The following is a 55864-nucleotide window of genomic DNA, read 5'->3' on the forward strand; positions in this document are numbered from 1 at the left end:
CCGTGGCCACCTGCGCGGTCCACGGCGTGGTGCTACGGTGCCGTCCGAGCCGGCGGGCAGGGGGAGTGCGCATGGAGTGGGGGACGTTGGTTGCGACGCTGGGCGGCGCCGTGATCGCGATATCGGGAACCGTTCTGGCCGACCGTCTGCGCACGCGACAGGAGGTCGACCGCGGCCTCGGCGCGCGGCGCCGCGAGGCGTACATCGATTTCATCGCTGCCGCGGGCGCCGCGCATACGCAGCTGCGCCGGCTCGCGCAGGCCCCTGATGCCGCCACTGACCTGGAGTCGGCCAGCCGCGCGGCCTTGACCGACGCCAGGCTCTACGAGGTACGGGAGAGGCTGTTCATCGACGCCAGCGCGACGGTTGCCGGCGCGGGCCAGGCGATGTTCGAGCAGCTTCGTGCATTGCGCAGCGCCGTCGCCGCGGGGGCGCCTGTCTCCTCGCCCACCTTCCACGACGCCTACCACCCGTACATCGCGAGCGTGTGGGCGTACCGAGTCGCGGTCCGCGACGAACTGGAGGGGCAGTCCCTGGTACCTGCCGTCTTCGGCTGGCACGCCTGGGACGGCAAGGAGCGATGCCCCTTGTGCAACAGAGACCTGGCGGGCACGGGCTGACCCGTGTTTCCTCCGGGGTGACGCACGGCGGTCAGCTTCTACTAGCCGACCGGTCTAGTAAGTGATGGTCGACCGGTCGTACACTCGCGACATGGGACGGACAAGTGACGCCAAAGAGAAGATCCTCAGTGCCGCGCAGTCGCTGATCGAGTTGCGCGGGTACTCGGCGCTGGGCGTGGCCGAGATCTGCAAGGCGGCCGATGTCCCCAAGGGCAGCTTCTACTATTTCTTCGAGTCCAAGGAGGCCCTTGCCCTGGCCGTCATCGACGAGCACTGGGCCGGCCAGAAGCAGGACTGGACGGGCATCCTGACCAGCGACGCAGAACCACTGGACCGGCTGCGGAAGCTGTTCGAGGTGACGGAGGAGGGCCAGCGCGCCGGCCAGCAGAGCTGCGGCACCGTCTCGGGCTGCCTGTTCGGGAATCTCACCCTGGAGATGAGCAACCAGACCGAGGCCATCCGCACCCGACTGCAGGAGATCTTCGACGCACAGGTCGAGATGGTCGACTCGGTCATCACCGAGGCTCTTGAACGCGACGAGGTCACCGTGACCGACACCCGGGAAGCCGCACGGTCCGTCGTCGCCCAGCTCGAGGGCCAGGTGCTGTTCGCCAAGCTCTACAACAACACCCACCGGCTCAGCCCCCTGTGGGCGAACTGCCTGGCCCTGCTCGGTGCTCGCGCACCGCAGGGGGCACTGGCGGGCAGCTGACACTCCCGCCCGGCGCGGCGGGCGGCACCGGGGGCTGAACGGCGGGCGGCAAGGGGCGTCAAGGGCGATCGGTCCGAGCCGACGTGGTTTCCGCCGGTGCGGACCGCCATCAGGGGACCGTGCTCCGCGCAACGGCCAGGTGGTGCGGGAAGCCGATCCGCAGGACGGCGGCGGCACCGGCGGCGGCGAGGACCACCAGGGCGGCCAGGACCAGGGCTTGGTGGTAGCCGTGGTGAAGCAGTGGGGTGACGACCAGCGGGCCGAGTATCTGGCCCACCGAGTAGCCGGCGGTCAGCAGGGCGACCGACCGGGGGAACTGCAGGTGGGTTCCCGCAGCCAGGGCGATGGTGCTGACGCCGAGGAACGTCGCGCCGAACAGCAGCGAGGAGACCAAGGCGGCCGTCACGCCGCCGATCAGCGCGGGGAGGGCGATGCCGACCGCCTGGATGACGAGGGCGGCGCACAACAGGTCGGGGCGGGACCAGCGCCGGCCCAGCCAGGCCCACAGCGCCGAGGACGGTACGGCAGCCAGACCGACGAGCACCCAGGCGCCGCTGCCTGCCCAGCCCGGGGAGCTCTGCTCGATCGCGGCGACCAGGAACGTGCCGGCGACGATGTAGCCGATGCCCTCCAGGGTGTAGGCGGCGAACAGGGCGGTGAACCAGCGGTGCGTGCGTGGACCCGGTCGATGGGCGGGCCCCGTCGTGGAGCTGACGCCGGACGCGGGCGTGCCCTCGGGACGCAGATTCCACGAAACAGCGGCGAAGACGGCGGCGAGTCCGGCCGACGCCCACCAGGCGGCCCGCCAGTCGGCCACGGAGCGCAGGACGAGAACGAGCAGACCGGACAGAGCGATCCCTGCGCCGACTCCACCGAATGCCCAGCCGGGCAGGTGAGCGGGGTGATCTCGCAGGTGGCTGAGGACTGAGCTGACGGCGACGACGAAGATCAGGGCGCTGCTCAGGCCGGCCAGCAGTCGCAACACGATCCACACGGTGGTTCTGTGGGTGGCGGGCATTCCGACGAGGCTGCCGGTCAGGACGATCAGGGAACCGCGCAGCACTGCGGGTGAGCGGACGAGCGCGGGCAACGCGATGCCCAGCAGCGCTCCGACGAGGTAGCCGACGTAGTTGGCGGTGGCCAGGTTCGCGCCCGCGGCGGAGGACAGCCCTGCCTGGGTGTGCATCAGAGGAAGGATCGGGGTGTAGACGAAGCGGCCGACCCCCATGCCCGCGGCGAGCGCTGCGGCGGCCTGCGCGACGTGGGTCCAAGGCGAGCGGAACGGGCCGCTGGATCGGGCGGAGAAGCGGCGCTGGGTTCGCGAGCTCATGACGAAGTCCTCGTGGGGCCGTGCGCGTATGCGGGCCAGGGCGCGGCTCATCGCTGCGGCCGCGTGACGGCGGCGGTGAATGTCGGAAGGGGGCCCGTGGGTCAGGACGTGGTGTCGGTCCGGCCCGGGTCGTTGGGGTGGGACTCGAGAGGGGTGACGTCGAGCGACATCCACGAGCGCAGTGGCAGCGTGCCGAGCACCTTCGCGTGGAGCTCTTCCTCGTCGGCGGCACGCCAAATGCCGATGCTGCGCAGTTCGCCGACCGGGCGCCACAGCCGGGCCAGGTGGCCGGTGGCGGCCAGTTCCTTGGCGCGGACGGCTTCGGCGGCGCGACGCCGGTCGACCTCTTCCTGGGTGGTGCCCTCGGGGATGGTGGTGGTGATCTCGACCAGGAACTCGCGCATGGTTCTGCTCCGTTCGGTTCGGCGCCCGGTTCGCGCCGGTACGCCACTGGTGTGGACGGTTTCCCTGCGGCCATCGTGTACCTGCCACGAGGGCCGACGCCACGACCGGCATCCTCGGTGCTTGTAGGCGCAGCCTCCCACCGGACGTAGCATGGCGGGCGTGGAGTTGCGTCAACTGCGGTACTTCGTCGCGGTCGCCGAGGAACTGAACTTCGGTCGGGCCGCCGAGCGGCTCCTGATCGCCGGGCCTTCGCTGTCCCAGCAGATCAAAGTGCTCGAACGCGACCTCGGTGTGAGCCTGTTCGACCGTGACCGCCGCTCGGTGACCCTCACTCCGGCCGGGGCGGCCCTGCTCCCGCACACCCGCGCCCTGCTGGAACGTGCTGACGACCTCCAGCGCCGAGCCGGCCGGCTTTCCGGAGCGGAGCGGGTCCGGCTCGGTTACGTCAACTGGCTCCCGGCAGACATCGTCGCCCGCACCCCCGCGGTGGCCCAACTCCACATCGATGCGTGGATCGCGCCCTCCCACACGCAGGCCGCCCGAGTCGCCGACGGCAGCCTGGACCTCGCGGTGTGCTGGGTGCGGACCGAGGACCTGGAACAGCACGGCCTCCAAGCGCGGCTCATCGGCGCCGACCGGCTCTACGCCGTCGCCACCGGCGATGACGCCAGTGACGTACTCGCCCGGGACACCGACGTCCTCCTCGACGACGACACCACCTCCTGGTCGTCCTGGAACCTCTACGCCGAACAATTGGCCCGCGAGACCGGGGCGCGCGCCGTACACATCTCCGACGGCGGCATCACCGGCTCCGCCTTCTTCGATCACGTCCGCCGCAGTGGCCGCCCGGTCATCAACTCGCCCAAGGGTCAGTCCGCCCAGCTGCCGCCCGACCTGGTTCAACGCCCGGTCCGCGGACCAGAGGTGTACTGGCCCTGGTTCCTGGTCTGGCGCGGCAGCGAGGCCCGCCCAGCGGTACGTGCCGTCGTCGACGCGCTCTGCGACGGCGTCGGGGGCCTGGGAATCGACGCCCCGGGCGCCTGGCGGCCCGACAGCCGCGCACACTGGCAGTAGGCAGTTTCGCTCCTCCGGAGAAACGGCGGCAGCTCCATCCCGACGCCAGTCCGCCCGGGCTGGGAGGCTGCGCCTACCAGTAATGAGGAAGCCGGTCCTTGGACTGACGCCGGCGCTCGTTGACTCTTTCTCGACCGGTCGTCTACCTTCTCAATAGGCGACCGGTCGGCTAGTAATCGGTCGGAACACATCCCGTTTCGGAGAAGATCAGCATGAGTACTCAGAGCCAGAAGGTCGCAGTCATCACCGGCGCGTCGCAGGGCATCGGGGCCGGCCTCGTCGAGGCCTACCGCAAGCTCGGCTACGGCGTCGTCGCCACCTCGCGGACTGTCGCCGAGTCGCAGGACGCGGACGTCGTCACCATCCAGGGCGACATCGCCGACCCCGCCACCGCCGAACGCGTCATCGCCGCCGCCGTCGAGCGGTTCGGCCGTGTCGACACCCTGGTCAACAACGCGGGCATCTTCCTCGCCAAGCCTTTCCACGAGTACACCCAGGACGACTACGCCACGGCGACCGGCGTGAACCTGCTCGGGTTCTTCCGCATCACCCAGCTGGCCATCGAGCACATGCTCGCCCAGGGCGGCGGACACATCGTCAACATCACCACCAGCCTGGTCGACCACGCCGACTCCAACGTCCCCTCGGTACTCGCCTCGCTGACCAAGGGCGGCCTGCAGTCCGCCACCAAGTCCCTCGCCATCGAGTACGCCAAGCGTGGCATCCGCACCAACGCCGTCTCCCCGGGCATCATCAAGACCCCCATGCACGCCGAGGAGACCCACGAGATGCTCGCCGCACTGCAGCCGGTCGGCCGGATGGGCGAGATGAGCGACATCGTCGACGCGGTGATCTACCTGGAGAACGCACCGTTCGTCACTGGCGAGATCCTCCACGTCGACGGCGGCCAGAGCGCCGGCCGCTGACCCGAAGGCACGACTGCAGCCTCCCTGGTGTCCCGCTGGGGAGGGCCCGTCGTGCGGTGGTTGCAGTCGGGCGGGGCGCGTCGAGGCCGAGTTCGGACAGCCCATGCCAGGGTCGAAGCCGGCGCCCTCTTGGTGCGGGCCACGAGGGGGACGGCCGTTCGGGCCCCCCGCCCCGCGCCTTCATCGGCCTGGCCATGCACGCGGCGTCGTTGCGGGCAGTCCCATCATGGCTGTTCCCGAGCCCGGCGCCGACATGGAAACCGGCATCGTGACCCGCCCGGACAGGAAGCAGTGTGTCTCCATTCCACCTGACAGGAGAACGTTGATGAACAGCACGACAGACAGCGAAACGATCCTGCGCGGTGTCCTCGACCAGTGGAAAGCCGCCGTCGACGGGCACGAACCGCAGCGGGTCGCCTCCCACTTCACCGAGGACGCGATCTTCCAGGGCCTGCGCCCCTACAGCATCGGACGGCAGGGCGTCGCCGACTACTACGACTCCCAACCCCTCGGGATGACGGCTGCGTATCGGGTTCTCGAAACCAGGCAGCTCGCCGACGGCCTCGTGCTCGGCTACCTGAGCGTCGACTTCTCGTTCACCGACCGGCCCACAGTGGGCGTCCATCTCGGCGTACTGGTGAAGCGCGTTGAGGACCGCTGGTACATCAGTCACTACCAGGTATCCCGCCTCGATTAGTCGCGGCCGGTCAGCGTGTGCGCGTCGCGTCGGTGAAGGCCGCGGAATGGCTCCGTACGAAGTCGCGGAAGCTCAGCGGGGGATGACCGGTGATCAGCGCTACATCGTCGGTGGCTCGGTCGTACCTGTTCGCGGCGTGGAGGCGAGCCATCGTGGAGAGGTGCTCGCGAATGTGCTCGGGCAGGCCCAGAGGGGTGAGCCTGGTGCGCACCCATTCGTCGTGGGGGATGTCGACGTACGTGATGTCTCTGCCCAATGCGTCGGTGAGTTCTTCCGCGATGGCTGTCATGTCGCGGGAGCCCTCTCCGGTCAGGCCGTAGGTTCGGCCCACGTGGGCGTCCGGCGAGGCAAGGACGGTGGCCGCCACCTCGGCCACGTCCTGGATGGCGACCGGGGAGGTACGGCCCGATCCGAAGGGAAGCCGGATGGTGTCGTCCTGCGCGACGTCGGTGGCCATGGCCATCAGGAAGATCGGGTTCTCCATGAACACCGTGGGCCTGATGTGGGTCACCGGGAGGCCGGACCAGTTGAGGGTCTGTTCGGCGAGCCAGTGCTGACGCTGTTGCCTGGATTCGCTGGTGCTGGCCAGCGTCATCTGGGAGACCGTCAGCTGGGACATGTTGACGAAGACCTCGAGATGCCCGTGGTCCAGGGCGGCCGCTGCCGCGGTCACAGTCGCCTCCAGATAGTAGGAGGAGACGCTCAGTCCGAAGTACACCCGGCGACAGCCGTCGAGCGCCCGGACGACGTCGGCCGCGCGCGTCAGATCGCCCACGGCGACGTCCGCCCCCAGGCCGCGGAGCTCGGCGGCGCGCTCGTCGTCCCGGTGCACGAATGCACGAACCGGGAGACCGTCGCCGCGTAGGCGTTCCACCACCCGCCGGCCGACGTCGCCGGCAGCGCCTGTCACGAGGGTCATGGCGGTTTCGGGTGAGGGGATCGAGGGTCGGTGCACCATGGGCGTGATCCTGCCGGTTCGCAGCGCCCGGCTGTGGGAAGCCCTGCCGGTCGAACCGGGATGGAGCAGCGGTGAAACGAGTCACGGCGGATCCTGCGCCGACGGGGGAGACGACATGAGAACCCCGCGCTCACGTTCCTGCGGAGCGGCGCGCCACCTCGTGCCGGTCGCCGCTGCAGTGCGGGGCCGCTCGTAGGGTGACGTGCGTGATCGTTCGTGGCGGTGCAGGGAATGCAGGTGGCCGTCGGCGGCCGGGCTATCCGGCTGCGGCAGTGGTGTTCGCCATCGGGATGGCCGGGACCACGCTGCCCACTCCGCTGTACGGGCTCTACCAGGAACAGATCGGGTTCTCCGAGCTGTTGGTGACCGTGATCTTCGCCGTGTACGCCGTCGCGGTCATCACCGTGCTCCTGGTGGCGGGAAACTACTCGGACGAGGTGGGCCGCCGACCTGTGCTGCTGTGCGCCATGGGTCTGTCGGCCGCGAGCGCGGGATGCTTCCTCCTGCAGAGCGGCCTGCCTCTGCTCTTCGCGGGGCGACTGCTGTCCGGATGTGCGGCCGGCCTGCTGAGCGGCGCGGCAACAGCGGCCGTCATCGAGTTGGCGGGTCCTGGACAGAAGGCGCGTGCCGGTTTCGCCGCCACTGCGGCGAACATGGGTGGTCTGGGCTGCGGGCCACTGCTCTCCGGCCTCCTCGCGCAGTACACGCCCTGGCCGCTGATGCTGCCGTTCTGGGTCCACCTGGGGCTGGTGGCCGTGGCCGCGGTGATCACCTGGTTCTTGCCGGAGACCGTGACGGAGCCGAAGAGATGGCCACCTCTGACGCCACAGGGAGTCACGGTGCCTCCCGAAGTGAAGGGTGTGTTCCCGCCCGCCTCGCTGGCGGCGTTCGCCGGCTTCGCGCTTCTCGGGCTGTTCACGGCGGTCGCGCCGAGCTTTGACGCGCGGACGCTGGGTGTGCGCAACCTGGCTGTCTCCGGCGCCGTGGTTTTCTCCGTGTTTCTCGCTTCGACCGTCGGACAGTCCTTGACCCAACGGATCGGCGCGCGCCTCGCGCTCCCGGTGGGGTGCGGCATTCTCGTCGTGGGCCTGCTGCTGGTGGCGTCGTCACTGATCGCCGAATCCCTGCTCCTGCTCGTCCTGGGTGCTCTGTGCGGCGGCGCCGGCCAGGGACTGGCCTTTCGCGCGGCGCTCACCCTGGTCAGCAGTGCCGCCCCGGCACAGCATCGTGGCGGCACCATTTCGGCGTTCTTCGTCGTCGCCTACACCGGGATCTCGGTGCCGGTGGTCGGGGTCGGTGCCCTGGCCACATGGCTCGGGCTGCGCCAAGCCGGACTGATCTTCACGGGCTGCGTGATGCTGTTGGCGGCAGCCGCGGGAGCGTACGCCGCACGCAGGCCGCCGGAGGGGCGCGCTGTCGGTGGCCGGTGAAGGCCGCGAGTCCTGCCGTCGAGGAGAGGCCGGCATACGTCGCGACATCCGGTGGCGTCCGCTTCCGTCACCCGTGATGCCCCGAGGACGTCACCGGTGACGGAAGAGGCCCTGGACGCCGTACAGGGCACGGCGCGAAGGTGGAGGTGGCGGCGTATCTCCCGCCGCCCTCCGAAAGGACAGTGAGGGCTATGCAGGTCTTCATCACAGGCGGCTCCGGCTACATCGGCCGCTCCACCGTTCAGGCGCTGATCCGCCATGGCATCGAGGTAATGGCGCTGACGCGCAGCGAGCACTCCGCGCGCACAGTCTCGGACCTGGGCGCCACTCCTGTCGCGGGGGCGCTCACCGACACCGATGTCCTTCGGGAGGCGGCACGCCGGGCCGACGGCGTCATCCATCTCGGGGTGGACTACGCCGAGGGCACGGCGGACGTCGACCGCGGAGCGGCGGAGGCATTGCAGGACGGCGCGGGAAGCCGCCCCTATGTGCACACCGGTGGGGTGTGGGTGTACGGAGACACTGACGGTGTCGTCGACGAGGACGCCCCACTGAGGCCGCCGCGCATCACCGCCTGGCGGCTGGAGAACGAGAAGCGCGTGCTCGCACGGGCCGCGACCGGAGGGCGCCCGGTGGTGGTGATGCCAGGACTGGTCTACGGCCGCTCCGGCGGGCTGGTGCAGTCGTTCTTCGTCGAGCCGGGGCGCGCCGCCGGTGCTGTGCCCTGTATCGGGGACGGCTCGAACCATTGGGCACTGGTCCACGTCGACGACATCGCCGCGCTGTTCGTCCTGGCCCTGAATGCCCCGGCCGGGTCCGTCTACGCCGGGGTCAGTGGACAGAACATCCCGCTGGCGGTCGTCACCCGAGCCCTCAGCCACGCCGCGGGATGCCCGGGCAGCCTCGACTCGCTGACCCTCGATGAGGCCGTGCAGCGGATGGGCCCGATCGCCGAGGCGTTCGCCCTCGACCAGCAGTTCACCGGCGCCCGGGCCCGCCGGGAGCTCGGCTGGACACCCACCCGTCTCGATGCCCTGGCAGAACTGGCCCAGGACTGAACCCTCCGACCTGGCTGCGCAGTTCGATTCCGGCGCCGTTCAGTGGGGGTCTTCGAGCGTCGTCCGTGGCCTCACGACAGCAGTGCTGGGCGTCGGCTGGTGGGTGTGCGTCGACACTTCGATGGTGAGTGGACGCTACTTCCCTCAGCAGGGCGCGGTGCGGGGGCGTGACCCCGGCTGCGCTGGGCCTGTGCGTCTGTGCGCGCCTGGGGTGGGGCGTGCCGTCGGTGGCTGCGGGAACGGCTGTCGTCGGCAGGCCGGTCGCGGGGACGCGGCCTGTGGTTCTGCGCCCGGTGGGTCTCGTTGGGGCGCTGGTCGCCCGGGACTTGCTGGGCGACCGGGGTGCTTCGTCGGGCCGGATCAGTAGGCCGAGTTGACGTTGTCGATCGAGCCGTAGCGGTGCGCGGCGTAGTTGGCGGAGGCCGTGATGTTGGCGACCGGGTCGTAGATGTTCGTCGAGGTGCCGGCGACGTGGTACGTCTTGAAGGTGGGGTCGATGACCTGCATCAGGCCCTTGGACGGGATGCCCTTCATGGCGTTGGAGTCCCAGTTGTTGATGGCGTTGGGGTTGCCGGAGGACTCGCGCATCAGGTTCTTGTGGATGCCCTCGTAGGTGGCCGGGATGCCCTGCTTGTGCAGGATCTCCAGCGACTGCTTGATCCAGGTGTCGACGTTGCCGCCGGACTGGGCGGGGGTGGCGGCCGAGGCGGCCGGGGCGCTGACGACGGTGCCGGCCATGACGGCGGCGCCGGCTGCGAACATGCCCAGCGAGATCTTCTTGGTCTTGGTCATGCGGGCGAACTTCTTGGGCATCGCGGTGATCTGCACGTGGTAATTCCTGTTCTGTCGGGGGGTGATGCCAAGAATTGTTAATCGGGAGGGAATCCCGGGTCAATGCCCACCTCTTACTACTGCGATTAGTATCGGGTGCAGAAAATTATGGCAGAAGTGGTCGCGCGCGACCGGGGAGCGGGCCTCGGTGCTCTACTATTCAGCTTCAGAGTGACGCCCGTCATATGGCTCACCCCACACGGCAAATGCCTCAAATCGGCACAAGAGTGACCCAGGTCATGTGGCCTGCGTCATATCGAAGGCGCCCAATTCGCTCACCGTAATGCTGGATAAGCATTCCGTATTGGCGGTGGGCAGGGTTGGGTCATTCGCGCGAAGCGGCGGGGAATCCCGGTCTTTGGCCGTGCGTATGCGCGGGCCGGAGGTGGCTACAGGCGAGGGGCTACATGACCGTCCATGCAGAGGCGGCCGAATTTTACGAGTTGCGCCACGGCGAGTTCAGGCCCCGCGCCCCTGCCCCGCTGTTTTTCAGTGGTTCCCGTCGGCGTAGGGGGAGCGAGGGCGGGCCTCGGTTGCGATGACAGCCGCCTGGATGCGGCGTTCTACACCCAGCTTGGCAAGTAGCCGTGAAATGTGGTTCTTCACGGTCTTTTCCGAGAGGAAGAGCTGCTTGCCGATTTGGCGGTTCGTCATCCCCTCGCCGATCAGGTCCAGGATCTCGCGCTCGCGGGGGGACAGCCCCGAAAGGGCGTCGTCCGCAGCGCAGGCAGGGGTGTCGTCGTGCCGGAGCGTCCTCATCAAACGGGTGGTGGTGGCGGGATCGAGCATGGACTGGCCCGATGCGACGGCCCGGACCGCGGAGACAAGGTCCGATCCCTTGATCTGCTTCAGCACGTATCCGGCGGCACCGGCCATGATCGCGTCCAGCAGCGCGTCGTCGTCGTCGAACGAGGTGAGCATCAGACAGGCCAGGCCGGGCATGCGGGATCGCAGTTCTCGGCAGACGGTGATGCCGTCGCCGTCCGGCAGACGTACATCCAGGACTGCTACGTCCGGTCGTAGCGCGGGCCCGCGGGCGAGCGCATGGTCGGCGGTGCCGGCTTCACCGACGACCACGATGTCCGGCTCGGTGTCGAGCAGATCACGCAGGCCCCGGCGTACGACTTCGTGATCGTCGAGCAGGAACACCTTGATGGGTGCTGATTCCGAGAACTGGGGTGCGTCATCCATGGTTGCCCCTTGCCCGCTCGTGCGTTCCGGCCCCTGCCTTGCCCACATCTTCCTGCTGCGCCAGGGCCGGACGGCTCATGGCCGTGTTCCGTGGAGCCTGCGATCTCCCCGGCGGGACGGCTGGGTTCCCATTCAACATCGACCGTGCCCGGTACCGCGTGCGCCGGCCCGGAGCCCTCGTCCTGCGGGCGCAGTTCCACTCTCGCTCTCCGGCAGGCTTCTCCGATTGAGCCGGTGCACCCGTTCTGGGTACCGACCGGCCCATGCACGTCGGCGGCACTCCGGCACAGGATGGCAGTGGAAGGGCGCTACGGAGCAACGCGCACCAGGGAGCGATCGCGATGAAGGCATTCGTTTTCCACGGGCCGGGCAAGAGTTCCTGGGACGAGGTACCGGACCCGGACATCGAGGACGCGTCGGACGCCATTGTCCGAATCGGCACGACAACGATCTGCGGCACCGATCTGCACATCCTCAAAGGTGACCTGCCCGAGGTGACAGCGGGCCGGGTGCTCGGCCACGAGGCCGTGGGGGAAGTCGTAGAGGTGGGCGACGACGTGCGGACGGTCCGTCCCGGGGACCGGGTGCTGGTGTCCTGCATCTCCTCGTGCGGCCGTTGCAGCTTCTGCCGCGAGCGGCGCTACGGGCAGTGCCGGGGCGGTGGCGGATGGGCACTGGGACACCTGATCGACGGCACGCAGGCCGAGTACGTGCGCGTCCCGTACACCGACCTGTCGGTGTACCCGCTCCCGGCCGCGGTGGACGATAAGGATGGCGTGCTGCTCTCCGACATCCTGCCCACCGCCTATGAGGTGGGGGTGCTCAACGGCGGCGTCCGCCCGGGCGACACCGTGGTCATCGTCGGCGCCGGTCCGATCGGGCTGGCCGCCATCGCCACCGCCCGGCTGTTCTCCCCGGGGCGGATCATCGTCGTGGACATCGCGCAGTCCCGGCTGGAGGCGGCACGTGCACTCGGGGCGGACGCCGTGGTGAACGCGGGAGAAGATCCTCAGCAACTCGTCGAAGACCTCACCGAAGGCCTCGGGGCCGATGTGGCCATCGAAGCGGTCGGTGTACCGGACAGTTTCGAACTGTGCACGAGGGTGGTCCGCCCGGGTGGTCGGGTGGCAAACGTCGGGGTGCATGGCAAGCCCGCAGACCTCCACCTGGAGGATCTGTGGATCAAGGATGTGACGATCACGACGGGGCTCGTGGACACATACTCCACGCCCGTCCTGCTGCGCATGCTGACCGCCGGTCGTCTGTCCACGGGCTCACTGGTGACGCACCACTTCGACCTCGCCCAGATGGAGGAGGCGTACGAAGTGTTCGCTGCCGCAGCCGAGACCGGCGCACTCAAGGTGGTGCTCGGCGGCGTGCAGCACGACGTCGTCGATGTGCCCGCATGACGGCGCGGAGGGCGTCCTCGGTCGCGATCGAGGACGCCCTCCTCTCGCTTCGTCACTGGGGCTGCGGCACCACTGCGACCGGACAGTGCGCATGGTGGAGTGCCGCGTGGGCCGTACGGCCGATCTGCAGGCCGACGCGCCCGTGCCGGCGCGGTGCTCCCACGACGAGGAGGTCGGCGGCGGCGGAGCGGTGTACGAGCACCTGATGGGCCGGCCCTTCGACCGTGGAGCGGCGTACGGCGACATCGGGATGTCTGCCGAGGAACGGTCCGAGGGCTTGATCGAGCTCCGTTTCCGCGCGCATCTCGCGGGAGATGCCAGGGGCGCTCGTGTCGCGCAGGAGGCCGGCTCCCTCGTACCCCGGGCGACGCCAGGAGCGCACGGCGTCGATCTCACATTTCCGGACGGCGGCCTCCCGGAACGCGAACGCGACGGCAGCCCTTCCCCGTGCCGGTTCGGCCACACCGAGAAGGATGCGGCCGTGCGCGCCGACTGTTCCTGCGGCGTCGCCGCGCACCACGACGACGGGGCAGTGGGCGCGGGCCGCCACGGCCAGACTGACCGAACCCAGCAGGAGCTCCTTGAGCTGGCCGCGGCCCCTCGAACCCGTGACCAGCATGGTGGCCCTGTGCCCCTCGTCCAGCAGTGCGGTGACCGTGTCCTGCGCCAGTACCTCGGCCGTGACCGGCACCTCGGGGTTGCGGACTGCGGCACGTGCGGCTGCGTCGGTCACAACGCTGTCCGCCAGCACTTGCTCGGAGGGGCGTTCCAGGCTCTGCTGCAGGCTTGCCGCCTCGTAACGTTCCCACCGGGAGACGTACACGAGTCGCAGCGGGAGCCCGTGACGGGCCGCCTCGTCCGCGGCCCAGTCGACTGCCCGGAGACTGGAATCCGATCCGTCCACGCCCACGACCACGGGCAGCTCCATCGTCCCCACCGCCTTTCTTCCCGCGGCTGGAAGAACCCCGTGTCGCCACCGTGACACCCGCACCGGATCGGCGGGAGGGACGATCGGTCCCAAATGGGGGACGTTCGGCCCAAGGCGAGCGGCAGTTGGCCGGAGCGGTGGACGAGCGCCGACGGGTACGGCCGACCCGCTCGGCGGCAAGCCGGGCCGACCACGGTCCCGCCAAGGACCACGGGACAGCCCTTGGGGCCGGTCGGCCCCCCGGTCACCCCCGGACAGCCCCTGCGGACCACCGGAAATCCGGTGGAAACTGGTAGCAGGTCCGTCGGAGGTGGCGTCGAGACGGCACGGGACCGCAGAGAGATCCATCCGCCTCTCGCCACCTCACCGACGAAGAATGCCGCCCCTGCGGAGGAGACCCGATCATGACCTCTCCGACCATTCGGTCGCTCGGCACCGAGCACCGCGACCGGCTCATGCACTTCGCCACGGAAGTGTCGTTCCCCGAAGGGACACGCATCTTTGAGGAAGGACAGAGCGCGGACCACTTCTGGATCGTCCGGACCGGCACGGTCACTCTCGACTTCTGTGTGCCGGGACGCCCCCCGGCGGTCATCGAGTCCCTCGGCCATGGTGAACTCATCGGTTGGTCCTGGCTGTTCAGCCCCTATGTGTGGCAGCTGGGAGCAGAGGCGATGACACTGGTGCGTGCATACGAGCTGGACGCGGCTCAGGTACGCCAGGCGTGCCAGGCGGATCCCGAACTGGCCACTGCCGTGGCTCTGTGGGTCGCCCGGGTGGTGGCCCACCGGTTGCAGTCCACCCGGGCCCGGCTGCTCGACCTGTACGCCCCCCACGGAAGCGGGCTGACCGACGGCACCTGAGCCGTCGCCCCGGCTGAGCGGACCGCCCACCCGGGGCTGAAGCACGCTGAAAATGGCGCACCACAGCCGATGGCCTCACCGGCGCGGACGGGGCGCCATCGCGGCCGGATCGCGGCGCCGGAACGATCGCGGCCGATCACGGTGCGGGAACGGCAGACGGTGCGGGCACGGTGATGACGGGGCAGTGCGCCCGGTGCAGCAGACCATGAACCACCGAGCCGAGCCGCATGCCCGTGTATCCACCCCGACCTCGTCGGCCGACCACGACAGCCAGGGCGCCCTCGGAGGCCCGGGCAAGCTCTTCCACGGGGTGCCCCCGTGCCACCTCGTGCGTGACGTGCACGTCCGGATACTCGGCGGACGGCCCGGCGACCGCTTCGGACAGCAACTTGAGCCGCTCCGGCTCCGCCGAAGCCGACTCCCTGAACGAGACCATGGACGGCTGCCGGACCAGCAGGGCGCGGAGCTCGGCGCCACGCAGGGCTGCCTCTTCGAAGGCGAAAGCCACAGCCGCGTCCGAGGCCGGGCTGCCGTCGACTCCGACGACCACGTGGGGCGGCTGCTGGGTGACGTGCTCGGGCTCTCGCACCACGACGACCGGACAGGGGGCCTGCGCGCTGACCGGCACGGTCACCGAACCCGCGCTCAGGAATTCCGCGAGGCGGCCCAGCCCGCGCGTTCCCAGCACGATCATGCCCGCCTGCAGGCTGTGTCGGCAGAGCAAAGGGGCAGGCATTCCGTCCAGCAGCTCGGTGACCACCTCGAGGTCCCCGTGCCGTTCGTGGATACGGGCTGCCGCCTGCGCGAGCGCGTCGCTTCCGTGGGCGCGCAGGGCCAGATGCTGTGCGGTGCTGTCCACGTGGTGGCCGTGGTGCGTCGGAGGGACGGCCAGCAGGAGCCGCACGGTCAGCCCTCTGCGGTGGGCCTCGTCGGCCGCCCAGACGAGCGGCAAGTCGAACGGTCTGTTCAGGTCGACACCGACGAGCACTTCGGAGGGGTCCACGTTGCTGGTCATGACTTCTCCTGTTCCGGTTCTGCGGCCACCCCGGCACGCGGCACGAGCAGGACCGGGCAGTGGGCATGGTGGAGCACGGCATGGGTGACCCGAGCGAGCGACGGCCCGATGAGGCGATGACCCCGCCCGCCCGCCATGACCAGCAGGTCGGCGTCGCGTGATGCCTCGACCAGCACACCGGCCGTCGAGTTGCCCTTCTCCACGTCCGTCGACACGGTCAGGCCGGGGAACTCCTCACGGATCCGGTCCGTGACCGTCAAGATCTCGTTGGAGCGCCGGTGGGCGATCTCGTCGACGTCATCCATCAGAGGAGCGACGAGGCCCACGTACTGGAATACGTTCCAGACGCTCAACATGCGCAGTGAGGCTTTTCGCAGTTCGGCGGCCCGTGCCGCATGGCGGACACAGTCCAGGTCTGCTGCCCCGCGCAGGGCAGCCAGTACGACACCCGCCCGCTCGCGTTGCCCGTCGTCGCGGACCACGACGACGGGCACCTCGCCGTCCGCTGCCACCTGCAGCCCGACCGAGCCGAGCAGCAATGCTGAGAACCCGCCCAGTCCGCGGCTGCCGACAACGATCGTGCCGTCCGTTCCGGCCGCCGCGCGCAGGCCGACCGCCGGCTTGCTCCGGCTGAGTTCGGTCGTGACCTCGACGCCGGGATAGTGCCGGGCGACTTCGGCTGCCGCACTCTCCAGCAGCTCCCGTCCGGCCTTCCCGATCCGGTCCAGCGTCTCCACGGATATGTGCGCGGCCCGGTTCTCGGTGTCTGTGCCATGGACGATACGCAGCGGGCTGTCTCTCCGTGCCGCTTCAGCGGCCGCCCACAGGAGTGCGGAACCGGCAGCGGCCGAACCATCGGTGCCGACCACGACCACCCCGTATTGCGGAGGGCCGGAAGCGTTACTCGTCATCATTCCTCCTTGCCACGTCGGGGCATCCTTCACGTTGCCACCACGGCATTGCGCCGGACGAGGGCCGGAGGGGCCCGGGCGAGGGCCGAAGGTCCCCTGACCGCTGTGCGACGCGCAGGCCGTACCGGGCGCGCTGCTCAGCCGTCCGTTTCCGTGCCGGGCAGAGGCACCCGCCACACGATCCTGGTTCCTCCCCCGGGCGGGGCGTCCTGACGGAACACGCCTCCCAGTGCGACGGCTCGCTCTTGCATGTTGTGCAGTCCACTTCGCGCAGCTCCTGGCGGGACCCCCACGCCGTCGTCGGTGACGGTCAGTGTCACCTTGCCTGCGGCCGCCTCGACGTGCACGTCGACGTTGCGAGCGGCGGCATGACGGGCTGTGTTGCTCAGTGCCTCCCCCAGGACCGCGATGAGGGGACCGCACACCGCCGGCGGCACCTCGGCGTCGATGGAACCGTCGACCCGCAGTGTGGGTCTGAAACCCAGCGAGGGCGCCGCAGCCTCGATGGCCGCGGTCACCTGCCGCGTCACCGCGTGGGCCCGCCAGCCGTCTTCGTGGGTCCGCAGACCGAAGATGGTCGACCTGATGACCTTGATGGTGTCGTCGAGATCGTTCACGGCCCGTTCCAGGCGCTCGGCGGACTCCGGGTGCTGCACGAATTTGAGTGCACTCTGCAACGTCATACCGGTCGCGAACAGCCGCTGGATGGCGAGGTCGTGCAGATCCCGGGCGATCCGGTCCCGGTCTTCGAGCAGGGCGATCTGCTCGGCGTCACTGCGTCGATCGGCGACTTCCATGGCCAGGCCAGCCTGCACGGCGTAGCCCGCCAGTGGCGAGATCTCAGGGGGACGGAACTCCGGTCGGCCGGAGCTGCGGGCGAGCAGCAGGACTCCGCGCACGCTCCCGCGCTGGCCGATGGGCACCGCCACCGCCGACCCCAGCCCCCTGTACCGTGACACGTCCTGCCCCAGCCGCGGATCATGCTCCAGATCACTGCTGACCACCGGCTCCGCCGATTCGAACGCCGCTCCCACGAAGCTCTCCCCGGGCCCCGGAATTTCGCACCGCAGCGGGTTGTCGGCGTCGACGGTGAGAGCATTGCGGAGTTGTCCTCCGTCACCCGAGGGCACGGCTATCACCCCGAACTCCGCCGAGACGATCTTTCTGGCGCTTTCGATGATCACTTTCATGACCTCGGCGCCGGACGCTCCTGACAGCAGGATGCTGGTCACCTCGGCGCTCGCAGCGTTCCACTGCTCACGTCGCCGGGCCTCCTCGTACAGCCGCGCATTCTCGATCGCCACTCCCGCTGCGACCGCGAGGGTGGACAGCACCGCCTCGTCCTCGGCGTCGAACTCCCTCGCACTGCGCTTCTCGGTGAGGTAGAGGTTGCCGAAGACCTCTTCGCGGACGCGGATCGGCACCCCCAGGAACGAGTGCATCGGTGGGTGATGGGCCGGGAAGCCGTAGGAGGACGGATGATCGGAGAGCTCAGCCAGCCGGAGAGGCGCCGGATGCCGGATCAGCTCTCCGAGAATGCCGTGCCCACTGGGCAGGGATCCGATCCGCTCCCGCTGCTCGGCGTCGACACCGACCGTGAGGAACTCCGAGAGCCGGTCCTCTCTGCTGATCACGCCCAGCGCGCCGTACCTGGCGTCCACCAGCTCGACGGCAGCCTCCACGATTCCGCGCAGTACCTGGGCGAGGTCCAGTTCCCTCCCGACCGAGAGAACTGCCTCGAGCAGACTGTGCAGGCTGTCCCGCGTCCCCCGTACGGCGCTGATACGGACCTCCAGCTCGCGGAGAAGCTCGTCCAGAGGGAACAGCGCGAGGCCCTCGGCACCCGCCGCATGCTCTTCGCTCACCGCGACACCATCCCCTCCGGTCCGGTTGGCGCCCACTTCTCACGATAGGGCTCCGGAGGAGATCGGGCCCGCGCCGCCGCGGCCGGCCGCGGGGCCCGCAGATCACCGTGGCCGGACCCGGGGATGGGCTGAGCGGGGCGTGGACCGGGCCGGTCGGCCCATGCGGTCTGCGTCGTTCCGGCACAGGATTGATGCTGAGGCCGAACGGCGCGAATGCGCAGACAGTGATTGCACCGACCAGCAGAGGGATGTGCGCAGCATGTCGGAGTATGAACCCCGGGACCCCTCGCCCGAGGAACGCGCGACGGCGCCGGGTGACGTGGGCAGGCGCATTGCTGCCCGTCGCAAAGAGCTGGGACTCAGCAGGCAGGAGGTGGCCGAGCGGTCCGGTTCGGCCACCACCTACATCCAGTACCTCGAGGAACAGCAGGCAATGCCCAGCATGAGCTTCATGCTGCGGCTGGCCAATGCTCTGGATACGACCGTCTCCGAGCTCACCGGCAGCACCATGGATCTTCCGCCCGGTACCGGCCATGCGGGTTATCACTCGCAACTGACAGAGCTGAGCGCTGATGAGTGCCGCAAACTGCTGTCCACGCACGGGGTGGGGCGGATCTCGGTCTCCACGACGGAGGGGCCGGCAGTTGTCCCGGTCAACTACGTGGTCGTCGGCAGCTTCCTGGCTTTCCGGACGGCAGCCGGTGCCACGCCCGCCGCCGCGGCGGGCCACGTGGTCGCCTTCGAGGTCGACCACATCGACGACGCGCTGAGCCAGGGGTGGAGTGTTCTGGCCATCGGCACTGCGTCGACGGTGACCGACCCGAACGTCGTACAGAACCTGAACGAGGTGGCGTACACGGACCCGTGGCCGGACGGACGCCGCGACCTGTGGCTGACCATCACACCCACTCGGCTCACCGGCCGGCGCATCCACGTACACCGGAGCCACACCCCGCCTTCCGGATGAAGCTCGGCGCGTGCGGCAGGGGGTGGGAGCCGCGCCGCCGTCTGCGCAGCTCCCACCCGGCCCGCTACTACTTCCGCACGCCCACCGCGCGGATGATCTCCTGCTTGACCGAGCCGCCCCGGTCGTCGGCGGCCGAGGCCCGCACGGAGATGTACTGCGCGTCGTTCGGCACCCGCACCGAGCCGGCCCAGGCGGCGGACTTGCCGCGTACGCCGTCGAGCTCGACGGAGGTCCACGTCGCACCGTCGTCGAAGGAGACCTCCAGCGTGGAGCCGGTGATCCTCCCGGTGTCCGGCGCGCCCTTGACGTACTCGGAGAAGATCCCGAGATCCAGCCGCTTTCCGGCCCGCACATCACCCTGCAGGTCGGTGTCGACGTCGAACCCGAGGTTGAGCATCGGCAGATACGTCCACCGGTCGGCCGGCGTGGCCGACGACTTGAAGGTCCACTCGGAGTGGCCCTTCGTGGAGAGCCGCCAGACGTCCGGGTCCAGGGTGGTGTCGGTGACCACCTTGAAGTCCTGCTCGGTCGGCTTGACGTTGCGGGCGTACGCCCCCGAGCTGGTCTTGCGGTCGACCCGCACCCCGTCCACGTACACCTCGGTGAACTGGGTCATCGAGCTCTCGCTCCACACATCGCCGAAGCCGGTGTGGTCCGGTCCCGAGTCACCCCAACCCGGAGTGTTGAACTGCAGGTTGTTGCCCGCGCGCTCCTGGCCCCAGCCGAGGCCGGTGCCCAGCCACGGGTGCCAGACCGGCTTGAACCAGTCGGTTCCGGAGCGGGTGCCGCCGCGGTAGTGCACGATGCCGCTGCGCTGCTCGATGGCGCCTGGGCCGTTGGACATGGACTCGTGCCACCCCTGGTCGGGGCCGGCACTGATGTAGTCGGTGCGCTCCGCGGGGAACTTGATCTTCTCCTGGAAGCCCATGCCGATGGGGAACGTGTCGGTGACCGAGTAGCGGAACTCGCCGCCGTCGGCGGCCTTCGTCGCGTGGAACTTGTTTTTGACGACGGCCAGTTCGCTCTTGCCCGGGCGGTACGTCAGGTCGGTGGGGATCGCCCCCGGGTGCCCCTCGGTGAGGTCGTACACATAGGGCGTGAACTGGGCTGCGGTCAGTTCCACATCCCGGTCGAGTCGAGCGGCCTCGACCAGCCGTGCCCCGTCCGCGGCGTTCACCGACGCGATGTACAGCGGACGTGTCGCCCCGCCGGCCCCGCTGAATACGGCCGACAGCCGCCCGGGAGCCTCGTCGGTGACGAACAGGGCCTTGGCACCCGCGTCCTGTGCGTTCTGAGCCAGCTCGGCGGGGGTGATCGCGTCGGTGCGGCGCACGACGACCGCCTTGCCCTTCACGTTCTTGCCGGCATAGGCGGCGGGGCTTCCGGTGCCCGCGTCCACGAGGGACATCCGCTTCCGCCCGGTGAACAGGTCCGATCCGGGCTGGACGACCGTCTCGCCGAGCCGCTTGCCGCCCGCTTCGACATCGAGCAGCGGCTTGCCGAGCCGCCAGACGGTCCGGTATTCGAAGGTGCCCGTGGCGGGCTTGTGGGTCGGCGCGGCGAAGATGCTGTCGTACTTCAACGGGACCTGCACGGCCCCCGTGTACGATGCGCCGTTCGCCGCCCGGTTGAACTTCATCAGCAGCTGACGGGTCTGCGTCCGCTGGTCCACCTCGGCCCGGATCTCCCGCAACTTGCGCCCGTCGAGGGTGACTTCGCGGTCACGGTCCAAGGTGACCTCGGGCTCGGTGAGAAGCCCGAGACCGAGCGAGTCCTTGCCCTTGCTGCCGCGCACGTCGAGGAAGCTGGACAGGGTGTACGTGCCGGGCTGCAGGCGCAGCTCGAGCGTGCCGGAGTCGTCGACCGTGGCCGGGAAGGGGGATACACCCTTGGCCAGCTTCTGCACGGCGAGGTACGCGGCGGACGCTGCGCCGTCGCGGTCCTTGACATGGACGGTGAGGGTGTAGCGCTCCTCCTCCTTGGTCAGGCCGAAGGCCGTGTGCGCCACCACCGTGTCGCCGTCCTTGGCGACGATCCGGCCGGACGTGGCTCCGACGGGCGCTGCGGTGCCGTCACCGGTGACCGTGGTCTGCGCGGTGCCGTGCGCAGGCACCGTGAGGGAGGCGTCGGCGAGGGCGACCACGCCGACAGGAGCGCCCTCGGCAGTCAGCGCAAGGGTGACGGGCCGGTCGGAGGCGTTGGTGTACGTCAGCGTCTTCGTGACCGGCTTGTCGGCCTCGTACGGCCAGCTGACGAAGCCGAGGTCGGCGCTGCCGGTCGCGGTGATCTGCGCGGCGACGGCGGACGGGACGTCGACCCGTCCCGCACCCACCTCGTACGACGTGCCGCTGACTTGCTTGGACGTGCTCATCAGCCCGTCCTTGAGCTGCTGCCCGCTCCAGTCGGGGTGCTTCTCGGCGAGGAGCGCCGCCACGCCCGCGACGTGCGGGGTGGCCATGGACGTACCGCTCATCGATGTGTACGGGCCGCTGCCGCTCACGAGCTGCGAGCGGGCTGCGAGGATGCTGACACCCGGCGCGGACAGGTCGGGCTTGAGCGCGTTGTCGCCGAGGCGCGGGCCTTGGCTTGAGAAGGACGCACGCTTGTCGGCGGAGTCGACCGCGCCGATCGTGAGTGCGGAGTCGGCGGCCCCGGGGGAGCCGATGGTGCCGGGGGAGCCGGCGTTGCCCGCCGCGATCACGAACAGGGCGCCCGTGTCCTTCGAGAGGGTGTTCACCGCCTGGGCCATCGGGTCGGTGCCGTCACTGCCCTGCGACGATCCGAGGCTCATCGAGACGATCCTGGCATGGATGTCCTTGGCCGCCCACTCCATGCCGGCGATGATCTGCGACTCGGTGCCGGACCCCTGGTCGCTGAGGACCTTGCCGACGGCGAGCGTGGCGTCGGGCGCGACCCCCTTCTCCTTGCCGTCGGACGCGGCACCGCTGCCACCGACGGTGGAGGAGACATGCGTCCCGTGGCCGTTCCGGTCGGCGACCTCCTGGCCCTCGATGAAGCTCTTGGTCTCGGTCACCCGGTCCTTGAGATCGGGGTGGGTCAGGTCAACGCCCGTGTCGAGGACGGCGACCTTGACACCCTTGCCGGTCAGCCCCGCCCCCCAGGCTGCGGGGGTGCCGATCTGGGCGTTGCTGGTCTCCATCGCGGCATCGACCCGGGCGTCCAGCCAGATCTTCTCGACGCCGCCCGCCAGTCGCACTCGGCCCGAAGCCGCGCTGCGCGCCCGGGAGGTGACGTCGGGTGCGACCGTGCGCCAGAACTCCCCTGACGTGGACGCCTCCAGGGCCGCACCGCCCACACTCGGCAGCCCACGGACCTGGCGGGCTCCGTGCGGCGTGGCGCTCCGAGAGTTCTTCGTGTACGTCACGATGAGCGGCAGTCCGTCGGAGGACGGGTCACCGAGCCCCTGCTCGATCAGAGCGGTGACGTCGAAGAGTTCGGCGTCGAGGACGCCCGCCTGGAGGTAGGGCCGGGCCTCGTCGGGTATGACGGTGATCCGGCCGCCGGATATCTCGCTGCGAACCGCTCCGGTCGCGCCCTCGGGACGCTCCACGGCGACCGACTTCCGGCCTGCGCCGAGGTCGGTCACGGTCACCTGGTCACCGGTGATCAGAGTGACGGTCCGTGCGGTCGTGGGTGCGTGTACGGGAGACGCGGCACGATCGGTGCCCGCACCTGCCGTCCCCACTGCCTCTGCTGCGACAGCCTGCCCCGCAGGCAGCAGTACGAGCGACAGCCCGGCTGCCAGCAGCCGGGACCTCCGCCTCGCGGATGCTCTGGTCATGGATGTCTCTCCTCCGCGCACCCGGCGAACGGTTGGTTCCGGGTGCTGCGAAGAGTTTCCGCGGCGGTAACTCGCTTGTCGTCGTTCTGCCTTGGCGGTTACCTGCCGTGGCGGAGACTCGTCAGCGCCGGACGCGGGGCACGGACTCGCCTCACGCCCAGCCGTGGTGGCGGGCGTACCAGCCGAGCTGGATGCGGGTGGTCGGCTGCGGGGTCCGGGCGGTGCCACTTGAGCCGTCGAGACGACGGCGGCCGGTGGGCCCGCCCGGCCGGGCAGATCCACCGGCCGCCACCGAGCCGTTGCGACGTGGGTCGGTCGTGCGGTCAGCGGACCAGGGTGACCTCCGGCCAGGACGAAGAAGCCGGTCACCGGATGCCTATGGGGGCCGTGCCGGCAACGGCCGCCACATCCTGCCATGCGGTGCATCGCCCCCACCGGGGAAGGCTGTCGCCGAGGATGTCGTGAGTCACACGGGGCTGGACAGGGAACGTGCGGCATCGTAATTTAACGAATGTTCGACAAGATTCATTTGCAGTTCCATGACAGAGCCAGGAGCCTCGCATGGCCGACGCAGTACTCGCCGACTTCCGCGACGACGGCACCACCGTCATCACCATCAACCGGCCCGAGACCCGGAACGCGGTCAATCGCGACGTGGCGGTTGCGGTGGCCGAGGCACTGGACGAGCTCGACCGCCGTGACGACCAGGTCGTCGGGGTCATCACCGGGGCGGGCAACACGTTCTGTTCCGGCATGGACCTCAAGGCGTTCCTTGCCGGGGAGCGGCCGGTCGTCGAAGGGCGCGGGTTCGCCGGGATCACCGAGGCGCCGCCGCGCAAGCCGGTGATCGCCGCCGTCGAGGGCCATGCGCTGGCCGGTGGCTGCGAGATCGTGCTCGCCTGCGACATGGTCGTCGCCGCCGACGACGCCCGATTCGGGATCCCCGAGGTCAAGCGTGGCCTCGTCGCCGCGGCCGGCGGCCTGCTGCGACTGCCTCGTCGCATCCCGTACGCCGTGGCCATGGAGATCGCCCTGACCGGCGACTTGCTGGACGCCGGCCGGGCCCACGCGTATGGGCTGGTCAACCGGCTGACCGCGCCGGGCGGTGCCCTGGCGGGCGCGCTGGAGCTGGCCGGGGCCATCGCCGCCAACGGGCCGCTCGCGGTGCGGGCCACCAAGCAGGTGCTGGCCGAGGCCCCGGCCTGGCCCGCCGACGAGGAGTGGCAGCGCATGCGCGCCCTCACCGGCCCCGTCTTCGCCTCCGAGGACGCCAAGGAAGGACCGCGCGCCTTCGCGGAGAAGCGCTGCCCGCGCTGGACGGGCCGATGAGCGCCGCGCCGATGAGTGCCGGACCGATCGGCGCTGCCACCCGGCCCTCCGGTCCGCTGGCGGGCATCCGCGTCGTCGAACTTGGCGGCCTGGGCCCCGGACCCTTCTGCGGCATGCTGCTGGGGGATCTCGGGGCGGAGGTCATCCGGGTCGATCGCCCCGCACAGAACGGGCAGCGGACCAGGCATCCGGTGCTGCACCGAGGCAGGAAGTCGGTCACCGTCGATCTCAAGCACCCGGACGGCGCGGCCACGGTACTGGCCCTGATCGGTACCGCGGACGCGGTCATCGAGGGATTCCGCCCCGGTGCCGTCGAGCGTCTCGGCCTCGGACCCGAGGAGTGCCTCGCCGCCCGCCCGAGCCTCGTCTACGGACGGATGACCGGATGGGGACAGGACGGGCCGCTCGCCCTGGAACCGGGCCACGACATCAACTACATCGCGCTGTCAGGGGCGTTGCACGCCATCGCGCCTGCCGGAGGCGATCCGGTTCCGCCGATCAACCTCGTGGGCGACTTCGGCGGTGGCGGCATGCTCCTCGCGCTCGGCCTGGTCAGCGCGTTGCTGCACGCCAGGGCGACGGGCCGGGGCCAGGTCGTCGATGCGGCCATGACGGACGGCACGGCGCTCCTTCTGGCCATGACGTACGGCTTCCTGTCCCAGGGGGTCTGGGAGGACCGGCCCGGTGTCAATCTGCTCGACGGCGGAGCGCCCTTCTACGGTGTCTATCGCTGCTCGGACGGCCGCCATGTCGCCCTCGGCGCGATAGAACCGCAGTTCTACGCGCAGCTGCTGCGGGTGCTCGGCCTCGCCGGCGATCCGGACTTCGCCCGCCAGCAGAACCGCGGCGCCTGGCCGGCCATGCGGGCCCGGCTCGCCGAGATCTTCGCAGGTCGTACGCGTGACGCCTGGGCCGCGTCCTTCGAAGGGCAGGGGGCGTGCGTCACCCCCGTCCTGTCCCTCGGCGAGGCGGCCGAGCACCCGCACAACACCGCGCGCGGCACCTACCGGCGCGGACCGCACGGTGGCCATGAACCCGCCCCCGCGCCCCGGTTCGGTGCCACCCCGGCGGGTACACCTGATGCCGCCCCTGTCATCGGCGCGGACACCACCGAGGTCCTGTCCGGCGCAGGGTTCGACGACCGGTTCATCGAAGCACTCCGCGAGAAGGGGATCATCGGATGAAGCGCTACCTGCCCACCGGGATGCCGGAGCACATCGACTACCCGAAGGGATCGGCCGGCGACATTCTCGCGGGCGCCGCACGACGCCACCCCGATCGCATCGCGCTGCGCGACGGCGAACTGACCCTGACGTACAGCCAGTTGTACGACAGCGCGCTGCGCTGCGCGGAAGGTCTCCGGGTCCGCGGGGTGCGTCCGGGCCAGACCGTGGCGCTGCATCAGCCGAACTCAGCCTGGTTCACCGTCACTTACTACGGCATCATGCTCGCCGGCGCCGTCGTCACTCCGGTGAATCCGGCACTTCCGCCGCTCGCCCTGCGCGATCAGCTCGAAGAGGCGCGTGCGGTCGCGGTGTTCACCCATCCGGCAACCCGGGCGGCGCTCGACCGTGCCGCGGCGGACGGGGTGCGGCTCACCGTCGTCGTCCCCGCCACCGAGGCGGCTCCCGATCCCCGTTCGGCTGCCGGTCTCCCGTCCTCAGGTGTGCCCCTGGACGACCTTCTTGCGTCGCCCCCCGCCCCGGCCACCGCCGTCTCCGGCGACGACCTGGCGCACCTCTCCTTCACGGGCGGTACCACCGGCCGCTCCAAGGCGGTGCGGGTCCTGCACCGCAATCTGGTTGCCAACGTCCTGCAGATGTCCTGCTGGCGCGGCGCCGCCCGGCCGCTCACCGACGAGGAGGGCGGCATCTTCCTGGAGCACGTCCCGGAGGCGCAGACGGCCAACTCCTTCGTGCTCGGGGAGTCGACCGGTGTGTCGCTGGCTCCGCTGTTCCACGCGATGGGCCTGGTCAGCCAGACCATCAGCGTGGCGACGGGCGCGACCGTTATCGTGGTGGGCCGGTTCGATGCCGAGCGGTTCGTGCGGACCATCGAGAAGTACGGCGTCACATCCGTCCCGGGCTCACCGACGCTGTTTCACAGCCTCCTCGCGCTGCCGGGTATCGAGCACGCCGACCTCACCTCCGTACGTGTAGTCAACTCCGGCGCCGCGCCCATCGATTCGCACACCATGAGCAGACTGGACGACCTCTTCCCGAGCGCCTGCATCGTCGAAGGGTACGGACTCACCGAGGCCACCATGGCTCTGACCGCGCACCCGGTGCTGCGGGACAACCCCACCCCGCCCGGCAGCGTGGGCGCCCCGCTCTTCGACACCGAGATCGAGATCAGGCAGCTGGGCTGCGGCCCCGTCGTGCCGACCGGCGACACCGGAGAGGTGTGGGCGCGTGGACCTCAGATCACCGACGGCTACCACGGGCACCCCGACCTGACCGCCGAGCAGTTCCAGGACGGTTGGCTGCGCACCGGCGATGTCGGCCGGTTCGACGAGGACGGCTGGGTGTATCTCGTCGGCCGGGCGAAGGACATGCTCATCTACAAGGGGTACAACGTGTACCCCACCCCGCTGGAGGAACTGCTCCACCAGCACCCGGCCGTGGCCGACGTGAGTGTCATCGGCGCACCGCACCCGCAGGCGGGAGAGATCCCGGTGGCGTACGTCGTGCTGCGGGAGGGGCGTCGTGGCGGAGCCGACCTGGCCCGCGAACTCATGGACTTCGTGGCCGAGCGGGTCGCGCCGTACCAGCGCGTCCGCGAGGTCCACTTCATCGAGGCGCTGCCCGTGTCCGCCGCCGGAAAGATCCTCAAGACGGAGCTGCGGCAGCGCCACAGCACGCCGGAACAGCACCACTGAGAGAGGATGCACCATCCCATGTACGTCCGAACCGTTCAGCGGCAGGCCCCCATCGGGCCGCCGTCGAGCGTCATGGAGCTGCGCTTCCAGCGCTGCACCTGGTGCTCCACCATCGTGTTCCGCACCTGCCTGCTCTGCCCCACGTGTGCCTCCACCGATCTGCACTGGGAGCGCAGCGAGGGCAGGGGACGGGTGTGCAGCTCCGTGGAGGTGCGCCGCAAGGGGCAGCGCCGTCGGATGGTGACGGTGGTGGAGCTCAGGGAGGGCGTGCGGATGCGCTGCGAGGTCGAGGGGGCCGTCGGCGGGCTCACTCCGTTCGGGGCGCCGGTGAGCGTGAGCGAGATCGCGCCGGACGGCATGCCGGTCTTCAGCCTGGATCCGGTGAAGGGCGAACGCTGGTGAAGGGTCACCTGCGCTCCATGCTCTCCGTGCCGGGCGGCAGCGAGCGCTTCATCGGCAGGGCCCGGGACGTGCGGGCGGACGCGATCGCCTTCGACCTGGAGGACTCCGTCGCCGCTGCCGACAAGGTGCCGGCCCGCCGGCTGGTCGCGTCCACGCTGCGGAGTTTCCCGGTGCACGGCCGAGAGCTCTGGGTGCGGCCGAACGCGCTCGACTCCGGCCTGCTGGAAGCAGATCTGGACGCGGTCGTCGGTCCCGGTCTGCACGGTGTGCACCTGCCGAAGGCGGAGGACCCGCAGACGGTCTCGACGGCCGACCACTACCTCACCTACCTGGAACGGGTCCGCGGGCTCGCCCCGGGTTCGGTGCGGCTGATGGCGTGGATCGAGTCGGCCCGCGCCCTGGCGCAGGTGGAGCAGATCTGCGTCGCTTCGCCCCGCCTTGTCGGCGTGTCCCTCGGCTCGGAGGACTACACGGCGTCGCTCGGGGTGCAGCGTACGAAGGATGCCGCCGAACTGTCCTATGCCAGGGCCCGCCTCGCCAATGCGGCTGCGGCGGCCGGCTGCGCAGCGCTGGACGGCCCCGAGACGGACTTCCGCGATCTTCCGCTGTTCGAACGGCAGGCGCGGGCGGCCCGTTCGGTCGGGTTCGGTGGGAAGTTCTGCATCCACCCGGACCAGATCGCCCTGGCCAACCGGGTGTTCACCCCAGACGAGGGGGAGATCGCCCGGGCCCGGCGGGTGGTCGACGCCTTCGAGGCCGCGGGGGAGGAGGCCGGGGCTATTGCCGTGGACGGGTCCATGGTCGACCGGCCGGTGTACCTTCGCGCCCTGCGGGTGCTGGGTCGGTAACGGCAACACATCGGGGGAAGCCCCGGTGCGGGCGGCGGCGGATTCCGGCGGCCGCCGCCCGCACCGGGGCTTCCCCCGTTCTCCGCTCGGGTCAGAGGAAGATGTCGGTCCGCACTGCGGCGTCCGAGGCGGATCGGCCCGGTACACATTGAAGTCGGTCACGCCCTCCTCACGCAGCGCGGTCTCGTCGACCAGGCACCGCCCCGTGGTGCGACCGACCGGCCGTGTGAGTACGGCATGGGCGGCGTCCGCCATGATTTGCGGCGTACGGCTCACCCGCAGGGTCATGGGTGAGGTCCTCTCAGGAGCGGGCCGTCCGCCCGCGTGAAGCAGGTCACCTGCGCTGAACGTGGACAGGCCCTGCACTGCAGGATTACCTTAACGATCGTTCGACAAGGAATTTTGAATCTGCGACGCAGACCACATCTGTACGAGAAGAGGCTGCCGTGCGCCGTACGGTGTTCAACGAGGACCATGAGGCGTTCCGCGCGACGCTGCGGGACTTCGTGGAGAAGGAGGTCGTCCCCGTCCACCATGAGTGGGAGGAGGAGGGCCACCCGCCGCGCGACTTCTACCGCAGACTCGGTGAGCTGGGCGTTCTCGGTATCGAGGTGCCGGAGGAGTTCGGCGGCGCAGGCGAGGGCTTCAAGTATCAGGCTGTCGTGATGGAGGAGACAGCCCGTGCGGGTGTCACCTTCGGCAGCTACTCGGTGCACGCCAACCTGATCCTTCCGTACCTCATGGCGTACGCCGACGAGGAACAGAAGAAGCGCTGGCTGCCCGGATTCGTGACCGGCGATCTCATGACGGCCATCGCGATGACCGAGCCCGGCACCGGCTCGGACCTCGCCAACATCCAGACGCGCGCCACGCTCTCCGAGGACGGCACGCACTACGTCCTCAACGGCGCCAAGACCTTCATCACCGGCGGCGCCCTCGCCGACCTCATCCTGGTCGTCGCGCGCACCACTCCCTTCGACCCGGAGGACCGCCGCGCGGGCCTGTCCATCCTGTGCGTCGAGACCGCGTCCGAAGGCTTCGCGGTCGGCCGCAAGCTGAAGAAGGTCGGCCTGAAGGCCTCCGACACCGCCGAGCTGTCCTTCGTGGATGTCGAGGTCCCGGTGGAGAACCTGCTCGGCGAGGAGGGCAAGGGCTTCTCGTACCTCTCCCACAACCTCGCTCAGGAGCGCCTCGCCATCGCGCTGGGCGGTGCGGCGGCCGCCGAGTCGGCAGTGCGCTTCGCCACCGAGTAGGTCAAGGACCGCACGGTCTTCGGGAAGCCGGTCGCGGCGTTCCAGAACACCAAGTTCGTACTCGCCGAGTGCGCCACCGAGACCGAGGCCGCGCGGCTGTTCGCCGACCGCGCCCTGGAGCTGCATGCCACAGGTGAGCTGACGGTCGTCGACGCCGCCAAGGCGAAGCTTTTCTGCACCGAGGTCGCAGGTCGCGTCATCGACAAGTGCCTGCAGCTGCACGGCGGTTACGGCTACATCACCGAGTACCCGATCGCGCGCCTGTACGCCGACACGCGGGTGTCCCGCATCTACGGCGGCACCAGCGAGGTCATGAAGACCATCATCGCCAAGTCGCTCGGCCTCTGACAGCCCACCAAGAGAGGTAATCCCCATGCAGATCAACGGCAGTTCCGCCCTCGTCACGGGCGGCGCCTCCGGCCTCGGCCGGGCCACCGCCGAGCGCCTGGTCGCGGGCGGCGCCCGCGTCGTCGTCTTCGACCTGCCCACGTCCGACGGCGAGTCCGTCGCCAAGGAGATCGGCGCCACCTTCGTCGCGGGCGACGTCACCGACCCGGTGGTTGTCACCGCCGCCGTCGCGGCGGCCACGGCGCTCGCCCCGCTGCGCATCACGGTCAACTGCGCGGGCATCGGGGGTGCCGGACGCACCGTGGGCAAGGACGGACCGTACGACCTGGACCGTTTCCGCAAGGTCGTCGAGGTCAACCTGATCGGCACGTTCAACGTCATCCGGCTCGCCGCCCAAGCGATGACGGGGAACGAGCCGGTCGACGGCGACCGCGGCGTCATCGTCAACACCGCCTCGGTCGCCGCGTTCGACGGCCAGATCGGCCAGTGCTCGTACTCCGCCTCGAAGGGCGGCATCGTAGGCATGACCCTGCCGATCGCCCGCGACCTGGCGAAGTCGAACATCCGCGTGATGACGATCGCCCCTGGGCTGTTCGAGACCCCGCTGCTCGGCCGGCTGCCGCAGGAGGCCCGCGACTCACTCGGCGCCCAGGTGCCGCACCCGAGCCGTCCGGGGCTGCCCGTCGAGTACGCACAGCTCGCCGAGGCCATCATCGCCAACCCGATGCTCAACGGCGAGACCATCCGTCTCGACGGCGCCATCCGCATGGCCCCCCGGTAGAACACCCCTTCGTACGAGCAGGAGCACCCTCATGCGTGACGCAGTCATCGTCGACGCCGTTCGCACCCCGGTAGGCAAGGGCAAACCGGGCGGCGCCCTCTCCGGCATCCACCCGGTCGACCTTTCCGCCCATGTCCTCAAGGCCCTCGCCGAGCGCAACAGCCTCGACCCGGCCACCGTGGACGACGTGATCTGGGGTTGTGTCTCCCAGGTCGGCGAGCAGGGCGGCGGCGTCGGCCGCTACTCGGTGCTCGCCGCGGGCTGGCCCGAGCACGTGCCGGGCCTGACCGTCGACCGCCAGTGCGGCTCGTCCCAGCAGGCCGTGCACCAGGCCGCCGCGGGTGTCATCGCCGGGCAGTACGACATAGCCGTCGCCGGCGGCGTCGAGATCATGTCCCGGGTCCCGATGGGATCGACCCGGGCCGGCGGTCAGTTCGGCAACCCGTACGGCCCGCTGGTCGCTGAGCGGTACGACAACTACCGCTTCAACCAGGGCATCGGTGCCGAGATGATCGCCGAGGAGTTCGGCCTCAGCCGCGAGGAGCTCGACCAGCACGCCCTGGACTCGCACGAGCGCGCTGCCCGAGCCATCGACGAGGGCCGCTTCAAGGGCCAGATCACCCCGGTCACCGTCACCGGCGCCGATGGGAGCAGCCGCGTCTTCGGCACCGAGGAGGGCGTGCGTCGCGGCACCACCCTTCAGGCCCTCGGCGGCCTGAAGACCCCGTTCAAGGAGAACGGCGTCGTCTCCGCAGGCAACGCCTCGCAGATCTCGGACGGTTCCGCCGCCTTGCTGATCACGACCAGCGAGGTCGCCGAGCGCAACGGCTGGACGCCGATCGCCCGCTTCCACACCGGGGTCGTCACCGGCGTCGACCCTGTCACCATGCTCAAGGGCCCGATCCCGGCCACCGCCAAGGTCCTTCAGCGCTCGGGTCTCGCGCTGAGCGACATCGGGGCCTACGAGATCAACGAGGCGTTCGCCTCCGTCTCCCTCGGCTGGCAGCGCGCCGTCGGCGCGGACTACGAGCTGATGAACCCCAACGGCGGTGCCATGGCCCTCGGTCATCCGCTCGGCGGATCCGGCGCCCGGCTGATGACGACCCTCGTGCATCACATGAAGGACAACGGCATCCGCTTCGGCCTCCAGTCGATGTGTGAGGGCGGCGGCATGGCGAACGCCACGGTCCTCGAACTTCTCTGAATCACCCCGCACCATCGACGGGGCGGGCGCCGCGCCCGCCCCGTCGACCCGCAGAAGGGACACCAGACATGGACGCCGCTGACTTCAAGGCGGTACGGGACGCGGTCCGCCGCCTCGTGCGCGAGGACGTCGTGCCGCGCGAGGACGAGATCGAGGAGACCGACGCCATCCCGGACGACGTCCGGCGCAAGGCCGTCGACATGGGACTGTTCGGGTACACGCTGCCCGAGGAGCACGGCGGACTCGGAGCCACCCTGTACGAGGACGTCCAGCTGGCCTTCGAGTTCGGATACACCACGCCGGCCTTCCGCTCGATGTTCGGCACCAACAACGGCATCGCGGGCAAGGTCCTCGTGAACGCGGGCACCGAGGAGCAGCAGAAGCACTGGCTGCCGCGGCTGACCTCCGGCGCCGTCGCCTCCTTCGCGCTCACCGAGGCCGAGGCGGGCTCCGACCCGTCCGGTCTGACGACCCGCGCGGTGCGCGACGGCGACACGTACGTCATCTCCGGCTCCAAGCGCTTCATCACCAATGCGCCCCTCGCCGATCTGTTCGTCGTCTTCGCCCGCACCGGCGAGGAGAACTACGGCACCAAGGGCATCTCCGTCTTCCTCGTCGAGGCCGGACTGCCGGGTGTCACCGTCGGCCCCAAGGACCACAAGACCGGTCAGGCAGGCGCCTGGACCGCCGAGGTCTTCTTCGACGAGGTACGGGTGCCCGACACCGCGCTGATCGGCGGCGCGGAAGGCGCGGGCTTCGGCGCCGCGATGAAGTCCCTGATCCGCGGCCGGGTCCACATCGCCGCGCTCTGCGTCGGCATGGCCGACCGCATCCTGGAGGAGTCCGTCGCGTACGCCGCGGCCAGCAAGCAGGGTGGCCACCCCATCGGCGAGTTCCAGCTGGTCCAGGCAATGCTCGCGGAGATCCAGACCGGTGTGTACGCGGGCCGGGCCATGGTCCTCGAAGCGGCCAGGAACTACGACTCGGGCGAGGACCGTCGCATCGGCCCGTCGGCCGCGAAACTGTTCTGCTCGGAAATGGTGTCCAAGGCCGCCGACCTCGCCGTGCAGATCCACGGCGGCATGGGATACATGCGTGGCACCGTCGTCGAGCGCTGCTTCCGCGACGCCCGGCTGTTCCGCATCTACGAGGGCACCAGCGAGATCCAGAAGCTGATCATCGGCCGGGCCCTGCTCAAGGACGTGAAGTGACATGGCGATGACCGAAATCCCGCTGACGGCGCGACTCAGCGACGAGGAGCGCACGATCGTCGAGATCGTCGCCGACTTCGTCGACGCCCAGGTGAAGCCCGCCGTACAGGAGCTGGAGCACGCCAACACCTACCCCGAACAGCTCATCGAGCAGATGAAGAAGCTCGGCGTCTTCGGCCTGCTCGCCCCCGCCGAGTACGGCGGCGTGGACGTCTCCACCGGCTGCTTCGCCCTCGTCGCGCAGGAGCTCGCTCGCGGCTGGATGTCCCTGGCCGGATCGATGGGCAGCCACTCCGTCGTCACATACCTCATCAAGAAGTTCGGCACGGATCAGCAGAAGGCCGCCTATCTGCCGCGGCTGGCCACCGGCGAGCTGCGCGCCGCCATGGCGCTCACCGAACCCGGCGGCGGCTCCGATCTCCAGGCGATGCGCACCCGGGCCGTCCTGGCCGACGGAACCTGGACCGTCGACGGCACCAAGACCTGGATCACCAACGCCCGCCGGGCCGGCCTCATCGCCCTGCTCTGCCGCACCGAGCCCAAGCAGGGAAAGGGCTTCTCCATCCTCCTGGTGGAGAAGGGCACGGGATACGAGGTCTCCAAGGACCTCCCCAAACTCGGTTACAAGGGCGTCGAGAGCTGCGAACTCGTCTTCGACGGCGTCAAGCTGCCCGAGTCGGCCGTTCTCGGCGGCGCGTCCGGCAGCGGATTCGCACAGATGATGCAAGGCCTGGAGATCGGCCGCATCCAGGTCGCCTCCCGCGCCCTCGGCGTGGGTCAGGCCGCACTCGACGACGCCTTGCGTTACGCCCAGGAACGCCACACCTTCGGGCAGCCGATCTGGCAGCACCAGTCGATCGGCAACTACCTCGCCGACGCCTCCACCAAGCTCCGCGCCGCCCGGCTCCTCACTCTGGACGCCGCCGCCCGCGTGGACGCCGGGCAGCGCGCCGATCTGGAAGCGGGACAGGCCAAGCTCTTCGCTTCCGAGGTCTGCATGGAGGTCGCCCTCAACGCGGTCCGGGTGCACGGCGGTTACGGCTACTCCACCGAATTCGACGTCGAACGCTACTTCCGCGACGCCCCGCTGATGATCGTCGGCGAGGGCACCAACGAGATCCAGCGCAACGTCATCGCCAAGCAGTTGGTCTCCCGCAACCCCGTCGACGAGGGAGGCCGTCGATGAGCCAGGCACCTGCGCTCGCGTACGCCGAGGGCCTCGCCGCGGGGGAACTACGCTTCCAGCGCTGCTCGGAGTGCGAGCGTGCCGTCTTCCACCCGCGCGTGCTGTGCCCCCATTGCGGAGCCGAATCCCTTGAGTGGCACACCAGTTCGGGGACCGGAACGGTCTACGCGAGCACCGTCCTGCACAAGCGCGGCAGCGACCCGTACAACGTCGCCCTGATCGATCTGGACGAGGGCTTCCGCATGATGAGCCGAGTCGAGGGCGTCGCACCCGAGGACGTCCACATCGGCAGCCGTGTCGGGCTTGCCGTGATCACCGAGGACGGCGCACCCCTCGCCGTGTTCCGTCCGCTGGAGGTACGCGCATGAGCACCGACCTGCGCGGCAAGGTCGCCGTTGTCGGCGTCGCCGAGTCCGATCTGGGCCAAGTCGCGCCCGGTCTCACCCACTTCGACCTGATCGGGCAGGCCACCGCCCGCGCGCTGAAGGACGCGGGTCTGAAGAAGTCCGACATCGACGGCTTCTTCTGCGCCTCCTCCTATCTGCCGTTCCCCACACTGGACGTCGCCGAATACCTGGGCATCCGACCCACGTACGCCGACTCGACCAACGTCGGCGGCAGCTCCTTCGTCTCGCATCTGCTGCACGCCGCCGCGGCCATCGAGACCGGCCTGTGCACCACGGCACTGATCACCTACGGTTCCACCCAGCGCTCCGACGGCGGCCGCCTCGTCTCGCCGACCAAGCTGCTGCCGTGGGAGGAGGCGTACAAGCCGCGCTACCCGGTCTCCATGTACGCGCTCGCCGCCTCCCGGCACATGCACGAGTTCGGTACGACGCGCGAACAGCTCGCGGAGGTCGCGGTCGCCGCGCGCGACTGGGCCCGGCTCAACCCGAAGGCGTTCACCTACGGCCGCGGCCCGCTGACCGTCGAGGACGTCCTGTTCTCGCAGATGATCAGCTACCCGCTCACCTCCAAGGACTGCTGCCTGGTCACGGACGGCGGCGGTGCGGTGATCCTCACCGGTGCCGAACGCGCCCGTGAGCTGCATGACCGTCCGGCGTACTTCCTGGGCGGCGGCGAGGCCACCTGGCACCGTTCCATCTCCCAGATGCCGGACCTCACCACCACCGCAGCGGCGGACTCCGGACGCCGGGCCTTCGAGATGGCAGGCCTCAAACCGTCGGACGTCGACGTGGTGGAGCTGTACGACGCCTTCACCATCAACACCCTCCTCTTCTTGGAAGACCTGGGGTTCTGCGGCAAGGGTGAGGGCGGCGCCTTCGTCTGCGACGGACGCATCGGTCCCGGCGGCGAGCTCGCCGTCAACACCAACGGCGGCGGCCTCTCGTACTGTCACCCCGGCATGTACGGCATCTTCCTGATCATCGAGGCCGTACGTCAGCTGCGCGGCGAATGCGGCGAGCGCCAGCAGCCAGGCACCGACGTCGCGCTGGTCAACGGCAACGGCGGTGTCCTCTCCAGCCAGACGACGGCGCTGCTCGGCACGGCGGAGGCCCTCGCATGACGGGGACGGCCCCGGAGGCCTTCGCGAGGATCGAGGCCGGGTGGCGTCCCGAACCGGTGGAAACAACCGAGTTCGTGACGGCGGCCCCCTCGCAGGCACTCTCCGGCATCTTCGACCAGCCGGTCGCCGTGGCAGGCGTCGGCGACGCGCTGCCGCCCGTGTGGCACTGGCTGCACCTGCTCGACAGGCCTGCGCAGGCGGAGCTCGGTGAGGACGGGCATCCGCGCGACGGGCTGTTCCTGCCGCCGCTGCCGGACCGGCGCCGGATGTTCGGCGGCGGACGGTTCGAGTTCCACGAGCCCATCAGAGTCGGTGACCTCGTCACACGCCGCTCCGAGGTGACGAGCGTGCGCACCCGACAGGGCGGCAGCGGCTGGCTTCTTCTGGTCACCCTCCGTCATAGGTTCTTCGTGGAAGGAGTGCTGAGGACCGTCGAAGAACAGGACATCGTCTACAAACAACCGGACGCCGCCGCGGCCACACCGAGAGCGACGGCCGAGTCGCGGGCCGCGGCCCCGCCGGCCCCATGGACGTACAGCCTGTGCCCGCTCCCGACGCTCCTGTTCCGGTTCAGCGCACTCACCTACAACGCGCACCGCATCCACTACGACCGTGACTACGCGACCGGCGTCGAGGGCTACCCGGACCTCGTCGTGCACGGACCGCTGCTCGCTCTCGCGCTGCTCGAACTACCGCGCCGCTTCGCACCCGTGCGCACGGTCGCGTCGTTCACGTTCCGGTCGAGGGCCCCGCTCTTCGCCCCGGACGCGTTCGTGGTCAGTGGGGTCCCCGACGGCAAGGGAGCCCAGCTGTCCGCTGGGCAGCCCGGCGCCGCCCCCGGCATCACCGGCACCGTGACCTTTCGTTAAGGGCTGTCCCGAGATTCGGAAGAAGTAACATGACCAAGGTTTTCGCATCCCCGCAGAGTTCGCCGCCGCGGCCGGTACCCACGTCGGTGTCAGCGAGTGGGTCGCCATCGAACAGGACCGGATCGACCTCTTCGCCGACGCGACCGGCGATCACCAGTGGATCCACGTCGACCCCGAGCGGGCCGCCGACGGCCCGTTCGGCGCGACCATCGCGCACGGCTACCTCACTCTCTCCCTCATCCCGGTGCTCACGCAGAGCGTGTACCGCGTCGAGGGCGTGAAGATGGGCGTCAACTACGGCCTGAACAAAGTCCGTTTCATGGACCCGGTGCGGACCGGCTCGAAGGTCCGGGCCTCGGTCGACGTCGTCTCCGCCGAGGTGGTGCCCGGCGGCGGCCACCAGGTCGTCAACAAGGTCACGATCGAGATCGAGGGCTCCGAGAAGCCGGCCGCCGTGGCCGAGACGGTGGTCCGCATCTACGGCTGAGCCGCGGCACCGTCCTGTCGCCCGGGTCGGCGGGCCCGCGGACATCACTGCCGCGGTGTCGTACTTCGCGGGCGGGGAGGCGGAATTCACCTCCGGCCAGGTGTTGTACGTCGCGGGTGGACCGAAGGCCTGACCCACCCCTGCGCCAGGGCCGCTGACGCCCCGCAACCGCACCTCTGTGGGGTCTGCGGGGCACAGTGGTCGCCGCCAGGAGCGAGTGGATATGACTGGCCCCGCTGCGTACCCAGTCGTTAACGTCGACACCCATGAACCAGCGCCAGCGGAAGAAACTCTCCCGGCACCTCGTCGTAGCGGCCCTGCTGGGTGACACCATCCGTGTGAAGGCGCTTCTGCGGGCCGGGGCCGACCCGGAGCGAGCAGACGGCGAGGGCATCACCCCTCTGTATATGGCATCCGTGAATGGAGCAACTGAGATCGCCCGCCTCCTCCTTGCGGCCGGAGCCTCCCCGGACACAGAGAGCAGCGGACTCGGCTCGGAAGGCACGCCTCTGTGCGCAGCCGCATGCTGGGGGCACACCGAAACGGTGCGTGAACTGTTGGCGCACGGCGCCGATCCGAACCTTCGTGAAGATCACGGTGTAGGCCGCTCTCCGCTGAACTGGGCGATCGGCGGCCCCCATCCCGAAACCGTCGCTCTCCTCACCGCAGCGGGAGCCTCCCACGCGGGAACCGCATAGCATCGTCGTCCGGCATCAGGGCTTCCGCCGCTCGATGGATCTCAGTCGCCCAACCGCGGCGCCCACAGGCCCGCAGCATGGCGAACCCGGAGTTCAGAAGCCACTTCCGAACCGGGCCCCAACCGCTGCGGGTCGTCTTCGATCAGGTGGTCGGGTCGGGCATGATCTCCCGGACCTCTTGCGCACAGCGGCATGCGGCAGCAATCTTGGCAGCCCACTCCAGCGCGTCCTCACGTGTGGGCACATCGATGATCGAGAACCCGCCGAGCACCGCCTTGGTCTCCGGGTACGGGCCGTCGGTGACGGTCCCGTCGGTGGCCACGACGCTCGCCTGCTGCCTTTCCAGTCCACCACCGAAGACCCACACAGCGGCGTCCTGAGCCTTACGCACCACCTCGTGCGAGGCCTCGGCCACGTCGGGCAACTCCTCCTCGGGGAAGGTCATCGCGCCGTCGTCGAACGAGATCAGGTACCGCGTCATATATGGCTCCCTTGGCCGTTGGCCTCCTTCGGCCGCCTCTCACCCTACGACGAACGCCTCCCTTCAGAACCGAAACTCACCCTGGCTTGCGAAACAGGCCCTAGTTGCAATGCCGTTGCTTTTGCCGTGAGCGTAGGCTGGCTGGCAGTGGGTCCCGGGGGTGGTGTGGGTGGCTGCGAGTGCGTCTGACTTATCGGGTCTTGGTCTGTTGACCTGGGTGTATCCGCCGGGGTTGGTGGACCGGGTGGTGGCGGCGTGCGGACGTTCAGAGCAACGTAGGCGACTGCTTCCTGCGCGGTTGGTCGTGTACTTCGTATTAGGGCTGGCACTGTTCTCGCCTGCTCCCTATCTCGAGGTCATGCGGCATCTGGTCGCGGGTCTGCGGGGGCTGGGACTGCTGGGTAAATGGCACGTTCCGGCGAAGTCTTCGCTGTTCAGAGCCCGGCAACGGCTCGGCTTCGAACCGCTCCAGGTGCTGTTCGCGGCGACTGCAAAGCCGATGGCCAACGAGTCGACGCCTGGCGCATTCTGGCGGGGCCTGCGGCTGCTGGCCGTCGACGGGACCTGCTGGGACGTAGCCGATACCGAAGCCAACCAGGCCGCCTTCGGCCGTCCCGGCAACGGCCGCGGAACCAGGCGCAGTGCATTTGTCCAGGTGCGGATGGCGGCCCTGGTGGAAGTAGGCAGCCATGCGGTGCTGGACGCGGAACTCGCCGGCTGCCGGACCGGTGAAGTCACCCTCGTCGGCCGCCTGCCCCGGTCCTGCGGCGCAGGCCAGCTGGTCCTGGCCGACCGCGGGTTCCTCGGCGTCCCGCTGTGGCGAGCCTTCACCGCCACCGGGGCTGACCTGCTGTGGCGGGTGCCGGCCAACCGCGTCCTGCCCGTCCGCAAGCTGCTTCGTGACGGATCATGGCTCTCCGACATCCACGCCGGCACCGACCCTGCGAAACGAGACCCGGTGCAGGTCCGCGTCCTTGCCTACCAACTCAAAGACACCGGCAGCGCCGCTGGACCAGACGGCTACCGCCTGGTCACCACTCTTCTGGACCCCCGCCGCTATCCAGCCAGGCAGCTGGCCGCGCTCTACCGTGAGCGCTGGGAAATCGAATCTGTCTTCGCCGAGATCAAGACCTGCCAGCGCGGCGCGAAGGTGGTCCTCAGCAGCAAGACACCCGACGGTGTCCTCCAACAGATCTGGGCTCACCTCCTGGTCCACCACGCGCTGCGGGAACTGATGCTGAGAACCGCAGCCACACGCCAACTCGACCCTGACCGCATCTCTTTCACCGAGACCCTGCGCTCCGCCCGGCGCAGTGTGACTGTCACCCCGGGCGGTTTTTCCCCCTGAACTTCTGGTCCAAGCACTGCAAGTACTCCAAGAGGACCTGCTGGAAAGACTCCTGCCCGCCAGACGGCCCAGGAGCCAGCCCCGTGTCGTCAAGCGCAAGATGTCCAACTACTGGCTCAAACGAGCTGAGCACTACACATGGCCCCAACCCACCCACACCGGCACCCAAGCCATCCGCATCAGACGACCCAGATCTCCAGACCCGTAAAGCAACGGCATTGGCCCTAGTTGCCTTCCCTGGCCTTGGCCGCAGCCTTCAGCAGGAGGCGGTTCGGCGTGAGCGAGCCACTGTCCTGCGAGCAGAGCTGCCCGACGCCGTCGGTGATCGTGGCCTGGATCAACGTACGGGTACGACCGCGTTGAAGCAGGGTGCCTGTTACGGTGTAGGCCTCCCCGGCGAGCAACGGACGTATGTACTCGACGTTCAGACTCATCGTTGCCGGCGAGAAGGAGGGCGGCCGCGATCTCGTCGGCCATATGGTAGGTGTAGCCGTTGCGGGCTTCGGGGCGGTTGAGCGTCCTGTCGCGACGTGCCCGTCGACGACATAGGTGATCTGCTCGTAGGGGCCTTGCTGTTCGGACATGGCGTGCAGCCTTCCCGGTGACGTCAGACCGCGCCGTCGGCGCGCAGGGCGGTGATGGCGGTGTCGTCGTAGCCGAGCCCACGCAGCACGCTGTTTGTGTGCTCACCCACGGCGGGAACAGAGTCCATGCGGGGGTCCAGCCCGCTGAGGGTGGCGGGCGGCAGCAGGGCCTTGATCGCGCCCCCCGGAGTCGACACGTCCCGCCAGCGGTCACGGCCGGACAGGACCGGGTGATTCCAGTACTCCTCGACCGAATTGAGCCGGGCGTTGGCGACCTTCGCGTCGTCCAGGAGCTTCACCGCGGTGGTCGCGTCCAGCTCCGCGAAGCGCGCGGCGACGATCGCGTTGAGGTCGTCGCGGCGGGCCACCCGGGCCGAGTTCCGGTGGAACCGCGGATCGGTGGCGAGGGAGGCGTCGCCGAGGAAGACCTCGCAGAAGGACGCCCATTCGCGTTCGTTCTGGATGGCGAGCAGCACGGTCCTGCCGTCCGCCGCGCTGTACGGTCCGTACGGGGCGATCGTCGCGTGCTGGGCGCCGACGCGTGCGGGCTGCGTGCCGGAGTACGCCGTGTAGTACGCGGGGGAGCCCATCCACTCCGAGAGCGCCTCGAAGAGCGAGACCTCCACGGAGCGGGCCCGGCCCGTCGCCCGCCGTTCGTACAGTGCGGTGAGGATGCCCGAGTACGCGTACATGCCCGCTGCGATGTCGGCGATCGAGATGCCCACCTTGGCGGGCTCCTCGGGTGAACCGGTCAGCGACACAACACCCGTCTCGCACTGCACCAGCAGGTCGTACGCCTTGCGGTCCGCCCAGGGGCCGGCGTTGCCGTATCCGGAGATGTCACAGACGACGATGGAGGGGTAGCGTTCACTCAACTCCTCGGCTCCCAGCCCGAGTCGGCGAGCTGCGCCCGGGGCAAGGTTCTGCACGAAGACGTCGGCCTCGGCGAGCAGCCGCTCCAGGACCTCACGGCCCGCGGGCGTCTTGATGTCGAGTGTCAGTGACTCCTTCGACCGGTTCAGCCACACGAAGTAGCTGGACTGGCCGTGCACGGACTCGTCGTAGCCCCGGGCGAAGTCGCCGGTACCCGGGCGTTCGACCTTGATGACTCTGGCCCCCAGGTCGGCGAGCTGGCGGGTGGCGAAGGGCGCGGCGACGGCCTGCTCCAGGCTGACGACAGTGATTCCTTCGAGGGGAAGCGGGCTCATGCGTGGTCCTTCGGATGGTGTACGGGGAAGGTGTCGCGCAGGAGTTGTGCGGCACCCTTCCAGTCGAGGCCGACGAGCAGTCCGGGTACGTCTGCCCCGCAGTCGGCGAGCTTGGTGGCGAACTCCTCCTCGGTGGCCGGAAGTTCGGGGGAGCCGGGCGGTAGTGCGAGGGTGGCGCGGAGCACGGTGCCGTCGCCGATCGTGATCTCGACGGAGGTGTCTCCGGTCAGCAGCCCGGAGCCTTCGGAGGTCCGCACGGTCTCCACCAGACCGATGAGGCGTTGTGCGAGCGGGCGTTCGACGTATCCGTCGGTGTACGAGACGAATCCGGGGTGGCCGTCGAGGAGGGCTGTGGTCACCGCGTACTCCAGGCTGAATTTTCCCTGCAGCCCGGTGTGCGGCTCCGAGTGGATCAGCGGGTGCACCGCTGCTTCGGGGGTGTGCACGACGATGCGTACGACGTCCGCCGGGTCGACGGGTGCATCGGCCAGCAGGAGCCGAACGGCCCCGATGGGCCGCTGCATCGCGTAGCAGCACGGAAAGATCTTCGTGGCCAGCCCGCCGGGTACGGCTTCGCCCTTCGCTTCGAAGGTGTCCGGGCCGAGGCGGTCGTGATCGCCACCGACCAGCGGCAGCCAGACGTCCAGGGCCGAGGGGTCGGCGCCCGCGCCGGCGGCGGCGAGCCGCGCGGCCCGGACACCTGCCTCGGCGGCGAAGCCGACCTGGAGCGATTTGGTGTCCGTGCCGAAGGACCGCTGCACACCGCCCGCGGCGGGCAGCGCGAGGGAGATCGCCCGGGCGAGCCCCTCCGCGCCGAGCCCCAGCGCAAGACCCGCGCCCACCGCGGCGGCCGGTGCACCGGACGTGCAGGTGGCGTGCCAGCCGCTCGTGTAGTGCTGCCAGCCGAGCGCCGTGCCGAGACGGGCCATGACTCCCGCGGCGGCGAGGTACTCGCGCGCGCCACCGCCCGCTGCCAGCACGGCGGGCACACAGACCACGCTGATGTGCGCGGTCGACGGAAGATGCAGATCGTCGAAGTCGAGGACATGACCGAGGGCGGCCCACCGCGCAGCCTCGGGCAGGCCGGCCGAGATCCGCTCCATGGCGTGGCCACGCGCGGCCAGCGCAACGGCCACCGTGTCCTTGAGTGCGTGCTCGGCCAGCTTCACGTCATCCGGTGACGGATCCAGGGTCACGGCCCAGGAAGCGAGTTCCTGTGCGAGGTGCGGCATGCATGGCTCCAAGTGGTAGCGGCATCACAGCTCAGGGCACCAGGGTGCAGGGCCGGCGATGCGCATATCGACCGCGTCCCCGGCCTCGATTCCGTGCGTGACCTTACCTGATTGAACGATCGTTAAGCTATGATTGGAGTCACTGGCCGACGGCCGGCGCCGTGGTACCGGGCTCGTGCGCATCTGAATGAATGTTGTCGCTGGTGAGCGCGGTGTGCGAGCGTCTGTGGGCGTTCGCAAGGGGCGAGTATGCTCATTGGGGCCACTTTGACTGTGATGAACGTTCAGTCAGCGGAGTGGCTGCCACGGAACGGCGCAGGAGAAACGGAGAGTCGTGCCCACTCGACCCGCAGGCCACAAGGCCATCATCGAGGCCGCCCGCAAGGAGTTCTCCGAGCAGGGGTACGGCGCGACGTCCATCCGCGACATCGCCCAACGGGCCGGAGTGAGCCTCTCGGCCCTGTACTACTACTACAAGGGCAAGCAGGAGTTGCTCGTCGCCATCCTCGACGAAGGCCTGGATGCCTACTTCGAGGCCTGCGACAAGGCGCTGGAGAGTGCTGGTGACGATCCGGCCGAGCGACTGGAGGCGATCGTTGCCGCGACGGTCCGGTTCCGTACGGGCCATCCGGTGAAGAGCAGCATCGTGCTGACCGAGGGGCGCAGCCTGGAGGCCGAGCATCTGGAGCGCTACCGCAAGAACGAGGAGCGAGCGTCCCAGCAGTTCCGCGACATCATCGACAAGGGGGTCGAGGAGGGCGTCTTCCTCACCCCGTATCCCGACGACGCGCGCCGTGCGGTGATCGCCATGTGCAATGCCATCGCGCAGTGGTACCGGCCCGACGGGCCCGTCACCGAGGATGAACTCGTCGAGCGCTACGTCTCGCTGGCGCTGACCGTCGTCGAGTACCGGCCGCGCGCGCCGAGGCGCTCCGTGCGCGTCTGACAATGAGGTGTTAGGCGTGAGCCCCGGCCCCGATGAGCGGTCGTGGCTCTCTGGCCGCGCACCGCCTCGGAGAACGTAGCCGTGCACCTGTGCGGACAGTCCCCCTGAGCCGTGCCACCTTGCGTCACGCGAACGGGCCACCCGGGCTGCGGTCCCGACAGGGGCTGGTACGGGTGCGGCGCCACGGACTGCGAGGACGACACCTCACCACCGCGGTCCGAGCGCTCGGTGAGAGCGGCCCGGGAGGCATCGAGTGGGTCGCGGAGGGCTCCGAGGAACAGGGGACCGGAGGCCTGGGGCAGTAGGTCACTCGGCACCAGGAAGCAGCTGCTTGCAGACGTCCTTGCGTTCCGGCTGTCGCGCTGCGCCGGTGTGCGGTGGCGGGCGTCAGGTGCCCCGCCTAGCGTGACCGATGGCAGCAGAGCCCCGGAGCCAGAGAAAGGGTGCGAACCTCATGGCCGACAAACCCGCCATCGTCCTGGTCCACGGTTTCTGGGGTGGCGCCGCCCACTGGGGAAAGGTCATCCTCGAGCTGCACAGGCGAGGTTTCAACTCCCTGCACGCGGTGGAGATCCCGCTCACCTCACTGGTCGACGACGCCGCACGCACGCGGAAGATGGTGCAGCAGATCGAGGGACCTGTGGTGCTGGTGGGTCACTCGTACGGCGGAGCGGTCATCACGGAGGCCGGGGACCTGCCCAACGTGGCCGGGCTGGTCTACATCGCCGCATTCGCCCCGGACGCGGGGGAGAGCTGCGGTCGGATCAGCGAGGAGACGCCCGCGGCGGGGATGGAGAACCTGGCCCCGGATTCCGACGGCTACCTCTGGATCGAGCAGGACAAGTTCCACGAGAGCTTCGCCCAGGATCTGCCGGCCGACGAGGCTCTGGTCATGGCAGTGACCCAGAAGGCACCGCTTGCATCGACGTTCAGCGACACCGTCACCGCTCCGGCCTGGCGCGCAAAGCCTTCCTGGTACCAGGTCTCCACTGCGGACCGCAGGATCCACCCCGACAACGAACGTCGCATGGCGCAGCGCATGAACACGCGCAGGACCATGGAACTGGACGCAAGCCATGCTTCTTTGGTCTCCCGGCCAGGCCCGGTCACCGACCTGATCCAGGAAGCGGCCGGCGTCTGACTGCGGCCGCCGGCCGTACGGAGACGCCTGGCCGCGGGAGCCGTGAAGCGCACCCGCGGCCGGTTCGACAGGTCAGCCCTTGCGGGTGTTGACCTCGTCGGTGAGCTGGGGGACGACCTGGAAGAGGTCGCCGACGACGCCGTAGTCGACGAGGTCGAAGATCGGGGCTTCGGAGTCCTTGTTGATCGCGACGATGGTCTTCGAGGTCTGCATCCCGGCCCGGTGCTGGATCGCACCGGAGATACCCGACGCGATGTACAGCTGCGGGGAGACGGACTTGCCGGTCTGGCCGACCTGGTTGGAGTGCGGGTACCAGCCGGCGTCGACCGCGGCACGCGAGGCACCGACCGCCGCACCGAGCGAGTCGGCGAGCGCCTCGATGATCGCGAAGTTCTCCGCACCGTTGACACCACGGCCACCGGAGACCACGATCGCGGCCTCGGTCAGCTCCGGACGCCCGGTCGACTCACGCGGGGTCCGCGACAGCACCTTCGTGCCGGTGGCCTGCGCCGAGAAGCTCACGGACAGGGCCTCGACCGCACCCGCGGCCGGGGCCGCCTCGACCGGCGCCGAGTTCGGCTTCACCGTGATCACCGGGACCCCCCTGGAAACACGGGACTTCGTGGTGAACGACGCCGCGAACGCCGCCTGCATCGCCACCGGGCCCTGCTCACCCGCCTCCAGATCCACGGCGTCCGTGATGATGCCCGAGCCGATCCGGACCGCCAGGCGGGCCGCGATCTCCTTGCCCTCGGCGGAGGACGGAACCAGCACCGCGACCGGGGACACCGCCTCGACCGCGGCCTGCAGCGCATCCACCTTCGGCACCACCAGATAATCCGCGAACTCGGGAGCATCCACCGCAAGGACCTTCACCGCACCGTGCTCACCCAGCACCGACGCGGTGGCCTCGGCACCGGCACCCAGCGCGACCGCGACCGGCTCACCCACCCGACGCGCCAGCGTCAAAAGCTCCAGAGTGGGCTTGCGGACGGCACCGTCCACGTGATCGACATAGACGAGAACTTCAGCCATGGGACTTCAATCTCCTGCAACTAACGAAGGAACGAGGAACGGACCGAACAGCCGGCTCTAGATGAACTTCTGACCCGCGAGGAACTCGGCGAGCTGCTTGCCGCCCTCACCCTCGTCCTTGACGATCGTGCCCGCCGTGCGAGCCGGACGCTGCGCCGCGGAGTCCACCGCGGTCCACGCACCCGCCAGACCGACCTCGCCCGCCTCGATGCCCAGATCCTCCAGATCCAAGGACTCGACCGGCTTCTTCTTCGCCGCCATGATCCCCTTGAACGACGGGTAACGCGCCTCACCCGACTGGTCCGTCACCGACACCACCGCCGGCAACGACGCCTGCAACTGCTCCGACGCACTGTCACCGTCACGACGCCCGGTCACCGTGCCGCCCTCGACCTTCACCTCCGACAGCAACGTCACCTGCGGAACACCCAGACGCTCCGCCAGCACCGCCGGCAGCACACCCATCGTCCCGTCCGTCGACGCCATCCCACACACGACCAGGTCGTAACCCGTCTTCTCGATCGCCTTCGCCAGCACCAACGACGTACCGATCACATCCGTACCGTGCAGATCGTCGTCCTCGACATGAACAGCCTTGTCCGCACCCATCGACAACGCCTTGCGCAACGCGTCCTTGGCATCCTCCGGACCCACCGTCAACACGGTGATCTCCGCATCATCCGCCTCGTCCGCGATCTGCAAAGCCTGCTCCACCGCATACTCGTCCAGCTCCGACAACAGACCGTCGACATCCTCACGGTCCAGCGTCAGATCATCGGCGAAATGCCGGTCACCAGTAGCGTCGGGCACGTACTTCACACAGACAACGATCCTCAAGCTCACGCCGGCTCTCCTACCTGGGTGTGGTTCCTGAGCCGACCATATGGCACTCAGTACCCTCTGTAAAGGTACGTAGTGTCAAACGGTCGCCGTTGGTGTTAGGTTCCCGGCATGACCGAGGAACGCAGACCAGTGAAGAAGCCACCCATGCGGCAGGTGCTCGCAGAGGCGGCGTTCCAGCTGTTCCTGGAACGGGGCTTCGAGCGGACGACGGTGGACGACATCGTCGCGCGGGCCGGGGTCGGGCGGCGTTCGTTCTTCCGCTACTTCCCTTCCAAGGAGGACGTGGTCTTCCCCGACCACGAGCGCTGTCTCGCCGATATGACCGCGCTTCTCGAGGCTGCCGACGACGGCGACCCGGTGGGCACGGTGTGCGACGCGGCCCGGCTCGTGCTGCGGATGTACGCGGCGAATCCGGAGTTCTCCGTCCAGCGCTACCACCTCACGCGAGAGGTTCCCGGCTTGCGGACCTACGAGTTGTCCGTGGTCCGCCGGTACGAACGGACGCTGGCCGAGTATCTCCGCGGCCGCTACGAAGGCACCCCGGACGGCCCTCTGCACGCCGAGGTGATCGCCGCTGCCGTGGTCGCCGCGCACAACAACGGCCTGCGGTCGTGGCTGCGTTCGGGCGGCAAGGGGGACGCGGAGGCTGCGGTGGACCACGCCCTCGGGATCGTGCAGCAGGTCTGGGGCGCCGCAGCCGAAGGCGTTGCCACGCCGGCCGCGGGCGACGACGTCGTCGTGGTGGTGGCCGCCAAGGGCACGCCCATGTGGCGCGTGGTGCAGAAGGTCGAGTCGGCCCTCGCCGAGGACTGACCTCGGCGTAGGTACTCAGTACCTTTACGTTTCGGCACTCAGTGCCATATGGTGCGTCTGCGCCGAAGCGCGGTGCCGACGCACCCGAGCCGAGTCCAAGGGGTCGAGACGTGTCCCATTCAGTTTCAGCAAGTCAAGCCACGCCGACGGCGCCGGGTGAAGCCGGACTGATCTACCAGCTCTGCCGCTGGTGCGGTACGGCCTCGTTCCGGCGGCTGTTGTGTCCGGTGTGCGCATCGAGCGATCTGGACTCCGTACGCAGCGACGGTCTGGGTGTCGTCGTGCGGTCCAGCGTGGTGCACCGCTACACCGAAGCTGCCCGCAACGAGTCCTTGGTCCGGCTGCCCGAAGGCTTCGTGTTCCGATGCCAGGTCGTGGGGGCCGCACCGCATCTGGTGTACGTGGGCGCGCGGGTGCGCCCCGTCACCGGCGCCGACCCGGATTCCGGGGAACCCCTCCTCGAACTCTGCGACCCGGTCGGGCGCGCCGATCGGCAGTGAACCGGTCCCCGGGCAGCCGGTCGGCCCGGACATCACCGGCAGCCGCGAGCTGCCTCCAGAGAGGACATCCAGGCATGCGTGAATTCAGCAGGATCGGCGTCGTGGGCTGTGGCCTGATGGGGTCGGGCATCGCAGAGGTCTGTGTCAGGGCCGGCCTGGACGTCAAGGTTGCCGAGCGTGGTGAGGAAGCCCTGGCGGCGGGCCGGTCCCGGATCGTTGCATCGCTCGACCGGGGGCTGCGCAGCGGAAAGTTGAGCGAGCCGGAGCGTCAAGCTGCGCTCGACAGCCTCGCGTTCACCGTCGACCTCGACGAACTCGCCGACCGTGACCTGGTCATCGAGGCGGTCGCGGAACTGCCGGACGTGAAGACAACCGTCTTCAAGGAGCTCGACCGGGTGCTGGCGGGCAGCGACGCGGTCATCGCTTCCAACACCTCGTCGATCCCGATCATCGATCTCGCCGCCGTCACAGGGCGCCCCCAGCAGGTCGTCGGCGTCCACTTCTTCAACCCCGTTCCCGTGCAGCGGCTCGTCGAGATCATCCCGACCCAGCTCACATCGGACGCGGTGACCGAGCAGGTGACCGCCTTCGCCGCGAACATCCTCGGCAAGACAGTCGTACTGGCCAGGGACCGGGCGGGCTTCGTCGTCAACGCCCTCCTCATTCCCTACCTCGTCTCCGCCGTCCGGATGCTCGAGTCGGGTGTCGCTTCAGCCGAGGACATCGACAACGGCATGGTGCTCGGCTGCGCCCATCCCATGGGACCGCTGCGCCTCCTCGACCTCATCGGCCTGGACACCGCGCAGTCCATCGCCGAGTCGATGTACGAGGAGTACAAGGAGCCGCTGTACGCGCCGCCGCCGCTGCTGCGGCGCATGGTGGCCGCGGGAGCCCTCGGCCGCAAGTCCGGGCGCGGCTTCTACGCGTACGGCGACTGACCTCCGGACACTTCCGTAAGCCAATGCGGTAATCCTGCTCCGTGCTCCCTCGGGCCGAGGCGGGCCTCGACACAGACACCATTGACGCGCTCGTGCCTCAGGGCTGACGCTCCGACGAGGAATTCCACGCACTGCGAAGCCCCCCGATTCTCAGGGAATCGGGGGGCTTCGCAGTGGTGTTCGTCGGTGTCGCAGCGGGTGCGGTACGGCCTCCTCTACCACGATGAACACGACGCGGCGCATGGTGCAGGCGCCGGAGGCCCGGTGGTGCGGGCCCCGGCGGGTCGTGCGCAGTGGGGCCCGGCGCTCAGACGATGTCGATGACGGTGCGCAGCGCCTCACCCGTGTGCATCTGCCGGATCGCCTCGTTGATCTCCGTCAGCGGCACGTGGTGCGTGATCATCGAGTCGAGGTCGATGCGGCCCGCACGCCACAGATCGATGATCTTGGTGAATGTGCGGCGGACGTCGTCGCCGCCGTAGAAGGACGGCAGAACCGCCTTCTCGTTGAGGACCAGCTCGGCCATGCTCAGGCCGCTCTCGTCGGTGCGGGAGCCGGCGCCGACCAGGCAGACCGTCCCGCCCAGGCGGGTGGCGTCGTACGCGGCACGGAGGGTGCCCGGTTTGCCGACCGCTTCAAAGGCGTAGTCGAAGCCGAAGCCGCCGGTGACACGCTCGGAGACCTCGGCCAGCTCCTCGGGGGCGATCGCCTCGGTGGCGCCGAACTTCAGTGCCCACTCGCGGCGGTTCGGGGTCGGGTCCACGGCGATGATCTGTGCCGCGCCCGCGACCTTCGCACCCTGCAGGATGGAGATGCCGACGCCGCCCAGGCCGATCACGACGACCGACGAACCGGGCCGCACCTTTGCTGTGTTGAGAGCCGCACCGATGCCGGTGGTGACACCGCAGCCGATCAGTGCGGCGATGTCGTACGGGACGTCGTCGGGGATCGGGATCGCCGCGTAGGCCGCGATCACGACCTCCTCGGCGAAGGTGCCTGCGCCGAGCATGCCGGGGACGATCGCGTCGCCGTCCTTGAAATTGGGGTGGGCGAGGTTGCGGTACCCGCTCCGGCACAGGTGACCGTCGCCCGCCCGGCAGGAGGGGCACGTGTCGCAGGGTGGCATCCAGCAGACGATGACGCGGTCGCCGGGACTGACGTGCGTCACGCCTTCGCCGACCTCGACGACCTCGCCCGCGCCCTCGTGGCCCGGTATGAACGGCGCGGGGTGGGTGAGCACGCCGCTCATCGCCGACAGGTCGGAGTGGCACAGGCCGGCCTTGTGCATCTTCACCCGGACGCGGCCGGGGCCGAAGGAGACGGACTCGACGTCCCTGACGTCCAGGGTCTCGTCACCGGTCGTGTGCAGGAAGGCTGCGCGCATGGTCGGAACTCCTCTGTAGTACGGGGGGTACGGGGTCAGGCCTGAACGGGGGCGGGCAGGTTGACGGCCTTGTACTCGAAGTAGGCGGACAGCCCCTCCGGACCGAACTCACGGCCGATCCCGGAGTTCTTGTAGCCGCCGAAGGGGGCAGCCAGATCGAGGCGGAAACCGTTGACCGTGATGGTCCCGGTGCGCACCCGGCGGGCGACCTCGGTGCCACGCTCGGTGTCCGCGGTGAACACGGCGCCGGACAGGCCGAATTCGGAGGCGTTGGCGAGGGCGACCGCCTCGTCCTCCGTCTCGTAACGGATCAGGCAGACGACCGGGCCGAAGATCTCCTCGCGGGCGATCCGCATGTCGTTGGTGACGTCGCCGAACAGGGTCGGCTCGACGTACCAGCCGGTGGCCAGGCCCGCCGGAACGCCACCGCCGGTGAGGACCTTGGCGCCCTCCTCCTGGCCGATGCGGATGTAGTCGAGGTTCCGCTCCTGCTGCTTCTTCGTCACCATCGGGCCGACCACCGTCGCCGGGTCTGCCGGGTCGCCGACCTTGAGCCCGGCGAAGGCGGCGGTCAGCGCGCCGGCCACCTCGTCGTAGCGGGAGGCCGGAACCAGCACCCGGGTGAGCGCGACGCACGCCTGGCCGCTGTTGGCGGCGCAGGTGCCGGCGACGATGGCGGGCACGGCGACGGCCAGGTCCGCGTCGTGGAGGACGATCGCCGCGGACTTGCCGCCGAGTTCCAGCGAGACACGGGTGAGGTTCTGCGCGGCGGCGGCCATGATTGCCTTGCCGGCCGCGACCGAACCGGTGAACGCCACCTTGTCGATGCCGGGGTGCGCCACCAGATGCGCACCGGTCTCGCGGCCGGCAGGCAGCACGCTGAGCACCCCCTCCGGCAGCCCTGCCTCTGCGCAGACGCCGGCCAGCCAGTTGGCGTCGAGGGGGGTCTCCGGGGACGGTTTGAGGACGACGGAACAGCCGGCGAGCAGCGCCGGGGCGAGCTTTGCTCCGATGGTCAACTGGGGCACGTTCCACGGAGTGATCGCCGCGACGACGCCGACCGCCTCCCGGCGCACCAGGACCGGGCCGCCGATGCCCTGACGCTCGTGCTCCTCCTCGAACTGCGCGGCGGCGGCGAGCGCCATGGCGAAGACGCCGACGGTGGACAGGGCCTGTCCCCTTACGGAGAACAGTATCGGTGAGCCGTTCTGCAGGGTGATGAGCTCAGCCAGTTCCTGGTGGCGGGCGGCGACGGTGTCCTTGATCCGGGTGACGACCGCGATTCGTTCGGCCATCGTCATCCGAGGCCACGGGCCGTGGTCGAACGCCGTGCGGGCAGCGGCCACAGCCCTGTCCACGTCCTCGGGCGTCGCGTGCGGGACGCGCCCGACGATCTGTTCGGTGACCGGTGAGACCACCTCGATGGTGTCGTCGCCCGCGGGTTCGACCCACCGCCCTCCGATGAAGAGCTTGTGGTGTTCGACGATGTCGGTCATGGCGTGGTCCTCGCTTCGTTGCGATAAGGCGGAGGTGGGCAGGGCGGGAAGGGGCCGCGGGAGGGCACTGGGGATGTGGCCGGAGGCTCTTGCCGCCGGCTGCATCGCCGCACATCGGAGGAGGCCGCCGGGGCGCGCGGGCCGTCGATCCGTACCGCTATCGACTCTCCTGGTGACTGGCTAAGTGAATCGGTTGCGCGACGCGTACTGCTGACCCCATACCCATCACCGCATGGCGGGGGGTGTACATGAATCCCTCGAAGCCTGCACTGTCACGGCAATTCCGGACTCACCGCGAGTGTCAAGCAAGGAAGAAGTTAATTCACGCTAACGTATCTGTCCAGAGTCTGAGTGAGAGTGGACGCGGCCGTCAGCGCCGTGGTCGCCCGCTCGGGCTGCCGGCCTGCTGGGGCGCGGGGTCCGTGCGGCCGACCTCACCGTGCCCGTCGGTGCCGACCGTCACCGGCCCGGTCCGCTGCCATCGGCCGTGCAGGCCCTCGTCGACCTGGTGGAGGAACGGTCGCCACGCTCGCCCGGCTGAGCGGACAGCACCCGCCGCACCGGGTCGGTGGGCGTCCGGCCTGCTGTATTAGCCTGGGGGCAGTTCCGCGGCACGGCGGAGGGTTCAGGGCGGCGAGGGGCTGACAGATATGCGGACGGAAGCCTCGGGGCGGTCACCCGTACGCAGACCCCCGGACCGCAAGGCGCGCATCGTCGACGCCGCCGCCGCCCTCTTCTGCGAGCGCGGCTACCACAATGTGTCGGTCGCCGACGTGGCGGCGGCGGTCGGCATCACGGCCCCCGCCCTCTACCGGCACTTCCGCGGCAAGCCCGACCTGCTGCTCCAGGTCGTCACGGGCACGATCGACCGGATTGCGGACTCGGTCCGCTCGGCACCCGATCTGGAGAGTTATCTCCGGGCATCGGCGGCGCAGAGCCCGGACCGCCGATGCGCCGCCACACTGTGGCAGCGCGAGGCCCGGCATCTGCCTGAGGAGAGCCGCGAGGAACTGCGCCGCGCCCTGGCCGACATCGCCGCCCAGGTCGCCTCGCTGATCCGCACCGCACGCCCCGGCCTCGCCGAGCCCGACGCCGAACTGCTCGCATGGGCTGTGCTGTCCGTCTACGGATCCCTCGCCGGGCACCGTGTCTCACTGCCCCGGCGCCGCTTCGAGGAGCTGCTCCACCGTCTGGGCCACGCCGCCGCGTTCTGCCCCGTGGGCCCGCCGTCCACGGAAGCCGCCGACGCCCCGCAAGCACCCACGAACGGTGGCTACGCGTCGCTGGCGCACTCCCGCCGCGAAGAGATCCTCACCGAGGCGATCCGGCTCTTCGACGAGCGGGGCTTCCAGTCGGTGAGCACGGACGACATCGGCGAGGCCGCGGGGGCATCCGGCCCCAGCATCTACAAGCACTTCCCGAGCAAGACGGATCTGCTCGTCGCCGCCGTGCTCCGCGGCGGCGAGCAGCGCAGGGCCGCCACCACGCGGGCGCTGGAGAACTCCACAGGCCCGCGCGGGAGCCTCGACGCGCTGCTCCGCTCGTACATCGAGTTCGCCCTGAACCAGAGCCACTTGATCGGCGTGCTGGTCGGGGAGCTGGACCAGCTCCCCGAGAAGGAACGCAAGGCGTCGCGCCAGACGCAGCGGGACTATCTGGCGCTGTGGGTCCGCCTGCTCGACGAGGTCCGACCGGGGCTCGACACGGCCGAGGCCAAGATCATTGTGAACGCGATGCTCACCGCGGTCGACAACGCGGCCCGCACCGGACGCCTCGGCGAACGCCCGGACATCGCGGACCGCCTGGCGGACCTCGGTACGGTCCTGCTCCTCGACGAGGGCGAGTCCACCGGTTGATGACCGGTTGGGGCGCTGCCTGCCTCCTGCCGAGACCGCTCGCCGCTGATCAGGGTGACTGTGTCACACCACCCGTCCGTCGGCGGTGACACGTTCACGCAGAGGTGCTTCGACGAAGCCTCTGAGGGTTCCAGGTGCTCCGTGAGTCCCGTCGGCGACGTCGTCGCGGGAGCGACGTTCAACTCAGCTTTTCTCATTGTGTGTTGAGCGTCGCGATGGGACGCGAGCAGCTGCATGTGTCAGCACGCCCTGACGGGTGAATGTCCCGCCCCGGCGGGCGCCGGGCCGCGCATGTCGCCCCCATGGCTGGTTTGCTGCAGCTGGAAACTGGCGCGAGGCTCCGGGGGGCCGCCGGCCGCCCCCGGTGGAAACGGCGCCCTGCCGGGTGCCGAGCCCACCCGCGAAGGACCGATCGAAGGAGCGTCGTAGTGACGACGATGGGCACAGCAGGGGCGGACGAGACAGAGGAGTCGTACGCGAACGAGCTGCCGGTACGCAGCAGGGAGCCGGGAAACGTCATCGTCAGGTGGATGACCACCACCGATCACAAGACGATCGGCACGATGTACCTGCTCACGTCGTTCTCCTTCTTTGTCGTCGGCGGCGTGCTGGCTCTCGTCATGCGCGCCGAGCTCGCCCGTCCCGGCACGCAGATCGTCTCGAACGAGCAGTTCAACCAGGCGTTCACGATGCACGGCACGATCATGCTGCTGATGTTCGCGACGCCGCTGTTCGCCGGGTTCGCGAACTGGATCATGCCGCTGCAGATCGGCGCGCCCGACGTGGCGTTCCCGCGGCTGAACATGTTCGCGTACTGGCTGTACCTCTTCGGCTCGATCATCGCGGTGGCCGGCTTCCTCACCCCGAACGGCGCCGCGGACTTCGGCTGGTTCGCCTACTCCCCACTGACCGACGCGGTTCGATCGCCGGGGATCGGCAGCGATATGTGGATCATGGGTCTGGCCTTCTCCGGCTTCGGTACGATCCTCGGCTCGGTCAACTTCATCACCACGATCATCTGCCTGCGCGCACCCGGTATGACGATGTTCCGGATGCCGATGTTCGTGTGGACCGTGCTACTGACCGGTGTGCTGGTCCTGCTGGCCTTCCCGGTGCTGGCGGCGGCACTTCTGGCGTTGGAGGCGGACCGCAAGTTCGGGGCGCGCGTCTTCGAGGCGGCCAACGGCGGCGCACTGCTCTGGCAGCACCTCTTCTGGTTCTTCGGCCATCCGGAGGTGTACATCATCGCGTTGCCGTTCTTCGGGATCGTCAGCGAGGTCATTCCTGTCTTCAGCCGTAAGCCGCTCTTCGGCTACGTCGGTCTGATCAGTGCCACCATCGCGATCGCGGGCCTGTCCGTGACCGTGTGGGCGCACCACATGTACGTCACCGGCGGTGTGCTGCTGCCGTTCTTCTCGTTCATGACGTTCCTCATCGCGGTACCGACCGGTGTGAAGTTCTTCAACTGGATCGGCACGATGTGGAAGGGGTCGCTGTCCTTCGAGACACCTATGCTCTGGGCCATCGGCTTCCTGGTGACGTTCCTCTTCGGCGGTCTGACCGGCGTCATCCTGGCCTCGCCCCCGCTGGACTTCCACGTCTCGGACTCGTACTTCGTCGTCGCGCACTTCCACTACGTGGTCTTCGGCACCGTGGTCTTCGCGATGTTCGCCGGATTCCACTTCTGGTGGCCGAAGTTCACCGGCAAGATGCTGGACGAGCGGCTCGGCAAGATGACGTTCTGGACGCTGTTCGTGGGCTTCCACGGCACGTTCCTGGTGCAGCACTGGCTCGGTGCCGAGGGCATGCCGCGTCGTTACGCGGACTACCTCGCCGCCGACGGCTTCACCGCGCTCAACACGGTCTCGACGATCTCCTCGTTCCTGCTCGGCCTGTCGATGCTGCCGTTCTTCTACAACGTGTGGAAGACCGCCAAGTACGGCAAGAAGGTCGAGGTCGACGACCCGTGGGGGTACGGCCGTTCGCTGGAGTGGGCGACCTCCTGCCCGCCGCCGCGGCACAACTTCGTCACCCTGCCGCGGATC

General features: G+C 69.3%; 51 protein-coding genes and 3 pseudogenes (2 of these 54 cut by a window edge). 35 read left to right on the plus strand and 19 right to left on the minus strand.

The annotated features are described in order from the left end of the window. A protein-coding gene (locus tag OHB49_RS39030; RefSeq protein ID WP_329165646.1) for a hypothetical protein crosses the window boundary here: on the minus strand, nucleotides 1–73 show its start. Its footprint begins 173 nt before the window's first position; only the first 73 of its 246 coding nucleotides appear in the window; the start codon lies at nucleotides 71–73; its stop codon lies beyond the left edge, outside the window. Here OHB49_RS39030 and OHB49_RS39035 point away from each other — a divergent pair. Continuing rightward, entirely contained in the window at nucleotides 72–620 is a 549-nt protein-coding gene (locus OHB49_RS39035) for a CchlQ (RefSeq protein WP_329165647.1), read from the plus strand. The two genes, OHB49_RS39030 and OHB49_RS39035, sit on opposite strands and share 2 nt — an antisense overlap. A gap of 91 nt (nucleotides 621–711) precedes the next feature. Then, on the plus strand, nucleotides 712–1332 hold the full coding sequence (locus OHB49_RS39040; RefSeq protein WP_329165648.1) for a TetR/AcrR family transcriptional regulator: 621 nt from the start codon (nucleotides 712–714) through the stop codon (nucleotides 1330–1332). Between the two features lie 109 nt (nucleotides 1333–1441). On the opposite strand, the gene OHB49_RS39045 is transcribed toward OHB49_RS39040, so the two are convergent. Then, nucleotides 1442–2662 (minus strand): YbfB/YjiJ family MFS transporter, encoded by a 1221-nt coding sequence (locus OHB49_RS39045; RefSeq protein ID WP_443079612.1) that lies wholly within the window; start codon nucleotides 2660–2662, stop codon nucleotides 1442–1444. 101 nt (nucleotides 2663–2763) lie between these two features. Continuing rightward, on the minus strand, nucleotides 2764–3066 hold the full coding sequence (locus OHB49_RS39050; RefSeq protein WP_329165649.1) for a muconolactone Delta-isomerase family protein: 303 nt from the start codon (nucleotides 3064–3066) through the stop codon (nucleotides 2764–2766). Between the two features lie 151 nt (nucleotides 3067–3217). Between OHB49_RS39050 and OHB49_RS39055 the strand changes: the two genes are divergently transcribed. The 3 genes from OHB49_RS39055 to OHB49_RS39065 all read left to right on the plus strand — a co-directional run bounded on the left by OHB49_RS39055 (nucleotide 3218) and on the right by OHB49_RS39065 (nucleotide 5764). Beyond that, complete coding sequence (locus tag OHB49_RS39055; protein ID WP_329165651.1) at nucleotides 3218–4141, plus strand: LysR family transcriptional regulator; 924 nt, start codon at nucleotides 3218–3220, stop codon at nucleotides 4139–4141. 212 nt (nucleotides 4142–4353) lie between these two features. Continuing rightward, nucleotides 4354–5067, plus strand: coding sequence for an SDR family NAD(P)-dependent oxidoreductase (locus tag OHB49_RS39060; protein ID WP_329165653.1), 714 nt, complete (start codon nucleotides 4354–4356; stop codon nucleotides 5065–5067). A 325-nt stretch (nucleotides 5068–5392) separates the two neighbouring features. Further along, on the plus strand, nucleotides 5393–5764 hold the full coding sequence (locus OHB49_RS39065) for a YybH family protein (RefSeq protein WP_030976697.1): 372 nt from the start codon (nucleotides 5393–5395) through the stop codon (nucleotides 5762–5764). A gap of 10 nt (nucleotides 5765–5774) precedes the next feature. On the opposite strand, the gene OHB49_RS39070 is transcribed toward OHB49_RS39065, so the two are convergent. Continuing rightward, the gene (locus OHB49_RS39070) at nucleotides 5775–6722 is read right to left on the minus strand and encodes an NAD(P)H-binding protein (protein WP_329165657.1); all 948 of its coding nucleotides are present in this window, start codon (nucleotides 6720–6722) and stop codon (nucleotides 5775–5777) included. 206 nt (nucleotides 6723–6928) lie between these two features. Here OHB49_RS39070 and OHB49_RS39075 point away from each other — a divergent pair, with 206 nt between their 5' ends. Both OHB49_RS39075 and OHB49_RS39080 read left to right on the plus strand, forming a co-directional pair. After that, entirely contained in the window at nucleotides 6929–8152 is a 1224-nt protein-coding gene (locus OHB49_RS39075; RefSeq protein WP_329165658.1) for an MFS transporter, read from the plus strand. A 191-nt stretch (nucleotides 8153–8343) separates the two neighbouring features. Next, on the plus strand, nucleotides 8344–9210 hold the full coding sequence (locus tag OHB49_RS39080) for an NAD-dependent epimerase/dehydratase family protein (RefSeq protein WP_329165660.1): 867 nt from the start codon (nucleotides 8344–8346) through the stop codon (nucleotides 9208–9210). Between the two features lie 360 nt (nucleotides 9211–9570). Here the strand turns inward: OHB49_RS39080 and OHB49_RS39085 are convergent, their stop codons facing one another. Both OHB49_RS39085 and OHB49_RS39090 read right to left on the minus strand, forming a co-directional pair. After that, nucleotides 9571–10023: a transglycosylase SLT domain-containing protein gene (locus tag OHB49_RS39085; RefSeq protein WP_030981007.1), complete on the minus strand. Its 453-nt coding sequence runs from the start codon at nucleotides 10021–10023 to the stop codon at nucleotides 9571–9573. A 507-nt stretch (nucleotides 10024–10530) separates the two neighbouring features. Continuing rightward, nucleotides 10531–11232: a response regulator transcription factor gene (locus tag OHB49_RS39090; protein ID WP_329165663.1), complete on the minus strand. Its 702-nt coding sequence runs from the start codon at nucleotides 11230–11232 to the stop codon at nucleotides 10531–10533. Between the two features lie 341 nt (nucleotides 11233–11573). On the opposite strand from OHB49_RS39090, the gene OHB49_RS39095 reads away from it, so the two are divergent. Next, complete coding sequence (locus OHB49_RS39095; RefSeq protein WP_329165665.1) at nucleotides 11574–12641, plus strand: zinc-dependent alcohol dehydrogenase family protein; 1068 nt, start codon at nucleotides 11574–11576, stop codon at nucleotides 12639–12641. A 52-nt stretch (nucleotides 12642–12693) separates the two neighbouring features. Here the strand turns inward: OHB49_RS39095 and OHB49_RS39100 are convergent, their stop codons facing one another. Continuing rightward, a complete protein-coding gene (locus OHB49_RS39100) occupies nucleotides 12694–13569 on the minus strand; it encodes a universal stress protein (RefSeq protein ID WP_329165667.1) in 876 nt (291 codons plus the stop codon). A 404-nt stretch (nucleotides 13570–13973) separates the two neighbouring features. On the opposite strand from OHB49_RS39100, the gene OHB49_RS39105 reads away from it, so the two are divergent. Beyond that, nucleotides 13974–14432 carry a Crp/Fnr family transcriptional regulator gene (locus OHB49_RS39105; RefSeq protein ID WP_329165669.1) on the plus strand — a complete coding sequence of 153 codons (459 nt, stop codon included), beginning with the start codon at nucleotides 13974–13976 and terminating at the stop codon, nucleotides 14430–14432. A gap of 136 nt (nucleotides 14433–14568) precedes the next feature. Here OHB49_RS39105 and OHB49_RS39110 read toward each other — a convergent pair whose 3' ends face one another. The 3 genes from OHB49_RS39110 to OHB49_RS39120 all read right to left on the minus strand — a co-directional run bounded on the left by OHB49_RS39110 (nucleotide 14569) and on the right by OHB49_RS39120 (nucleotide 18223). Beyond that, nucleotides 14569–15447 carry a universal stress protein gene (locus OHB49_RS39110; RefSeq protein WP_030980503.1) on the minus strand — a complete coding sequence of 293 codons (879 nt, stop codon included), beginning with the start codon at nucleotides 15445–15447 and terminating at the stop codon, nucleotides 14569–14571. Beyond that, nucleotides 15444–16358, minus strand: a complete 915-nt coding sequence (locus OHB49_RS39115; RefSeq protein ID WP_329165672.1) for a universal stress protein — start codon at nucleotides 16356–16358, stop codon at nucleotides 15444–15446. Before OHB49_RS39115 ends, OHB49_RS39110 begins: the two co-directional genes overlap by 4 nt. A gap of 137 nt (nucleotides 16359–16495) precedes the next feature. After that, a complete protein-coding gene (locus tag OHB49_RS39120) occupies nucleotides 16496–18223 on the minus strand; it encodes a sensor histidine kinase (RefSeq protein WP_329165674.1) in 1728 nt (575 codons plus the stop codon). A 259-nt stretch (nucleotides 18224–18482) separates the two neighbouring features. Between OHB49_RS39120 and OHB49_RS39125 the strand changes: the two genes are divergently transcribed. After that, complete coding sequence (locus tag OHB49_RS39125) at nucleotides 18483–19190, plus strand: pyridoxamine 5'-phosphate oxidase family protein (RefSeq protein WP_329165676.1); 708 nt, start codon at nucleotides 18483–18485, stop codon at nucleotides 19188–19190. Between the two features lie 67 nt (nucleotides 19191–19257). On the opposite strand, the gene OHB49_RS39130 is transcribed toward OHB49_RS39125, so the two are convergent. Further along, nucleotides 19258–22992: a S8 family serine peptidase gene (locus OHB49_RS39130; protein ID WP_329165678.1), complete on the minus strand. Its 3735-nt coding sequence runs from the start codon at nucleotides 22990–22992 to the stop codon at nucleotides 19258–19260. A 561-nt stretch (nucleotides 22993–23553) separates the two neighbouring features. Here OHB49_RS39130 and OHB49_RS39135 point away from each other — a divergent pair. The 16 genes and pseudogenes from OHB49_RS39135 to OHB49_RS39210 all read left to right on the plus strand — a co-directional run bounded on the left by OHB49_RS39135 (nucleotide 23554) and on the right by OHB49_RS39210 (nucleotide 38014). Then, the gene (locus OHB49_RS39135; protein WP_329165680.1) at nucleotides 23554–24321 is read left to right on the plus strand and encodes a crotonase/enoyl-CoA hydratase family protein; all 768 of its coding nucleotides are present in this window, start codon (nucleotides 23554–23556) and stop codon (nucleotides 24319–24321) included. An 11-nt stretch (nucleotides 24322–24332) separates the two neighbouring features. After that, on the plus strand, nucleotides 24333–25505 hold the full coding sequence (locus tag OHB49_RS39140) for a CaiB/BaiF CoA transferase family protein (protein ID WP_329165681.1): 1173 nt from the start codon (nucleotides 24333–24335) through the stop codon (nucleotides 25503–25505). Continuing rightward, the gene (locus tag OHB49_RS39145; protein ID WP_329165683.1) at nucleotides 25502–27199 is read left to right on the plus strand and encodes a class I adenylate-forming enzyme family protein; all 1698 of its coding nucleotides are present in this window, start codon (nucleotides 25502–25504) and stop codon (nucleotides 27197–27199) included. The genes OHB49_RS39140 and OHB49_RS39145 overlap by 4 nt, the downstream gene beginning before the upstream one ends. An 18-nt stretch (nucleotides 27200–27217) precedes the next feature. Then, complete coding sequence (locus tag OHB49_RS39150; RefSeq protein ID WP_329165684.1) at nucleotides 27218–27601, plus strand: Zn-ribbon domain-containing OB-fold protein; 384 nt, start codon at nucleotides 27218–27220, stop codon at nucleotides 27599–27601. After that, a complete protein-coding gene (locus tag OHB49_RS39155; protein WP_329165686.1) occupies nucleotides 27598–28449 on the plus strand; it encodes an HpcH/HpaI aldolase/citrate lyase family protein in 852 nt (283 codons plus the stop codon). The genes OHB49_RS39150 and OHB49_RS39155 overlap by 4 nt, the downstream gene beginning before the upstream one ends. Nucleotides 28450–28895: 446 nt before the next feature. Further along, nucleotides 28896–30050, plus strand: a pseudogene (locus OHB49_RS39160) (acyl-CoA dehydrogenase family protein). Between the two features lie 25 nt (nucleotides 30051–30075). Further along, on the plus strand, nucleotides 30076–30831 hold the full coding sequence (locus tag OHB49_RS39165; protein ID WP_329165688.1) for an SDR family NAD(P)-dependent oxidoreductase: 756 nt from the start codon (nucleotides 30076–30078) through the stop codon (nucleotides 30829–30831). A 31-nt stretch (nucleotides 30832–30862) separates the two neighbouring features. Next, nucleotides 30863–32035 (plus strand): thiolase family protein, encoded by a 1173-nt coding sequence (locus OHB49_RS39170; protein WP_329165690.1) that lies wholly within the window; start codon nucleotides 30863–30865, stop codon nucleotides 32033–32035. Between the two features lie 68 nt (nucleotides 32036–32103). Then, a complete protein-coding gene (locus OHB49_RS39175; protein ID WP_329165691.1) occupies nucleotides 32104–33246 on the plus strand; it encodes an acyl-CoA dehydrogenase family protein in 1143 nt (380 codons plus the stop codon). Between the two features lies 1 nt (nucleotide 33247). Next, nucleotides 33248–34432 (plus strand): acyl-CoA dehydrogenase family protein, encoded by a 1185-nt coding sequence (locus tag OHB49_RS39180; protein WP_443079613.1) that lies wholly within the window; start codon nucleotides 33248–33250, stop codon nucleotides 34430–34432. Next, on the plus strand, nucleotides 34429–34800 hold the full coding sequence (locus OHB49_RS39185) for a Zn-ribbon domain-containing OB-fold protein (RefSeq protein ID WP_329165692.1): 372 nt from the start codon (nucleotides 34429–34431) through the stop codon (nucleotides 34798–34800). The genes OHB49_RS39180 and OHB49_RS39185 overlap by 4 nt, the downstream gene beginning before the upstream one ends. Continuing rightward, nucleotides 34797–35960 (plus strand): thiolase, encoded by a 1164-nt coding sequence (locus OHB49_RS39190; protein WP_329165693.1) that lies wholly within the window; start codon nucleotides 34797–34799, stop codon nucleotides 35958–35960. Before OHB49_RS39185 ends, OHB49_RS39190 begins: the two co-directional genes overlap by 4 nt. Beyond that, nucleotides 35957–36829 (plus strand): FAS1-like dehydratase domain-containing protein, encoded by an 873-nt coding sequence (locus OHB49_RS39195; protein ID WP_329165694.1) that lies wholly within the window; start codon nucleotides 35957–35959, stop codon nucleotides 36827–36829. The genes OHB49_RS39190 and OHB49_RS39195 overlap by 4 nt, the downstream gene beginning before the upstream one ends. A gap of 46 nt (nucleotides 36830–36875) precedes the next feature. Further along, nucleotides 36876–37316 carry a MaoC family dehydratase gene (locus tag OHB49_RS39200; protein WP_329166784.1) on the plus strand — a complete coding sequence of 147 codons (441 nt, stop codon included), beginning with the start codon at nucleotides 36876–36878 and terminating at the stop codon, nucleotides 37314–37316. Nucleotides 37317–37329: 13 nt separating this feature from the next. Continuing rightward, nucleotides 37330–37449 (plus strand): annotated as a pseudogene (locus tag OHB49_RS39205) (beta-ketoacyl-ACP reductase); the annotation flags it as partial. Nucleotides 37450–37582: 133 nt separating this feature from the next. Next, complete coding sequence (locus OHB49_RS39210) at nucleotides 37583–38014, plus strand: ankyrin repeat domain-containing protein (RefSeq protein ID WP_329165696.1); 432 nt, start codon at nucleotides 37583–37585, stop codon at nucleotides 38012–38014. A 142-nt stretch (nucleotides 38015–38156) separates the two neighbouring features. On the opposite strand, the gene OHB49_RS39215 is transcribed toward OHB49_RS39210, so the two are convergent. After that, nucleotides 38157–38495 carry a YciI family protein gene (locus tag OHB49_RS39215; RefSeq protein WP_329165697.1) on the minus strand — a complete coding sequence of 113 codons (339 nt, stop codon included), beginning with the start codon at nucleotides 38493–38495 and terminating at the stop codon, nucleotides 38157–38159. Between the two features lie 169 nt (nucleotides 38496–38664). Between OHB49_RS39215 and OHB49_RS39220 the strand changes: the two genes are divergently transcribed. Next, nucleotides 38665–39843, plus strand: coding sequence for an IS4 family transposase (locus OHB49_RS39220; RefSeq protein WP_329165699.1), 1179 nt, complete (start codon nucleotides 38665–38667; stop codon nucleotides 39841–39843). Nucleotides 39844–40067: 224 nt separating this feature from the next. Here the strand turns inward: OHB49_RS39220 and OHB49_RS39225 are convergent, their stop codons facing one another. The 3 genes from OHB49_RS39225 to OHB49_RS39235 are packed head-to-tail and all read right to left on the minus strand — an operon-like array spanning nucleotide 40068 to nucleotide 42867. Then, nucleotides 40068–40427, minus strand: a complete 360-nt coding sequence (locus tag OHB49_RS39225; protein WP_329165701.1) for a PaaI family thioesterase — start codon at nucleotides 40425–40427, stop codon at nucleotides 40068–40070. Nucleotides 40428–40450: 23 nt separating this feature from the next. Further along, nucleotides 40451–41635 carry a CaiB/BaiF CoA transferase family protein gene (locus OHB49_RS39230; RefSeq protein ID WP_329165703.1) on the minus strand — a complete coding sequence of 395 codons (1185 nt, stop codon included), beginning with the start codon at nucleotides 41633–41635 and terminating at the stop codon, nucleotides 40451–40453. Continuing rightward, entirely contained in the window at nucleotides 41632–42867 is a 1236-nt protein-coding gene (locus OHB49_RS39235) for an MmgE/PrpD family protein (RefSeq protein ID WP_329165705.1), read from the minus strand. The genes OHB49_RS39230 and OHB49_RS39235 overlap by 4 nt, the downstream gene beginning before the upstream one ends. A gap of 334 nt (nucleotides 42868–43201) precedes the next feature. Between OHB49_RS39235 and OHB49_RS39240 the strand changes: the two genes are divergently transcribed. From OHB49_RS39240 to OHB49_RS39250, 3 genes and pseudogenes are all read left to right on the plus strand, one after another. Further along, nucleotides 43202–43813: a TetR/AcrR family transcriptional regulator gene (locus OHB49_RS39240; RefSeq protein WP_329165707.1), complete on the plus strand. Its 612-nt coding sequence runs from the start codon at nucleotides 43202–43204 to the stop codon at nucleotides 43811–43813. Nucleotides 43814–43969: 156 nt separating this feature from the next. Then, nucleotides 43970–44109, plus strand: a pseudogene (locus tag OHB49_RS39245) (dipeptidase); the annotation flags it as partial. 158 nt (nucleotides 44110–44267) lie between these two features. Beyond that, nucleotides 44268–44954: an alpha/beta hydrolase gene (locus OHB49_RS39250; protein ID WP_030980483.1), complete on the plus strand. Its 687-nt coding sequence runs from the start codon at nucleotides 44268–44270 to the stop codon at nucleotides 44952–44954. A gap of 72 nt (nucleotides 44955–45026) precedes the next feature. Here OHB49_RS39250 and OHB49_RS39255 read toward each other — a convergent pair whose 3' ends face one another. Then, a complete protein-coding gene (locus tag OHB49_RS39255) occupies nucleotides 45027–45989 on the minus strand; it encodes an electron transfer flavoprotein subunit alpha/FixB family protein (RefSeq protein WP_329165708.1) in 963 nt (320 codons plus the stop codon). Nucleotides 45990–46046: 57 nt separating this feature from the next. Next, on the minus strand, nucleotides 46047–46832 hold the full coding sequence (locus OHB49_RS39260; protein WP_329165259.1) for an electron transfer flavoprotein subunit beta/FixA family protein: 786 nt from the start codon (nucleotides 46830–46832) through the stop codon (nucleotides 46047–46049). A 108-nt stretch (nucleotides 46833–46940) separates the two neighbouring features. On the opposite strand from OHB49_RS39260, the gene OHB49_RS39265 reads away from it, so the two are divergent. The 3 genes from OHB49_RS39265 (at nucleotide 46941) to OHB49_RS39275 (ending at nucleotide 49083) form a co-directional block, all read left to right on the plus strand. After that, nucleotides 46941–47645, plus strand: a complete 705-nt coding sequence (locus OHB49_RS39265) for a TetR family transcriptional regulator (RefSeq protein WP_329165709.1) — start codon at nucleotides 46941–46943, stop codon at nucleotides 47643–47645. A 110-nt stretch (nucleotides 47646–47755) separates the two neighbouring features. Then, entirely contained in the window at nucleotides 47756–48145 is a 390-nt protein-coding gene (locus tag OHB49_RS39270) for a Zn-ribbon domain-containing OB-fold protein (RefSeq protein WP_030980832.1), read from the plus strand. A gap of 74 nt (nucleotides 48146–48219) precedes the next feature. Next, on the plus strand, nucleotides 48220–49083 hold the full coding sequence (locus OHB49_RS39275; protein WP_329165710.1) for a 3-hydroxybutyryl-CoA dehydrogenase: 864 nt from the start codon (nucleotides 48220–48222) through the stop codon (nucleotides 49081–49083). A gap of 307 nt (nucleotides 49084–49390) precedes the next feature. Here the strand turns inward: OHB49_RS39275 and OHB49_RS39280 are convergent, their stop codons facing one another. Together OHB49_RS39280 and OHB49_RS39285 are read right to left on the minus strand one after the other, a co-directional pair. Continuing rightward, the gene (locus tag OHB49_RS39280) at nucleotides 49391–50467 is read right to left on the minus strand and encodes an alcohol dehydrogenase catalytic domain-containing protein (protein WP_329165711.1); all 1077 of its coding nucleotides are present in this window, start codon (nucleotides 50465–50467) and stop codon (nucleotides 49391–49393) included. 35 nt (nucleotides 50468–50502) lie between these two features. Then, nucleotides 50503–51963: an aldehyde dehydrogenase gene (locus OHB49_RS39285; protein ID WP_329165712.1), complete on the minus strand. Its 1461-nt coding sequence runs from the start codon at nucleotides 51961–51963 to the stop codon at nucleotides 50503–50505. Between the two features lie 650 nt (nucleotides 51964–52613). Between OHB49_RS39285 and OHB49_RS39290 the strand changes: the two genes are divergently transcribed. Together OHB49_RS39290 and ctaD are read left to right on the plus strand one after the other, a co-directional pair. Further along, the gene (locus tag OHB49_RS39290; RefSeq protein ID WP_329165714.1) at nucleotides 52614–53819 is read left to right on the plus strand and encodes a TetR/AcrR family transcriptional regulator; all 1206 of its coding nucleotides are present in this window, start codon (nucleotides 52614–52616) and stop codon (nucleotides 53817–53819) included. Nucleotides 53820–54256: 437 nt separating this feature from the next. Continuing rightward, nucleotides 54257–55864 carry the 5' portion of an aa3-type cytochrome oxidase subunit I gene (gene ctaD / locus OHB49_RS39295; protein WP_329166786.1) on the plus strand. The gene runs 111 nt beyond the window's last position, so only the first 1608 of its 1719 coding nucleotides appear in the window; its start codon is at nucleotides 54257–54259; its stop codon lies off the right edge, out of view.

It is taken from the genome of Streptomyces sp. NBC_01717, from assembly GCF_036248255.1.
Classification (GTDB): domain Bacteria; phylum Actinomycetota; class Actinomycetes; order Streptomycetales; family Streptomycetaceae; genus Streptomyces.

Excerpts from the sequence above, each read along its gene's own strand:
- OHB49_RS39035 (WP_329165647.1), top strand. The coding sequence starts at position 72 with ATGGAGTGGGGGACGTTGGTTGCGACGCTGGGCGGCGCCGTGATCGCG.
- OHB49_RS39040 (WP_329165648.1), top strand. The coding sequence starts at position 712 with ATGGGACGGACAAGTGACGCCAAAGAGAAGATCCTCAGTGCCGCGCAG.
- OHB49_RS39045 (WP_443079612.1), bottom strand. The coding sequence starts at position 2,662 with ATGAGCTCGCGAACCCAGCGCCGCTTCTCCGCCCGATCCAGCGGCCCG.
- OHB49_RS39050 (WP_329165649.1), bottom strand. The coding sequence starts at position 3,066 with ATGCGCGAGTTCCTGGTCGAGATCACCACCACCATCCCCGAGGGCACC.
- OHB49_RS39055 (WP_329165651.1), top strand. The coding sequence starts at position 3,218 with ATGGCGGGCGTGGAGTTGCGTCAACTGCGGTACTTCGTCGCGGTCGCC.
- OHB49_RS39060 (WP_329165653.1), top strand. The coding sequence starts at position 4,354 with ATGAGTACTCAGAGCCAGAAGGTCGCAGTCATCACCGGCGCGTCGCAG.
- OHB49_RS39065 (WP_030976697.1), top strand. The coding sequence starts at position 5,393 with ATGAACAGCACGACAGACAGCGAAACGATCCTGCGCGGTGTCCTCGAC.
- OHB49_RS39070 (WP_329165657.1), bottom strand. The coding sequence starts at position 6,722 with ATGGTGCACCGACCCTCGATCCCCTCACCCGAAACCGCCATGACCCTC.
- OHB49_RS39080 (WP_329165660.1), top strand. The coding sequence starts at position 8,344 with ATGCAGGTCTTCATCACAGGCGGCTCCGGCTACATCGGCCGCTCCACC.
- OHB49_RS39085 (WP_030981007.1), bottom strand. The coding sequence starts at position 10,023 with ATGCCCAAGAAGTTCGCCCGCATGACCAAGACCAAGAAGATCTCGCTG.
- OHB49_RS39090 (WP_329165663.1), bottom strand. The coding sequence starts at position 11,232 with ATGGATGACGCACCCCAGTTCTCGGAATCAGCACCCATCAAGGTGTTC.
- OHB49_RS39095 (WP_329165665.1), top strand. The coding sequence starts at position 11,574 with ATGAAGGCATTCGTTTTCCACGGGCCGGGCAAGAGTTCCTGGGACGAG.
- OHB49_RS39100 (WP_329165667.1), bottom strand. The coding sequence starts at position 13,569 with ATGGAGCTGCCCGTGGTCGTGGGCGTGGACGGATCGGATTCCAGTCTC.
- OHB49_RS39105 (WP_329165669.1), top strand. The coding sequence starts at position 13,974 with ATGACCTCTCCGACCATTCGGTCGCTCGGCACCGAGCACCGCGACCGG.
- OHB49_RS39110 (WP_030980503.1), bottom strand. The coding sequence starts at position 15,447 with ATGACCAGCAACGTGGACCCCTCCGAAGTGCTCGTCGGTGTCGACCTG.
- OHB49_RS39115 (WP_329165672.1), bottom strand. The coding sequence starts at position 16,358 with ATGACGAGTAACGCTTCCGGCCCTCCGCAATACGGGGTGGTCGTGGTC.
- OHB49_RS39125 (WP_329165676.1), top strand. The coding sequence starts at position 18,483 with ATGTCGGAGTATGAACCCCGGGACCCCTCGCCCGAGGAACGCGCGACG.
- OHB49_RS39130 (WP_329165678.1), bottom strand. The coding sequence starts at position 22,992 with ATGACCAGAGCATCCGCGAGGCGGAGGTCCCGGCTGCTGGCAGCCGGG.
- OHB49_RS39135 (WP_329165680.1), top strand. The coding sequence starts at position 23,554 with ATGGCCGACGCAGTACTCGCCGACTTCCGCGACGACGGCACCACCGTC.
- OHB49_RS39140 (WP_329165681.1), top strand. The coding sequence starts at position 24,333 with ATGAGTGCCGGACCGATCGGCGCTGCCACCCGGCCCTCCGGTCCGCTG.
- OHB49_RS39145 (WP_329165683.1), top strand. The coding sequence starts at position 25,502 with ATGAAGCGCTACCTGCCCACCGGGATGCCGGAGCACATCGACTACCCG.
- OHB49_RS39150 (WP_329165684.1), top strand. The coding sequence starts at position 27,218 with ATGTACGTCCGAACCGTTCAGCGGCAGGCCCCCATCGGGCCGCCGTCG.
- OHB49_RS39165 (WP_329165688.1), top strand. The coding sequence starts at position 30,076 with ATGCAGATCAACGGCAGTTCCGCCCTCGTCACGGGCGGCGCCTCCGGC.
- OHB49_RS39170 (WP_329165690.1), top strand. The coding sequence starts at position 30,863 with ATGCGTGACGCAGTCATCGTCGACGCCGTTCGCACCCCGGTAGGCAAG.
- OHB49_RS39175 (WP_329165691.1), top strand. The coding sequence starts at position 32,104 with ATGGACGCCGCTGACTTCAAGGCGGTACGGGACGCGGTCCGCCGCCTC.
- OHB49_RS39180 (WP_443079613.1), top strand. The coding sequence starts at position 33,248 with ATGGCGATGACCGAAATCCCGCTGACGGCGCGACTCAGCGACGAGGAG.
- OHB49_RS39185 (WP_329165692.1), top strand. The coding sequence starts at position 34,429 with ATGAGCCAGGCACCTGCGCTCGCGTACGCCGAGGGCCTCGCCGCGGGG.
- OHB49_RS39190 (WP_329165693.1), top strand. The coding sequence starts at position 34,797 with ATGAGCACCGACCTGCGCGGCAAGGTCGCCGTTGTCGGCGTCGCCGAG.
- OHB49_RS39195 (WP_329165694.1), top strand. The coding sequence starts at position 35,957 with ATGACGGGGACGGCCCCGGAGGCCTTCGCGAGGATCGAGGCCGGGTGG.
- OHB49_RS39210 (WP_329165696.1), top strand. The coding sequence starts at position 37,583 with ATGAACCAGCGCCAGCGGAAGAAACTCTCCCGGCACCTCGTCGTAGCG.
- OHB49_RS39215 (WP_329165697.1), bottom strand. The coding sequence starts at position 38,495 with ATGACGCGGTACCTGATCTCGTTCGACGACGGCGCGATGACCTTCCCC.
- OHB49_RS39225 (WP_329165701.1), bottom strand. The coding sequence starts at position 40,427 with ATGTCCGAACAGCAAGGCCCCTACGAGCAGATCACCTATGTCGTCGAC.
- OHB49_RS39230 (WP_329165703.1), bottom strand. The coding sequence starts at position 41,635 with ATGAGCCCGCTTCCCCTCGAAGGAATCACTGTCGTCAGCCTGGAGCAG.
- OHB49_RS39235 (WP_329165705.1), bottom strand. The coding sequence starts at position 42,867 with ATGCCGCACCTCGCACAGGAACTCGCTTCCTGGGCCGTGACCCTGGAT.
- OHB49_RS39250 (WP_030980483.1), top strand. The coding sequence starts at position 44,268 with ATGGCCGACAAACCCGCCATCGTCCTGGTCCACGGTTTCTGGGGTGGC.
- OHB49_RS39255 (WP_329165708.1), bottom strand. The coding sequence starts at position 45,989 with ATGGCTGAAGTTCTCGTCTATGTCGATCACGTGGACGGTGCCGTCCGC.
- OHB49_RS39265 (WP_329165709.1), top strand. The coding sequence starts at position 46,941 with ATGACCGAGGAACGCAGACCAGTGAAGAAGCCACCCATGCGGCAGGTG.
- OHB49_RS39275 (WP_329165710.1), top strand. The coding sequence starts at position 48,220 with ATGCGTGAATTCAGCAGGATCGGCGTCGTGGGCTGTGGCCTGATGGGG.
- OHB49_RS39280 (WP_329165711.1), bottom strand. The coding sequence starts at position 50,467 with ATGCGCGCAGCCTTCCTGCACACGACCGGTGACGAGACCCTGGACGTC.
- OHB49_RS39285 (WP_329165712.1), bottom strand. The coding sequence starts at position 51,963 with ATGACCGACATCGTCGAACACCACAAGCTCTTCATCGGAGGGCGGTGG.
- OHB49_RS39290 (WP_329165714.1), top strand. The coding sequence starts at position 52,614 with ATGCGGACGGAAGCCTCGGGGCGGTCACCCGTACGCAGACCCCCGGAC.